Annotated in this window: 28 protein-coding genes and 2 pseudogenes (1 of these 30 running past the window's edge); 10 read left to right on the top strand and 20 right to left on the bottom strand. The window is 71.9% G+C overall.

Annotation, left to right across the window (positions count from 1 at the left end):
- The 5 genes and pseudogenes from ACFZBU_RS45705 to ACFZBU_RS45725 form a co-directional block, all read right to left on the bottom strand.
- Positions 1-6371, bottom strand: a 6371-nt coding sequence (locus ACFZBU_RS45705) for a type I polyketide synthase (RefSeq protein ID WP_391589750.1), incomplete at its 3' end; no start/stop codon positions are given.
- Positions 6372-6419: 48 nt separating this feature from the next.
- A complete protein-coding gene (locus ACFZBU_RS45710) occupies positions 6420-31703 on the bottom strand; it encodes an SDR family NAD(P)-dependent oxidoreductase (RefSeq protein ID WP_391589751.1) in 25284 nt (8427 codons plus the stop codon).
- A 453-nt stretch (positions 31704-32156) separates the two neighbouring features.
- A complete protein-coding gene (locus tag ACFZBU_RS45715; RefSeq protein ID WP_391589752.1) occupies positions 32157-32324 on the bottom strand; it encodes a CstA-like transporter-associated (seleno)protein in 168 nt (55 codons plus the stop codon).
- Between the two features lie 46 nt (positions 32325-32370).
- Positions 32371-33817, bottom strand: a pseudogene (locus ACFZBU_RS45720) (carbon starvation CstA family protein); the annotation flags it as partial.
- Positions 33818-34499: 682 nt separating this feature from the next.
- Positions 34500-35405: a LysR family transcriptional regulator gene (locus ACFZBU_RS45725; RefSeq protein ID WP_391589753.1), complete on the bottom strand. Its 906-nt coding sequence runs from the start codon at positions 35403-35405 to the stop codon at positions 34500-34502.
- 157 nt (positions 35406-35562) lie between these two features.
- Here ACFZBU_RS45725 and ACFZBU_RS45730 point away from each other — a divergent pair, with 157 nt between their 5' ends.
- Positions 35563-36141, top strand: coding sequence for a dihydrofolate reductase family protein (locus tag ACFZBU_RS45730; protein ID WP_391589754.1), 579 nt, complete (start codon positions 35563-35565; stop codon positions 36139-36141).
- Between the two features lie 448 nt (positions 36142-36589).
- On the opposite strand, the gene ACFZBU_RS45735 is transcribed toward ACFZBU_RS45730, so the two are convergent.
- Both ACFZBU_RS45735 and ACFZBU_RS45740 read right to left on the bottom strand, forming a co-directional pair.
- Positions 36590-36985, bottom strand: coding sequence for a pyridoxamine 5'-phosphate oxidase family protein (locus tag ACFZBU_RS45735; RefSeq protein ID WP_391589755.1), 396 nt, complete (start codon positions 36983-36985; stop codon positions 36590-36592).
- Positions 36982-37686: an NAD(P)-dependent oxidoreductase gene (locus ACFZBU_RS45740; RefSeq protein WP_391589756.1), complete on the bottom strand. Its 705-nt coding sequence runs from the start codon at positions 37684-37686 to the stop codon at positions 36982-36984. The genes ACFZBU_RS45735 and ACFZBU_RS45740 overlap by 4 nt, the downstream gene beginning before the upstream one ends.
- Before the next feature lie 90 nt (positions 37687-37776).
- Here ACFZBU_RS45740 and ACFZBU_RS45745 point away from each other — a divergent pair, with 90 nt between their 5' ends.
- Positions 37777-38376 carry a TetR/AcrR family transcriptional regulator gene (locus ACFZBU_RS45745; RefSeq protein WP_391589757.1) on the top strand — a complete coding sequence of 200 codons (600 nt, stop codon included), beginning with the start codon at positions 37777-37779 and terminating at the stop codon, positions 38374-38376.
- Positions 38377-38538: 162 nt separating this feature from the next.
- Here ACFZBU_RS45745 and ACFZBU_RS45750 read toward each other — a convergent pair whose 3' ends face one another.
- The 5 genes from ACFZBU_RS45750 to ACFZBU_RS45770 all read right to left on the bottom strand — a co-directional run bounded on the left by ACFZBU_RS45750 (position 38539) and on the right by ACFZBU_RS45770 (position 41808).
- A complete protein-coding gene (locus ACFZBU_RS45750) occupies positions 38539-38682 on the bottom strand; it encodes a hypothetical protein (protein ID WP_391589758.1) in 144 nt (47 codons plus the stop codon).
- Positions 38683-38741: 59 nt separating this feature from the next.
- Positions 38742-40649, bottom strand: coding sequence for an FtsX-like permease family protein (locus ACFZBU_RS45755; protein ID WP_391589759.1), 1908 nt, complete (start codon positions 40647-40649; stop codon positions 38742-38744).
- Positions 40650-40849: 200 nt separating this feature from the next.
- Positions 40850-41206, bottom strand: coding sequence for a hypothetical protein (locus tag ACFZBU_RS45760; protein ID WP_391589760.1), 357 nt, complete (start codon positions 41204-41206; stop codon positions 40850-40852).
- 21 nt (positions 41207-41227) lie between these two features.
- The gene (locus ACFZBU_RS45765) at positions 41228-41353 is read right to left on the bottom strand and encodes a hypothetical protein (protein WP_391589761.1); all 126 of its coding nucleotides are present in this window, start codon (positions 41351-41353) and stop codon (positions 41228-41230) included.
- A 191-nt stretch (positions 41354-41544) separates the two neighbouring features.
- On the bottom strand, positions 41545-41808 hold the full coding sequence (locus ACFZBU_RS45770) for a hypothetical protein (protein WP_391589762.1): 264 nt from the start codon (positions 41806-41808) through the stop codon (positions 41545-41547).
- Between the two features lie 310 nt (positions 41809-42118).
- Here ACFZBU_RS45770 and ACFZBU_RS45775 point away from each other — a divergent pair, with 310 nt between their 5' ends.
- Positions 42119-42616: a hypothetical protein gene (locus tag ACFZBU_RS45775; RefSeq protein WP_391589763.1), complete on the top strand. Its 498-nt coding sequence runs from the start codon at positions 42119-42121 to the stop codon at positions 42614-42616.
- A 112-nt stretch (positions 42617-42728) separates the two neighbouring features.
- Here ACFZBU_RS45775 and ACFZBU_RS45780 read toward each other — a convergent pair whose 3' ends face one another.
- The 5 genes from ACFZBU_RS45780 to ACFZBU_RS45800 form a co-directional block, all read right to left on the bottom strand.
- Positions 42729-43106, bottom strand: coding sequence for a fic family toxin-antitoxin system, toxin component (locus tag ACFZBU_RS45780; RefSeq protein WP_391589764.1), 378 nt, complete (start codon positions 43104-43106; stop codon positions 42729-42731).
- On the bottom strand, positions 43103-43444 hold the full coding sequence (locus ACFZBU_RS45785; RefSeq protein ID WP_391589765.1) for a hypothetical protein: 342 nt from the start codon (positions 43442-43444) through the stop codon (positions 43103-43105). The genes ACFZBU_RS45780 and ACFZBU_RS45785 overlap by 4 nt, the downstream gene beginning before the upstream one ends.
- Before the next feature lie 523 nt (positions 43445-43967).
- Positions 43968-45032: a ferritin-like protein gene (locus ACFZBU_RS45790; protein WP_391589766.1), complete on the bottom strand. Its 1065-nt coding sequence runs from the start codon at positions 45030-45032 to the stop codon at positions 43968-43970.
- 120 nt (positions 45033-45152) lie between these two features.
- The gene (locus ACFZBU_RS45795; RefSeq protein WP_391589767.1) at positions 45153-45359 is read right to left on the bottom strand and encodes a hypothetical protein; all 207 of its coding nucleotides are present in this window, start codon (positions 45357-45359) and stop codon (positions 45153-45155) included.
- Between the two features lie 1323 nt (positions 45360-46682).
- Positions 46683-47813, bottom strand: coding sequence for an HNH endonuclease (locus tag ACFZBU_RS45800; protein WP_391589768.1), 1131 nt, complete (start codon positions 47811-47813; stop codon positions 46683-46685).
- Here ACFZBU_RS45800 and ACFZBU_RS45805 point away from each other — a divergent pair.
- Both ACFZBU_RS45805 and ACFZBU_RS45810 read left to right on the top strand, forming a co-directional pair.
- A complete protein-coding gene (locus tag ACFZBU_RS45805; RefSeq protein WP_391589769.1) occupies positions 47812-48252 on the top strand; it encodes a DUF6210 family protein in 441 nt (146 codons plus the stop codon). The genes ACFZBU_RS45800 and ACFZBU_RS45805 overlap by 2 nt on opposite strands.
- 135 nt (positions 48253-48387) lie before the next feature.
- Positions 48388-48675, top strand: coding sequence for a hypothetical protein (locus ACFZBU_RS45810; protein ID WP_391589770.1), 288 nt, complete (start codon positions 48388-48390; stop codon positions 48673-48675).
- A 210-nt stretch (positions 48676-48885) separates the two neighbouring features.
- Here the strand turns inward: ACFZBU_RS45810 and ACFZBU_RS45815 are convergent, their stop codons facing one another.
- Positions 48886-50103 (bottom strand): methyltransferase domain-containing protein, encoded by a 1218-nt coding sequence (locus tag ACFZBU_RS45815; RefSeq protein ID WP_391589771.1) that lies wholly within the window; start codon positions 50101-50103, stop codon positions 48886-48888.
- 813 nt (positions 50104-50916) lie between these two features.
- On the opposite strand from ACFZBU_RS45815, the pseudogene ACFZBU_RS45820 reads away from it, so the two are divergent.
- The 3 genes and pseudogenes from ACFZBU_RS45820 to ACFZBU_RS45830 form a co-directional block, all read left to right on the top strand.
- Positions 50917-51303 (top strand): annotated as a pseudogene (locus ACFZBU_RS45820) (glycosyltransferase family 2 protein); the annotation flags it as partial.
- The gene (locus tag ACFZBU_RS45825; protein ID WP_391589772.1) at positions 51264-52157 is read left to right on the top strand and encodes an aminoglycoside phosphotransferase family protein; all 894 of its coding nucleotides are present in this window, start codon (positions 51264-51266) and stop codon (positions 52155-52157) included. The pseudogene ACFZBU_RS45820 and the gene ACFZBU_RS45825, both read left to right, overlap by 40 nt.
- 137 nt (positions 52158-52294) lie before the next feature.
- Positions 52295-53212: a hydrolase gene (locus ACFZBU_RS45830; protein ID WP_391589773.1), complete on the top strand. Its 918-nt coding sequence runs from the start codon at positions 52295-52297 to the stop codon at positions 53210-53212.
- A 43-nt stretch (positions 53213-53255) separates the two neighbouring features.
- Here ACFZBU_RS45830 and ACFZBU_RS45835 read toward each other — a convergent pair whose 3' ends face one another.
- Positions 53256-54782 carry an IMP dehydrogenase gene (locus ACFZBU_RS45835; protein WP_391589774.1) on the bottom strand — a complete coding sequence of 509 codons (1527 nt, stop codon included), beginning with the start codon at positions 54780-54782 and terminating at the stop codon, positions 53256-53258.
- Positions 54783-55083: 301 nt separating this feature from the next.
- On the opposite strand from ACFZBU_RS45835, the gene ACFZBU_RS45840 reads away from it, so the two are divergent.
- Both ACFZBU_RS45840 and ACFZBU_RS45845 read left to right on the top strand, forming a co-directional pair.
- The gene (locus ACFZBU_RS45840; protein ID WP_391589775.1) at positions 55084-55923 is read left to right on the top strand and encodes an MFS transporter; all 840 of its coding nucleotides are present in this window, start codon (positions 55084-55086) and stop codon (positions 55921-55923) included.
- Positions 55923-56588, top strand: coding sequence for a hypothetical protein (locus ACFZBU_RS45845; RefSeq protein ID WP_391589776.1), 666 nt, complete (start codon positions 55923-55925; stop codon positions 56586-56588). Before ACFZBU_RS45840 ends, ACFZBU_RS45845 begins: the two co-directional genes overlap by 1 nt.
- Before the next feature lie 188 nt (positions 56589-56776).
- Here ACFZBU_RS45845 and ACFZBU_RS45850 read toward each other — a convergent pair whose 3' ends face one another.
- Positions 56777-57671, bottom strand: partial view of an AAA family ATPase gene (locus ACFZBU_RS45850; protein WP_391589777.1) — the end only. It continues 2909 nt past the right edge of the window; 895 of the gene's 3804 nt are visible here — the last part of the coding sequence; its start codon lies off the right edge, out of view — the gene reads right to left on this strand; it ends in the stop codon at positions 56777-56779.

Below are 57671 nucleotides of genomic sequence, written 5' to 3' on the forward strand. Positions count from 1 at the left end.
CCGGTCCCGTGCGCCTCCACCGCATCCACATCCGCCGCAGACAACCCGGCCGCGCCCAACGCCTGCCGAATCACCCGCTGCTGCGACGGACCGTTCGGCGCGGTCAACCCGTTCGACGCGCCGTCCTGATTCACCGCCGAACCACGCACCACCGCCAGTACCGGATGCCCATTGCGCCGCGCATCCGACAACCGCTCCACCAGCACCAGCCCGACACCCTCACCCCACCCGGTGCCGTCCGCCGCCGCCGCGAACGACCGGCACCGGCCGTCGGACGACAGGCCGCGCTGCCGGGAGAAGTCGAGGAACACGCTGGGCGTCGACATCACGGTGACGCCGCCCGCCAGGGCCAGTTCGCACTCGCCCGACCGCACCGCGTTCACCGCCAGGTGCAGCGCCACCAGCGACGACGAGCACGCCGTATCCACGGTGACCGCCGGCCCCTCCAGGCCGAACGTATAGGCCACCCGGCCCGAGGCGACGCTGCCCACATTGCCGTTGCCGATGTAACCCTCCAGCTCGTCCGGCACCTTCCGCAGCCGGCCGCCCGCGTAGTCGTAGTAGATGGCGCCGGCGAACACCCCGGTCCGACTGCCCCGCAGCGAGGTCGGATCGATGCCCGCGCGCTCGAACGTCTCCCACGCCGTCTCCAGGAGCAACCGCTGCTGCGGATCCATCGCCAACGCCTCACGCGGCGAGATCCCGAACAGGTCCGGGTCGAAATCGGCGATGGTGTCCACGAATCCGCCGGTACGCACGTAGGTACTGCCGGGTCGGTCCGGGTCCGGGTCGAAGATGCGCTCGATGTCCCAGCCACGATCGGTGGGGAAGTCGGTGAGGGTGTCCACCCCACCGGCGACCACGTCCCACAGGTGTTCGGGTGCGGTGATTCCGCCGGGGAACCGGCAGCCCATGCCGACGATCACGATCGGGTCGTCGCCGGCGTCGGAGCCGACCGACGACACCACCTGCGCTCCGGCGGTCGAGCCGACCGGGCCGGCGTCCTCCTCGGCGAGCCGATCACACAACCACCGGCCCAGGACCACCGGGCTGGGGTAGTCGAAGACCAACGTGGCGGGCAGCCGCAGGCCGGTCGCCGTGTTCAGCCGATTACGCAGTTCCAGACCGGTGAGCGAATCGAAGCCCAGGTCGCGGAACGCCCGCGTCTCGTCGATCTCGGTCGCATCGCCGTGGCCGATGACGGCGGCGGCGTGCACGCACACCGCCCGGATCAGCGTCTGCTCCCAATCGGCCGCCGAGACACCGGCCGGACGACGGCGCAGCTCAGCCGCCGAACCCGCCGTCGCAGCCCGCCGGTTGGGTACCCGGGCGAGACCGCGCAGCAGCGTGGGCACCACCGATCCGGCCGTACGCAGCACCGCGAGGTCCATCCGGACCACGGTCGGCGTCGGTTCGGCATGGTTCGTCGCCGCGTCGAACAGGGCCAACCCCTGTTCCGGGGCCAGGGGCAGTACACCCAGGCGCGCCATCCGCTGCCGGTCGGCATCGCCGAGCCCGGCGGTCATCTCGCTGGTCGGCGCCCACCAGCCCCACGCCAACGAGCTGCCCGGCAGGCCCTCGCGGCGCCGACGGCGAACGAGGGCGTCGAGAAAGGCGTTGGCCGCCGCGTAGTTGCCCTGGCCGGGGTTGCCGAGCACACCCGCCGCAGAGGAGAACAGCACGAACGCGGTCAGGTCCAAGTGCCGAGTCGCCTCGTGCAGGTTCCATGCGGCGTCCACCTTCGGGCGCAACACCGCGTCCAGCCGGTCGGCGGTGAGGGACTGGACGACGCCGTCGTCCACCACACCCGCCGCGTGGATCACGGCCGTCAGCGGGTGTTCGCCGGGGATGTCCGCCAACACGCGCTCCAGCGTGACGCGGTCGGCGGCGTCCCCGGCCACGCAGGTCACCTCGGCGCCGAGCGTGGCGAGTTCCGCGACCAGGTCCGCTGCGCCGGCGGCCGTACCGCCGCGTCGACTGAGCAACAGCAGGTGACGCACGCCGTGGTGGGTGACCAGATGCCGGGCGAGCAACGTGCCCAGGGTTCCGGTGCCGCCGGTGATCAGGACCGTACCGTCGGGAGCGGGCGCGAAGCCGGCCGATCCGGCGTCCGCAGGGGCTCGAACCAGGTTCGGCGCCCAGGCCGTTCCGTCTCGCAGGACCAGCTGATCCACACCGGTCCGCAGGCCCCTGGCGAAGTCCGGGCCGGGGTCCGCGACGGAGTCCGCGTCCACCAGGACGAAACGCCCCGGGTGTTCGGACTGGGCCGAGCGGACCAGGCCCCAGACGGCCGCCGAGGCCGGACGTACCTGCTCGTCCGCGACCGCGACCGCGCCGGAGGTGACGAACACCAGCCGGGAGTCGGCGAATCGCTCGTCGGCAAGCCAGTCCCGAAGCGCCGCCAACACCTGCCGGCCGGCCGTGTGCGCCGCCGCCACGGGGTCCGCGTCGTCGACCGACACGGGCAGAACCACCTGAGCAGGTACGTCCGTTCCGGTGTCAATGGCTGCCGTCAGCACGGCGAGATCGGCCGCACCGTCGCCGCCCAGCAGAGTCGCGTCCAGCGCGTCGTCGGCGGCGTCCGGTAGCTCCAACGCGGTCCACGCGAGCGTGAACAGGGAGTCGCGGACCAAAGCATCGGGCGTCCGCAACCCGTCCGCCGAGACCGGGCGGATGGTCAGCGACTCGATCGCCACCACCTTCCGGCCGTCCTCGTCCCACGCCCGGACCGACACCTCGCCGGAAGCCGAGTCCGAGCCCGGGCCCGAACCCACAGCCGATCCCGACCCCGAGCGCACCAGCCGAACCCGCAACCGTCGCGCCCCGGGAACACCCGCCCGAATGCCGCGCCACACGAACGGCAGCCCCGCCATGATCGGCGTATCGGCACCGGCCGCAACCACCAGCGGATGCAACGCGGCATCGAGCAGCGCCGGGTGCAGCGCGAACCGGTCCGCGTCCGCGTGCCCCTCCTCCGGCAACTCCACCTCGGCGAACAACTCGTCGCCGCGCACCCGGACCGACCGCAGCCCCTGGAACACCGGGCCGTAGTCGAATCCCGCCACCGCCAGCCGCTCGTAGGCGTCGTCGACGCCGACCACCTCGGCACCGGTCGGCGGCCACGGCCCGGCCGGCATGTCCTCGGCCCGCTCCTCGCCCGCCGCGACCAGCACCCCCGACGCGTGCCGGGTCCACGGGTGGTCCGGCGGCGCGTCCTCGGCGCGCGAGTGCACGTCGACCGTCCGGGCCCCGTCGCCTCCGTCGTCGCCGTCCGCCGCACCGACCACGACCTGTACCAGGACGCCCGAGGCATCCGGCAGCACGAGCGGCGTGTGCAGGGTCAGTTCCTCGATCGCCGGGTAGCCGACCTCGGCGCCGGCCCGCAGGACCAGGTCCAGGAACGCCGTCCCGGGCACGATCACCGTGTCGAGCACGGCGTGGTCGGCCAGCCACGGTTGGGCGGTCGTCGACAGCTGCCCGGTGAACACGGTACCCGCGTCGCCGGCCAGGTCGACGGCGGCGCCGAGTACCGGATGCGCCACCGCCCGCTGCCCCCAGGCCACGCCGCCGCCTGCGGGCGATTCGGCCTCGGCCCAATAGCGGCGATGCTGGAAGGCGTACGTGGGCAGATCGGCCCGCCCCTCGCCCGGAAACAGAGCGGCCCAGTCCACCGGCACACCCGCGACGAACGCCGCCGAGAGCGCGGCGACCAGCCGATCCGGGCCACCGTCGTCCCGCCGCAACGTCTCCAGGACCGTGCCGTCTTCGACGCCCAGTTCCTCGAGGGTTTCCCCGAGCGGCACGACCAGGCCCGGATGCGGGCTGCACTCGACAAAGGCGACGTGTCCGTCGGCAACGGCCGCCCCCACGGCAGTGGTCAGCCGTACCGTCCCACGCAGGTTCTCGAACCAGTAGCCGGCGCCCAACTCGGCCGGGTCCGTGACGGCTTCCCCGGTCAGCGTCGAGTACATCGGCACCCGACCCGCCTGCGGCGTCACCGCGGCCGACAAACGCTCGACCTGGTCCCGGACCACCTCCATGTGCGCGGAATGCGACGCGTAGTCCACCGGGATCCACCGGGCCCGCACGCCCTCGCGCTCACACGAAACGACGACGGCGGCCAGCGCCTCACGGTCCCCGGAAAGCACCACACTGCGCGGCCCGTTGACCGCCGCGAGCGACAATCCGTGTGTACCGGCGACCAGTTCCTCGGCCCGCTCGACGGACACCCCCACGGACACCATGCCGCCACCGGCCGCCGCGATCCCGCGCAGCGCCCGACTGCGCAACACCACGATCCGTACCGCATCCGCCAGCGACAGATGACCCGCCACATGCGCAGCCGCGATCTCCCCCTGCGAATGCCCGATCACCGCACCCGGCTTGACCCCACACGACTCCCACCACCGCGCAAGCCCCACCATCACCGCGAACAACGCCGGCTGAACCACATCAACCCGCTCGGCCAACGCCTCACCACCCGCACCACGCAACACATCCAACAGCGACCAATCCGCCACCAACGGATCCATCACCGCCGCACACTCCGCCACCGCACCCGCAAACACCGGCGAGCACTCCAACAACCCCGCCGCCATCCCCACCCACTGCGACCCCTGCCCCGGAAACACGAACACCGGACCGGGTCCGGCGAACATCGGCCGCCCACCGGCGAGTTCACCGCCGTCGGCCACCTCGCCCGTCCCGACGGCGAGTTCGGCGACATCCTGCCCGCGCACCACGGCGCGCCGTTCCAGCACCGCGCGCCCCGCCGCCAACGACCGGCCCACATCGACCGGATCCGCCTCGGGGTGCTCGGCCAGCCAGTCCCGCAATCGCCCCGCCTGCGCGCGCAACGCGGCCTCGGACCGAGCCGACAACACCCACGGCAGGACACCGCCGATGCCCGTGGGCGGCGGGACCTCCTCGACACCGCCGATGCCCGTGGGCGAGGACACCTCCACGACACCGTCGTCGCCGTCCGCGGGCGCCTCCTCCAGCACCACATGCGCGTTCGTCCCGCTTGCCCCGAACGACGAGACACCGGCGCGGCGCGGCCGGTCGGACCTCGGCCACGGCACGGGCTCGGTGAGCAGTTCCACCCGCCCGGCCGACCAGTCGATGTGCGGCGAGGGCGCGTCGACGTGCAGCGTCCTGGGCAGCACACCGTGCCGCATGGCCAACACCATCTTGATCATCCCGGCCACCCCCGCGGCGGCCTGGGTGTGTCCGATGTTGGACTTGATCGACCCGAGCCTCAGCGGCCGATCCGCGGTCCGATCCTGACCGTAGGTCGCCAACAGCGCGTGCGCCTCGATCGGGTCGCCGAGCGTGGTCCCGGTGCCGTGCGCCTCCACGGCGTCCACGTCACCGGTCACCAGCCCGGCGCTCTGCAGGGCCTGCAGGATCACCCGCTCCTGGGCCGGCCCGTTCGGCGCGGTCAGCCCGTTCGACGCGCCGTCCTGGTTGATCGCCGAACCGCGCAGCACGGCCAGTACCGGATGCCCGTTGCGTCGCGCGTCGGAGAGCCGTTCGATCAGGAACAGGCCCGCGCCGTCGGAGAGGATGAACCCGTCGGCCGCCGCCGAGAACGGCTTGCACCGGCCGTCGCGGGCCAGTCCGCGCTGCCGGCTGAAGTTGACGAAGATCTCCGGCGTGCACATCACCGTCGCGCCGCCCGCCAGGGCCAGATCGCATTCCCCCGACCGCAGTGCGTTGCTCGCCAGGTGCAGCGCCACGAGAGACGACGAGCACGCCGTGTCCACGGTCACCGCCGGCCCCTCCAGGCCGAGGATGTACGCCACGCGACCCGCCAGCAGACTGGCCCCGTTGGCCATGCCGAGCGTGCCGTCCCGGCCCTTGGCCGTCCGGGCCAGCACGGTCGTGTAGTCGAGGCCGTTGATCCCGGTGTAGATCCCGGTCCGGCTGTGTCGCAGCGACGTCGGGTCGATGCCCGCGCGCTCCACCGCCTCCCACGAGGTCTCCAGGAGCAGCCGCTGCTGCGGGTCCATCGCCGCCGCCTCGCGCGGCGAGATGCCGAAGAACTCGGCGTCGAAGTCCGCGACGTCGTACAGGAATCCGCCCTCGCGGACGTACGACGTGCCCGGTCGGTCGGGATCCGGGTCGTACAGGCCGTCGAGGTCCCAGCCCCGGTCGGTCGGGAACTCGCCGATCGCATCGCCTCCTTCGGCGACGAACCGCCACAGGTCCTCCGGTGTACGCAGACCACCCGGGAAGCGGCAGGCCATGCCCACGATCGCGATCGGCTCGCGCTGCCGGTCCTCCAACTCGCGTACCCGGCGGTGCGCGTCGCGCGCATCGGTGATGGCCTTCCGCAGGTACGAGCGCAGTTTCTTTTCCGACTCAGCCACGTTGCCTCTACTCCTTGCCGACACGGTCGTATGCGTGGATGGGCCGGGTCACTCGAAGCCCTGGTCGACGAGCGAGAACAACTCGTCGTCGGTGGCCGACTGCACGTCCGAGACGTCGTCGGCGGCGGGGACGCTCTCGTCCGGCGCGGTACAGTCGGCCAGCAGCCGACGCAGCCGCTCGGCCAGCCGGTCGCGGGCCTCCGGCTCGTCGAGCACCGCGTGCAACTCGCCCTCGAATCGGTCCAGATCGGCCAGCAGCGCACCGATCGGGGATGCCTCCTCGACCAGCCGGCCGCTCAGGTGGCGAGCCAGGCTTCGCGGCGTGGGGAAGTCGAAGACGAGGGTGGAGCGCAGGCCGACCCCGGTGCCCCTGATCAGCCGGTTGCGCAGCTCCACCGCGGTGAGCGAGTCGAACCCGATCTCCTTGAAGGCCCGTTCGGGTCCGATCTCGCCGATGCCGGCATGCCCGAGCACCGCTGCGGCCTGGGCCCGTACCAGGCCGACCAGTTCGCGCTCGCGCTCCTCCTCGGACAGCGCCGCCAGGCGCCGGACCAGGGCCTCGCCGTCCGCCTCGGTCGAGGTCTCGGCGGGGGTGGTCGCGCCACGGCCGTTCCGGGAGGGCAACAACGGTGACGTCGACCCGGGCCCGGTGAGATCCGTCGACGCCGAAACCAACACGGCGTCCTCCCGGCGTATCGCCTCGTCGAACAGGTCGGGCAGCCCCGGCAGCGGATCCGTCCCGCACGCAAGCGACACCCCGGGCAGCCCACACGCCCGCCGATGTGCGGCCAGCGCATCGTGGAAGGCATCCACCCCGGCCGTGGCCGCATGCCCCGCTGAACCGAGCAGGCTCGCCGCCGACGAGAACAGCACGAAGAACGCCAGGTCCATGTCGGCGGTCAGCTCGTGCAACGCCCAGGCGACATCCGACTCGCCCGACCCGTCCACCACGCCCGCCGGCCGGTGTTCGGCCACGAGCGCGGCAAGCACACCCGGATCGTGCCCGTCCCAGGCCGCCGACACGACCTCGGCTACGACCTCGCCCAGCCGGGCGGCCAGTTCGGTCGGCCCCGCACCCGAGGGATCCACGGACAACAACACGAACCGACCCACCCCGTACGCCTCGGCCAGATGCTCGGCCACCCCCGCACCGACCGCCCGGTCCGCACCGGCGATCAACACCGTGCCGGTCCCCAGCGCCGACCGTGCTCCGCCGGAGGCCGGAATCCGCTCCAGCCTCGGTACCGACACCCGGCCACCGCGCACCGCGAACTGCGGCTCACCACCGGCCGACGCCACCGCCGCCAAAGCCGCCGCCGAGGCCGGATCGTCGTCCAGGTCGACCAGCACGATCCGCCCCGGGTGCCCGGCCTGCGCCGCCCGGACCACTCCCCAGACCGACGCCGACGCCGGATCACCGAGCCCCACGTCCCCACCCACGACCACCGCCGTGCGGGTCACCACGACCACCCGGGCCGCCGCGAGCCGTTCGTCGCCGAGGAACGCGTGCAGCCGCCCGACCAGTTCCGCCGTCACCTCCCGCATACGCCGCTCGGAGAACGGCGCACCGGGATCCGGATCACCGACGGGGAGCAGTACCAGATCTGGCAACGGCCGATCACACAAAGCAAGTTCGGCAACGCCCGGATACCGGCCCACCAACCCGCCCAGGCCGGGCAGATCCCAGCCGCCGACCACGGCCACACGCGGCGCCGCCACCGACACGGGAACCGCCGTCGCCCGCCACGCGAGCCGGTACAGCGCGTCCCGCCCGCCGCCGGCCCGCCGGAGTTGCTCGGCCGAGATCGCTCGCACCGTCAACGCCTCGATCGCGGCGACCGCCCGCCCGGTCTCGTCCGTGATCCGCAGCGACACCGCACCCTCGCCCGACGGCACGCACGACACCCGCAGCCGGGTCGCACCGGCCGCGAAGAGCCGCACCCCGTGCCAGGAGAAGGCCACCCGGATGTCGTCCCCGTCGGCCGGCCCCGAATTCACCCGCAGGGTCTGCACGCCCGCGTCGAGCAGCGCCGGATGCACCCCGAAGCGGTGCGCGTCGCGCTCCTCCTCGGCCGGAAGCGCCACATCGGCGAACAGCTCGTCCCCGCGCCGCCAGGCGGCCCGCATCCCACGAAACGCCGGCCCGTAGTCGACCCCGGACTCCACCAGCCGTGCATAGAAGTCCGCCACCTCGATCGGCTTCGCCCCGACCGGCGGCCACGCCTCCGCAGCCGCGTCCAGAGCGGCAGCCGCATCGGCGTCGGCGACGAGGACACCGACGGCGTGTCGGGTCCATGCCTCCTCGCCGGGCGCGTCCTCCGGCCGGGAGTACACCGCGACCGCCCGGGCCCCGGCGGCGTCCGGCCCGTCGACGGTCACCTGTACATGCACACCGCCGTGCTCCGGCAACACCAGCGGGGTGTGCAGGGTCAGTTCGTCCACCACCGGACACCCCGCCTCGGCCCCGGCCCACAGCGCCAGGTCCACGAATACCGTGCCCGGCACGATCGTCGAGCCGAGCACCACATGATCCGCGAGCCACGGGTGGGTCACCGTCGACAACCGCCCCGTGAACAACAACCCCGCGCCCTGCGCCGGCCGTACCGCCGCACCCAGCAAGGGATGTCCGACGGCGGCCAGTCCCAACCCGCCCGGATCCCCCGACCGCGCCCCCTCGTCCAACCAATAGCGTCGCCGCTGGAATGCGTAGGTCGGCAACTCCACCCGCGCGCCGACGATCAGCCCGGCCCAGTCCACCGGCAGACCACGCACGAACGCCGCCGAAAGCGCGGCGACCAGCCGATCGGGCCCGCCCTCGCCCCGCCGCAACGTCTCCAGGACCGCGCCATCCGCACCGAGCGACTCCAGGGTGTCCCCCAACGGCACCACCAGTCCCGGATGCGGACTGCACTCGACGAACACGGTGCGCCCATCCGCGACCGCCGCACCGACCGCCCGCTCAAGCTCGACCGTGCGCCGCAGATTCTCGAACCAGTACGACCCGCCCAACTCGGCGGGATCGGCGATCGGCGCACCGGTCAAAGTGGAGTACATCGGCACGCGGCCCGCCTGCGGCGTCACATCCGCCAACAGCCGCTCCACCTCGCCCCGCACGGCCTCCATCCGCGCCGAATGCGACGCGTAATCCACCGGAATCCACCGAGCCCGGACCCCATCGCGCTCGCACGCGTCAACCACCACCGCCAGCGCTTCGACATCACCCGAAAGCACCACACTCGTCGGCCCGTTCACCGCCGCCAACGACAACCCGTCAGCTCCGGCAACCAACTCCCGAGCCCGATCGGCGGACACCCCAACCGACACCATCCCGCCACCGGAAGAGGCAACCCCCAGCAGGGCCCGGCTCCGCAGCACGACCACCCGCACCGCATCCGCGAGCGACAGATAACCCGCCACATGCGCAGCCGCGATCTCCCCCTGCGAATGCCCGATCACCGCACCCGGCCGCACCCCACACGACTCCCACCACCGGGCAAGCCCCACCATCACCGCAAACAGAACCGGCTGAACCACATCAACCCGCTCCAACTCACCGCCAGACCCGCCCCGCAACACATCCAACAGCGACCAATCCGCCACCAACGGATCCATCACGGCCGCACACTCGGCAACCGCGTCCGCAAACACCGGCGAGCACTCCAACAACCCCGCCGCCATCCCCACCCACTGCGACCCCTGCCCCGGAAACACGAACACCGGATCCGAGCCGGTCACCAGTGAACCGGGGTCTCCCACCCCACCCCGAGCCAACTCGTCCAGCCCAGCCACAAGTTCGCCGGACTCCCGCCCGCGCACCACAGCCCGCACGTCGAACACCGCCCGCCCGTCCACCAACGACCGGGCAACATCCGCCGGTTCGGCGTCCGGATGCTCGCTCACCCAATCGCGCAACCGCGCCGCCTGCGCCCGCAACCCGGCCTCGGTGCGCGCCGACACCGCCCAGGGCAGCACGCCGCCGACTCCCGGGACCGTCGGCGCGGCGGGCGCAGGCTCGGCGGCGTCCGCCGGCGCCTCCTCCAAGACCACGTGTGCGTTCGTCCCGCTGATCCCGAAGGACGACACACCCGCCCGGCGCACCCGCTCACCCGCCGGCCACGCCACCTCGCCCGCCAACACCTCGACCCGACCGGCCGACCAATCCACATGCGGCGTCGGCTCGTCCACATGCAACGTCCGAGGCAACACCCCATGTCGCAGCGCCAACACCATCTTGATCACCCCGGCCACACCCGCCGCCGCCTGGGTGTGCCCGATATTCGACTTCACCGACCCCAACCACAGCGGCCGATCCGCCGGCCGATCCTGCCCATAGGTGGCCAACAACGCCTGCGCCTCGATCGGATCGCCGAGCGTCGTCCCGGTCCCGTGCGCCTCCACCGCATCCACATCCGCCGCAGACAACCCGGCCGCGCCCAACGCCTGCCGAATCACCCGCTGCTGCGACGGACCGTTGGGCGCGGTCAACCCGTTCGACGCGCCGTCCTGGTTCACCGCCGAACCACGCACCACCGCCAGTACCGGATGCCCGTTGCGCCGCGCATCCGACAACCGCTCCACCAGCACCAGCCCGATGCCCTCGGCCGCGCCCATCCCGTCCGCCGCCGCCGCGAACGCCTTGCAGCGACCGTCCGGCGACAGACCCCGCTGCCGGGAGAACTCCACGAAGAACTCGGTGGTGGCCATTGCCGTCACGCCACCGGCCAGGGCCAGTTCGCATTCGCCCGACCGCACCGCGTTCACCGCCAGGTGCAGCGCGACCAGGGACGACGAGCACGCGGTGTCGATACTGACCGCCGGACCCTCCAGACCCAGGACGTACGAGACCCGGCCGGACGCGATGCTCGCCGAACTGCCGTAGCCCAGATAGCCCTCGACCTCGTCCGGGACCCGGTTCACCCGGGCGCCGTAGTCGTTGTCGATCACCCCGGCGAAGACCCCGGTCCGGCTGCCGCGCAGCGAGGTCGGATCGATCCCCGCCCGCTCGAACGTCTCCCACGCCGTCTCCAGGAGCAACCGCTGCTGCGGATCCATCGCCAACGCCTCACGAGGCGAGATCCCGAAGAACTCGGCGTCGAACTCGCCGATCCCATACAGGAATCCGCCCGACTCCACGTAGCTCTTCCCGGGCCGCTCGGGATCGGGGTCGAACAGCCCGGCCAGGTCCCATCCCCGGTCCGTCGGGAACGGTCCGATCGCATCCCCGCCCGAAGCGAGCAGATTCCACAGGTCCTCCGGCGAGGCCACCCCGCCCGGGAACCGGCAGCCCATGCCGACGATCACGATCGCATCGTCGGCGTCCCCGTCCCGCCCACCGACCGGCACCGGAACCGGAACCGGCACGGCCTGTACCGGACGACCGACCAACTCGCCGACCAGGAACGCCGCCAACCCCGCCGGGGTCGGGTAGTCGAAGACCAGCGTGGACGGCAACCGCAGCCCGGTCGCGGTGTTCAGCCGGTTGCGCAGTTCCACCCCGGTCAGCGAGTCGAACCCCAGCTCCTTGAACGCTCGCCCGGCCGGCACCGCCCCGGCCGACTCGTGTCCCAGCGTGTTCGCGGCCTCGGTCCGCACCACGTCCAAGACCGCCTGCTCCCGCTCGGCCGGGGACATCCCCGCCAGCCGCCGAGTCAGCGCCGACCCGCCCACACCCGCCGCCCGCCGCGTAGCGGTCCCGAGCAACTCCCGGAACAGCGCGGGCCGAGCACCGGCATCCGCCCGCATCGCCGGAAGGTCCAGGTGTGCCGGCACCAGCGCCGCCTCGGGCCGGCCCAGCGCGATGTCGAACAACCGCAATGCCTCGGCCGCCGGCATCGCCACCGCACCGGTTCGGGCCCAGCGGGCCACATCGGCCTCGCTCAGCCGCCCGCCCATCCCCTGCGCGCCCGCCCACAGGCCCCAGGCCAGCGAGATCCCGGACAGGCCGAGGTCGCGGCGCTGCCGAGCCAGGGCGTCCAGGAAGGCGTTGGCCGCCGCGTAGTTGCCCTGCCCCGGACCACCGAAGGTGGTGGCCCCGGAGGAGAACAGGACGAACGCGGCCGGGTTCGCGTCCCGGGTCAACTCGTGCAGGTGGAACGCGGCGTCCGCCTTGGGGCGCAGCGCATGGTCCAGGTGCACATCGGTCAGGTTCGCGATGGTGGCGTCGTCCACCACGCCGGCGGTGTGGATCACCCCGGTCAGCGCATGCTCGGCCGGGATACGCGCCAACTCGGCGGCCAGCGCGGCACGATCGGCCAGATCGCAGGCGGCGAGGGTGACCTCCGCCCCCTGCGCGGTCAGGTCCTCGACCAGTTCGGCCGCACCGGGTGCGGCCGCGCCCCGGCGGGACAGCAGCAAGAGTCGGCGCACGCCGTGCGCGGTCACCAGATGCCGGGCCACCAGGGCACCCAGACCGCCGGTGGCACCGGTGACCAACACCGTGCCGTCGGGCGCGAAGGCGAACGGCTCGCTGCTCCCGGCAGTCACCCTTGCCAGCCGAGGAGCCCGGAATCGGCCCGCACGGACGGCAAGTTGCGGCTCGGCCGAGGCAAGCACCGCCGGCCAGGCATCAATCGACGCCGCGTCCTCGTCGAGGTCGACCAGCGAGGATCGGTCGGGGTGTTCGGACTGGGCCGAGCGCAACAGCCCCCACACCGCCGCGCCGGCCAGGTCCGCCACCCGCTCCCCGGGGTCGGCATCCACGTCGGCGGCGACGGCCCCGGAGGTCACCACGACCAGGCGCGTCGCCGCGAAGCGGGAGTCGGCCAGCCAGTCCTGCGTCCGTGCCAACACGTCCGCAAGCACCCGCCGAGTGCGCTCGACCGATCCTTCCGAATCGTCGGGCCCGCCCACGCCCACCACCACGACATCGGGCGGTCCCGCCGCCACATCCCCGGCCGCCTCGACCACACTGCGGTACACCGGCGCATCCGGATACGCCGCCACCAGCCGGGCAAGCGGCCCGGAGTCCACCGCGCCCACCACCGCCCAGCGAACCGCCGCGCCCGGCTCGTCGCCCGACACCGACCGCCACTCCACTCGGAACATCGAATCGCGCGGCGGCGCCCCCGCCGGACGCAGCCGCTCGGCCGAGACCGGCCGCACGGTCAGCGCCCGGACCGACCCGACCGGCTCACCGTCCACATCGCTCAACCACAACGACACCGCATCCGAGCCCACCGGTGCCAGCCGCACCCGCAACCGCCCGGCCCCGCCGGCAACCAGCCGAACTCCGCGCCAGGAGAAGGCGATCCGCGTCTCGCCCGGCGCGACCTCCGCCGCCGGCTCCACGCCCAGCGCATGCACGGCCGCATCCAACAGCGCGGGATGCACCTCGTAGCGTTCGGCCTCCTGCCGTGCGTCGTCGCCGAGTTCGATCTCGGCGAACGACTCGCCGCCGCGCCGCCACAGGGCACGCAGCCCCTGGAAGGCGGGACCGTACTCGAATCCGGCCGAGGCCAGTCGCTCGTAGACCCCGTCCAGATCGACCGGCGTGCTGCCCGCGGGCGGCCAGATCGCCGCCTCCGCAGCCACGTCCGCCGGGTCGAGGTCGGTCGCGGTCAGGGTCCCGGAGGCGTGCCGGGTCCAGGGCTCGTCGCCGGCCGCATCCTCCGGTTGGGAGTGGATCTCCACCGACCCGACCCCGGCGGCGTCGGGTGCGCCGACCCGGACCTGGATCCGTACACCGCCCGCGTCGGGCAGGATCAGCGGCGCGTGCAGGGTCAGTTCCTCGACCGTCGCCCGGCCGACCGCCGCCCCCGCACGCAGCGCCAGGTCGACGAACACCGTGCCGGGCGCGATCACCGTTCCGAGCACCACATGCTCCGTGAGCCACCCGTGCGAGGCTGCGGACAGCCGCCCGGTAAAGACCGTCCCGGCCCCGTCGGCCAGATCGACCCCGGCGCCCAGCACCGGATGTTCGACCGTGAACTGCCCCCACCCGACCCCGCCGGCCCGCTCCGCAGGCTCCACCCAGTACCGCCGCCGCTGGAAGGCATAGGTCGGCAGCTCGACCCGCCGCCCCGGCAGCATCCCGGACCCGGCCCAGTCCACGGCCAGACCGCTCCGGAACGCCGCCGAAAGCGCGCCGACCAGCCGATCGGGCCCACCCTCGCCCCGCCGCAACGTCTCCAGAACGACGCCGTCCACCCCGGCTTGCTCCAGGGTGTCCCCCAGCGGCACCACCAGCCCCGGGTGCGGACTGCACTCCACGAAGACCGTATGCCCGTCGACAACCGCCGCTCCGACGGCCCGCTCAAGCTCGACCGTGCGCCGCAGATTCTCGAACCAGTACGACCCGCCCAACTCGGCGGGATCGGCGATCGGCGCACCGGTCAGAGTCGAGTACATCGGCACGCGGCCCGCCTGCGGCGTCACATCCGCCAACAGCCGCTCCACCTCGCCCCGCACGGCCTCCATCCGCGCCGAATGCGACGCGTAATCCACCGGAATCCACCGAGCCCGCACGCCCTCGCGCTCACACGCCTCGACCACCAGCGTCAGCGCTTCGACATCACCCGAAAGCACCACACTCGTCGGCCCGTTCACCGCCGCCAACGACAACCCGTCAGCTCCGGCAACCAACTCCCGAGCCCGATCGGCGGACACCCCAACCGACACCATCCCGCCACCTGAAGACGCAACCCCCAGCAGGGCCCGGCTCCGCAGCACGACCACCCGCACCGCATCCGCGAGCGACAGACAACCCGCCACATGCGCAGCCGCGATCTCCCCCTGCGAATGCCCGATCACCGCACCCGGCTTGACCCCACACGACTCCCACCACCGTGCAAGCCCCACCATCACCGCGAACAACGCCGGCTGAACCACATCAACCCGCTCGGCCAACGCCTCACCACCCGCACCACGCAACACATCCAACAGCGACCAATCCGCCACCAACGGATCCATCACCGCCGCACACTCCGCCACCGCACCAGCAAACACCGGAGAGCACTCCAACAATCCCGCCGCCATCCCCACCCACTGCGACCCCTGCCCCGGAAACACGAACACCGGACCGGCGGCCGAGACCGAGCGGACGGTCGACGTCTCGTCACCCGGCCCGCTGTCGGCCAACTCACCGACCGCCAGGCGCAGTTCCGTGAGATCGCGTCCAAGCACCACCGCCCGGTGATCGAGCGCCGCCCGCCCCATCGCCAACGACCGCCCCACATCGAGCGGATCGGCGTCGGGATGTACGGCCAGCCAGTCCCGCAACCGCGCGGCCTGTGCCCGCAACGCGGATTCGGACCGGGCCGACAACACCCAGGGCACCCGACCGCCCCACACCGGAGTCCCGGCCGCCGGCGGCGTCACCGCAGGCACCGAATCCGCCGGACTCACCTCCGCCTGCTCCAAGATCACATGCGCGTTCGTCCCGCTGATCCCGAACGACGACACACCCGCCCGACGCACCCGCCCGGCCTCCGGCCACGCCCGCGCGCTCGTGAGCAGTTCGACCCCACCCGCCGACCAGTCCACATGCGGCGTCGGCTCGTCCACGTGCAGCGTGCGCGGCAACACCCCATGCCGCAGCGCCGAAACCATCTTGATCACCCCGGCCACCCCCGCAGCCGCCTGGGTGTGCCCGATGTTGGACTTCACCGACCCCAACCACAGCGGCCGATCCGGCGCGCGATCCCGCCCGTAGGTCGCGAGCAACGCCTGCGCCTCGATCGGATCGCCCAACGTCGTGCCGGTCCCGTGCGCCTCCACCGCATCCACATCGGCCGCGGACAATCCGGCGTCGGACAGGGCCGCCCGGATCACCCGCTGCTGCGACGGCCCGTTCGGCGCGGTCAACCCGTTCGACGCGCCGTCCTGGTTCACCGCCGACCCGCGCACCACCGCCAGTACCGGATGCCCGTTGCGCCGCGCATCCGACAACCGCTCGACCAGGAGCAGGCCCACGCCCTCCGCCGCGCCCATCCCGTCCGCCGTGGCCGCGAACGCCTTGCAGCGGCCGTCCACGGACAGTCCGCGCTGCCGGGAGAACTCCAGGAAGAAGTCCGGCGTGGACATCGCGGTCACCCCGCCGGCGAGCGCCAGGTCGCATTCCCCCGACCGCAACGCGTTCGCCGCCAGGTGCAGCGCCACCAGCGACGACGAGCACGCCGTGTCCACGGTCACCGCCGGCCCCTCCAGGCCGAGTGTGTAGGCTACCCGGCCCGAGGCAACGCTGGCCGCGTTCCCGGTCAGCAGGTGGCCCTCCAGCCCGGCCTGCGTACGGGCGCCCCCGGTCGCGTAGTCGTGGCCGGCCATCCCGGCGAAGACGCCGGTCCGACTGCCCCGGAGCGAGGTGGGATCGATGCCCGCCTGCTCGAAGGTCTCCCACGCGGTTTCCAGCAGCAGCCGCTGCTGCGGGTCCATCGCCAGCGCCTCGCGCGGTGAAACACCGAAGAACTCGGCGTCGAACTCGGCTGCCCCGGCGAGGAATCCGCCGGTACGGACGTAGCTCTTGCCGACCCGCTCCGGATCGGGATCGAACAGCGCGTCGACATCCCAGCCACGGTCGGTCGGGAACGGCCCGATCGCATCGCCGCCCCCGGCCACCAGGTCCCACAGGGCCGACGCGGAGTCCACCCCGCCCGGGAACCGGCAGCCCATCCCGACGATCACCACCGGATCGGCTGCGACCATCGCACCCCCGGCGGCCGGCGCGGTCGGCGCCGACTCCACCGCGCCGACCGACTCGGCGACCAGGAAACCGGCCAGGCCGAGCGGGGTCGGAAAGTCGAAGACCAGCGTGGACGGAAACCGCAATCCGGTGGCACCGCTCAGCCGGTTGCGCAGTTCCACACCCGTCAGCGAGTCGAACCCGAGGTCGCGGAACGTGACTTCGGGCCGCACCCCGTCGGTCGACTCGTGCCCCAGGACCACCGCCGCCTCGGCCCGGACCAGCCGCAATGCCACGTCCACCCGCTCGGCGGGCGCGGCCGAGGCGAGCCGGCGGGCCCACGGCGCCTCCGGCAGCGCGCCGTTCCGGCGGGTCGGGGTGCCGACCAGGCCGCGCAGCAGCGGATGTACCGGCTCGGCCGCCGGCTGGGCGCGCAATGCGGCCAGGTCCAGGCGGGCCGGGATCAGCGCCGCCTCGTCCGCCTGCCAGGCAGCGTCGAACAGCGCGAGCCCCTGGGCGGTCGAGATCGGCACCAGTCCGCCGCGCGCCAGGCGCTTCAGGTCGCCAAGGCCCAACTGCTCAGTCATTCCGCTGCGTTCCGCCCACAGGCCCCAGGCCAGGGCGGTCGCGGGCAGCCCCCGCTCACGGCGCCGACCCGCGAAGCCGTCCAGGAAAGCGTTCCCCGCCGCATAGCCGCCCTGCCCGGCGACGCCGAGTACGCCGGCCACCGACGAGAACAGCACGAACGCGGCCAGGTCCGCGTCCCGGGTGAGTTCGTCCAGCACGAGGGCGGCGTCCACCTTGGGCCGCAACACGTGGTCGACCCGCTCCGGGGTCAGCGCCTCGATCGGCGCGTCGTCGATCGTCCCGGCGGCGTGCACCACGGCGGTCAACGGGTGTTCGGCCGGGATCGCGGCCAACACCCTTGCCATCGCCGCAGGATCCGCCGCATCGCAGGCCACGATCGTGGTGTCGGCACCCGACTCGGCCAATTCCGCGACCAGTTCGGCGGCGCCGAGAGCGGCGGGCCCGGCCCGGCCGGTCAGTACCAGCCGGCGCACACCCCACCGCGTGACCAGGTGTCGGGCCAGACTGCGACCCAGCGTGCCGGTGCCGCCGGTGATCAGGACCGTGCCGTCGGCCGCGAGCGGCTGCGGCACGGTCAGCACCACCTTGCCCACATGCCTGGCCTGGCCCAGGAAGCGCAGCGCCTCGCGGGCCCGGCGGATGTCCCAGGTCCGAATCGGCAGCGGTCGCAGCACACCACGCTCGAAGAGGTCGACCAGTTCGGCGAACATCTCGGCGATACGATCCGGCCCGGCCTCGATCAGGTCGAAGGCCCGATACCGCACCCCGGCCGGCAGCCCCTCGGTCCGGATATCGGTCTTGCCCATCTCCACGAACCGGCCGCCCTCGGCCAGGAGTCGCAACGACGCGTCGGTGAACTCGCCCGCGAGCGAGTTCAACACCACGTCGATCCCGCGCCCGTCCGTGGCCCGCGCGAAGCGCTGCTCGAAGGACAGGTCCCGGGACGAGGCGATCCGTTCGTCCGGAACACCCAGCCCGCGCACGGTGGCCCACTTCGCCGCACTCGCGGTCGCGTACACCTCGGCGCCCCGATGCCGGGCCAGTTGGGTGGCGGCCATGCCGACCCCACCCGTGGCCGCATGCACCAGCACCGATTCACCCGACCGCAGCCCGGCCAGGTCGTGCAGCCCGTAGAGCGCGGTGAGGAAGACCACCGGCACCGACGCCGCCTCAGCAAACGACCAACCCGCCGGCACCCGGGCCAACAAACGCCGATCGGCCACCGCAAGCGGCCCGAACGCCCCCTCGAACAAGCCCATCACCCGGTCGCCGACGGCCGGATCGGACACCCCCGGGCCGACCTCCACGACCACCCCGGCAGCCTCGGCGCCGATCACTGCCCGCCCCGGATACATCCCGAGCGTGATCAGCACATCGCGGAAGTTCACCCCGGCCGCCCGCACCGCCACCCGCACCTGTCCGGCCGCCAACGGCGCCGAGGCGGCCGGATGAGCCGTCACCACCAGATCGTCCGGCGTCCCGGCCGTCCCGGACTCGATCCGCCACGACTGATCCGACCCCGGCGCCGGCGGCACCAGCGCCGTGTCGTGCACCGCCCGCACCAGGCGCGGCACCAACACCACACCTTCGCGAATCGCCACCTGCGGCAGCCCGCACGCCACCGCCGCACGCAGTGCCGCACCCGAATCGGCATCATCCGCATCGACCAGGACGAAGCGCCCCGGATGCTCGGTCTGCGCAACCCGCACGAGACCCCAAATCGCCGCATGTGCCGGAGAACCGACCCGGTCCTGCGCATCCGTGGCCACCGCACCACGGGTACGAACCACCAGCCGCGCCCCGGCAAACCGCTCGTCCGCCACCCAGGCCCGAACCGCGGCCAGCACCGCATGCACCGCGCCGGCTACCTCGTCGGGTGCTTCGCCGACCACGGGCGGGCAGTCGAACAGCCCCACCTCGGGCGCCTCTTCGGTGCCCACGAAGGTCACCACCCGAATCCCGCCCGCCACAAGCTCCGCCGTCACGTCGGACTCCGCCACCGAACCGGGGAGTTCGCCATCGACGTGCTCCGCCACCGGCGCGTCCGCGATCTCCCAGACCATCCGGTACAGCCACTCGCGGCCCGCGGCCTCGGCCGCGACCAACTGCTCGGCAGCCACCGGCCGCAGCGTCAGCGACGCGACCGACGCCACCGGAACACCACGCTCGTCGGCCACGTCGACCGCCAACGTCTCCCGCCCGGTACGCCGCAACACCACCCGGAGCAGCGACGCCCCCGGCCCATGCAGCGCGACCCCGGTCCAGGCGAACGGCAACAGCGTCGCCCTCGACTGCGCCACCGCCTCGGCCGCGGCCACATGCAGCGCGGCGTCCAGCACCGCCGGATGCAGGTCGTAGCCATGCGCGTCCCGACCGGCCGCCTCCGGAAGCGCGACCTCGGCGAAGAAGTCGTCCCCCCGCCGCCACGCGGCCCGCAACCCCCGGAAGATCGACCCGTATTCGTACCCGTGCTCCGCAAGCCGCCCGTACACAGCCTCTGGGTCGACCACCTCGGCATCCGCCGGCGGCCAGACCGCCCACGCCTCCGCCCCGGCCGACGCGGATCCGAGCACACTCGCGGTGCCCAGCGTGCCGGTCGCATGCCGAGTCCACGGCTGCTCGTCGGGGGCATCCTCGGGCCGCGAATGGAACTCCACCACCCGACGCCCGGCCGAATCCGCCGCGCCCACCGCCACCCGAAGCCGGATGCCGACCCCGTCCGGCAGCACCAGCGGTGCATGCAGCGTGAGTTCGTCCACGACCGGGCAACCGGCCTCACCACCGACCCACGACGCCAGCTCCACGAAAGCCGTCCCCGGCACCACCACCGAGCCGAACACCGCGTGGTCCGCCAGCCATCCGTGCGTCGCGGCGCACAACCGTCCGGTGTACAGGAGTTCCCCGTCCCGAACCGAACCGACCGCAGCCCCCAGCAGCGGGTGATCGGCCGCGACCAGCCCCAACCCGGTCGGATCGCCCGCGCGTTCGCCACCCGTCAACCAGTAGCGCCGCCGTTGGAAGGCGTAGGTCGGCAGCTCGACATGGCGACCCGGCAACATCCCGGCCCAGTCCACCGCGACACCCGCCACGAACGCCGCCGAGAGCGCGGCGACCAGCCGATCGGGCCCACCCTCACCCCGCCGCAACGTCTCCAGGACCGCGCCATCCACCCCGGCCGCCTCCAGGGTGTCCCCCAACGGCACCACCAGCCCCGGATGCGGACTGCACTCCAGAAAAGCACCATGCCCATCCGCGACCGCCGCACCCACGGCTCGCTCAAGCTCGACCGTGCGCCGCAGATTCTCGAACCAGTACGACCCGCCCAACTCGGCGGGATCGGCAACCGCCTCCCCGCTCACGGTCGAGTACATCGGCACGCGGCCCACCTGCGGCGTCACATCCGCCAACAGCCGCTCCACCTCGACCCGCACGGCCTCCATCCGCGCCGAATGCGACGCGTAATCCACCGGGATCCACCGAGCCCGCACACCATCCCGCTCACACGCCTCGACCACCAGCGTCAGCGCTTCGACATCACCCGAAAGCACCACACTCGTCGGCCCGTTCACGGCCGCCAGCGACAGTCGATCGTCCCCGGCGACCAACTCGCGAGCACGCTCCGCCGACACCCCGACGGACACCATCCCGCCCCCGGAGGACGCGACCCCCAGCAGGGCCCGACTCCGCAACACGACCACGCGTACCGCATCCGCCAACGACAGATAGCCGGCCACATGCGCCGCAGCAATCTCCCCCTGCGAGTGCCCAATCACCGCGCCCGGCCGCACCCCGCACGACTCCCACCACCGCGCAAGCCCCACCATCACCGCAAACAGCACCGGCTGAACGACGTCCACGCGCTCCAACTCACGGGCAGACCCATCCCGCAACACATCCAACAGCGACCAATCCGCCACCAACGGATCCATCACCGCCGCACACTCCGCCACCGCACCCGCAAACACCGGAGAGCACTCCAACAACCCGGCCGCCATCCCCACCCACTGCGACCCCTGCCCCGGAAACACGAACACCGGGCCGGGCCCCGAGAACATCGGCCGACCATCGGCGATACCACCGCCGGCAGCCAACTCATCGAGCCCGAATGCAAGTTCACCTAGATCTCGACCACTGACCACCGCCCGCCGATCGAAAACCGACCGCTCCCGAACCAACGACCACCCCACGTCGACCGGATCCGCCTCCGGATGACGCGCCGACCACTCCCGCAACCGCACCGCCTGCGCCCGCAGACCGTCGGCGGTCCTGGCCGACAACACCCACGGCACCAGGCCCGCCACACCCACGGGCTCGTCCCGGGACACCACCGGCTCGGCCGCCGGCGCCTGTTCGACGATCACGTGCGCATTCGTCCCGCTGATCCCGAACGACGACACGGCGGCTCGGCGCGCCCGGCCGACCTCGGGCCACGGTCGGCCCTCGGCCAGCAACTCGACCCGTCCCGTCGACCAGTCCACGTGCGGCGACGGCGCGTCGACGTGCAACGTCTCGGGCAGTACGCCGTGCCGCATCGCCATGATCATCTTGATCAGGCCGGCCACCCCGGCCGCGGCCTGCGTGTGCCCGATGTTCGACTTGATCGAGCCCAGCCACAACGGCCGATCCGCCGGCCGGTCCTGCCCGTACGTGGCCAACAACGCCTGCGCCTCGATCGGGTCGCCCAGCGTCGTCCCGGTCCCGTGCGCCTCCACCGCGTCCACGTCCGCCGCCGACAACCCCGCACCGGCCAACGCCGCGCGGATCACCCGCTCCTGGGACGGACCGTTCGGCGCGGTCAGCCCGTTCGACGCGCCGTCCTGGTTGATCGCCGAACCACGCAGCAGCGCCAGCACGGGATGCCCGTTGCGCCTCGCGTCGGACAGTCGCTCCACCACCAGCAGCCCGACACCCTCGCCCCAGCCCGTACCGTCCGCGCCCGCCGCGAACGACCGGCACCGGCCGTCCGCCGACAGTCCGCGCTGTCGGGAGAACTCGACGAAGACATTCGGAGTGGACATCACCGTCACCCCACCGGCGAGCGCCAGATCGCACTCCCCCGACCGCAGCGCGTTGGCCGCCAGGTGCAGCGCCACCAGCGACGACGAGCAGGCCGTGTCCACGCTGACCGCCGGCCCCTCCAGGCCCAGCGCGTAGGACACCCTGCCGGTCACGACGCTGCCCACGTTTCCGGCCAGCAGCATGCCCTCGAACCCGTCGGGGGCGCGGTGCAGCCGCGAGGCGTAGTCGTTGTACATCACCCCGGCGAACACACCCGTGTTGCTCCCGCGCAGCGTCCTCGGATCCAGCCCCGCGTGCTCGAACGCCTCCCACGCGGTCTCCAGGAGCAGCCGCTGCTGCGGGTCCATCGCCGCCGCCTCACGCGGCGAGATGCCGAAGAACTCGGCGTCGAACTCCCCCGACTCGTAGAGGAATCCACCCCGTCGGGTGTAGACCTTGCCGACCTTGTCCGGGTCGGGGTCGTACAGGTTCGCCAGATCCCAGCCACGATCCCCGGGGAAGTCACCGACCGCGTCCGTGCCGGCCGCGACCAGTCGCCACAGGTCCTCGGGACCGGCCACACCGCCCGGATAGCGGCAGCCGATGCCGACGACGGCGATCGGCTCGTCGACCGTCACGGTCGATGCCGCGGCACCCGTGGTCGACTCGCTCGGGGCCGCCCCGACCACCTCGCGCGTCATCCGAGCGACCAGGGCCGTTCCGCTGGGGTGGTCGAAGACCACGGTCGCGGGCAGCCGCAGGCCGGTGAACGCATTGAGCCGGTTGCGCAGTTCGAGTGCGGTCAGCGAGTCGACGCCCAGCTCGCGGAAGGCGCGGTCGAGGTCGAGTCGTTCGGGTGCGTCGTGTCCGAGGACGGCGGCGAGTTGCCCGCGCACCAGGTCGGTGATCTCCCGTTCCCGCTGCTCGCGCGGGAGTTCTCGGATCCGTCGGGGCCACGACGACGCGTCCGCGCGATCTCCGGAGGCGGCGGCACGCGGTGGCGGGACACGCACGAGGCCGCGCAGTACGGCGGGCAGCACTCCGCTCGCGGCCAGGGCCCGCAACGCGCTGCGGTCCAGGCGGGCCGGGATCGTGTACGGGTGGTCCCGGTGCAACGCGGCGTCGAACAGGGCGAGTCCGGTCTCGGTGGGCAGCGCCGCGATCCCGCCCCGGGACATCCGGGCCCGGTCGGTGTGGTCGAGGTGGCGGGTCATCCCGCTGCCCTCGGCCCACAGTCCCCAGGCCAGCGCGTTGGCGGGCAGCCCGGCGGCGCGGCGGTGTTCGGCGAGGGCGTCCAGGAAGGTGTTGGCCGCCGTGTACGCGCCCTGGCCGGCGTTGCCCGTGATCGCGGTGATGGACGAAAACAGCACGAACACCGCCGGGTTCGCCGCTCGGGTCAACTCGTGCAGATGCCAGGCCGCGTCCACCTTGGGGCGCAGCACCGCGTCGAGCCGATCCGGGGTCAACGACGACAGCGTCGCGTCGTCCAGCACACCGGCGGCGTGAACGACGATCGTCGGCGGGTGCTCGGCGGGGATGTCCTCGATCACCCGGCGCAGCGCGGCCCGGTCGGCGACGTCGCACGCGGCCACGGTCACCCGGGCGCCGAGCGCACCGAGTTCGGCGATCAACTCCTCTGCCCCGGCGGCCTCCCGACCCGCACGTCCGAGCAGGAGCAGGTGCCGGACGCCGTGTTCGGCGACCAGCCGGCGGGCGACCAGCGCACCCAGGGTGCCGGTGCCACCGGTGATCAGCGCGGTCCCGTTCGGATCGGGTCGGCGTCGAGCCACCGGCGCATCCGCCGGGTCCACGGGCTCGGCAACCACCATGCGGGGTAGATGAACCACCCCATCACGCAAGGCGAGTTGAGGTTCAGCCGCAACGGCCGCGCCAAGCAGCGCGGAGCCGGAGCGCACCGCATCGTCCAGGTCGATCAGCACGAAACGATCGGGGTGTTCGGACTGCGCGGTCCGCAAGAGCCCCCATACGGGAGCCGCAGGCAACCCGGACAACGCGTCCCCGGCCCGAGCAGCGACCGCACCGCGAGTGACCACGACCAGCCGCGCCCCACTCGACCGCTCGCCGGCAAGCCAACCCCCGACCAGGTTCAACGCCCAGCGCGCGCTGTCGTGCGCGGCACCCGGGACATCGTCGTCCGCCCCCATCGGCACAGCGGCGAACACCACGTCGGGCGTGGGTTCCCCCGTCGCGAGCAGTCGCGCATCGAGATCCGCGAGGCTCGGATACACCTCGCCGCCGCCCAAGCCGAGGTCCTCCCCGATGAACGCATACCCGACACCCGTCGGCTCCGCCGGGGTCGTTCCGGCGATCCAGCGCAGGTCGAACATCGCCTCGCCCAGTCGGGGTTCCGCCACGATCGGCCCGTCCGCAGGCAGTTCACGCAGGGTGAGCGCGCCGATGGACAGAACCGGCGCACCGACGCCGTCGGCAACCGTAAGCGCCGTGGCCCCGTCATCCGCCCGGTCCAGCCGCACCCGCAACATGTCGGCCCCGGTGGCATGCAGCCGCACGTCCGCCAGCGAGAACGGAATACGCGGCGACGCACCCGCCGACCCGTCCTGCGTCGAAAACAACGAAGTCAATGAAAGCGACGAAGGCGGCGAAAGCAACGGATGCAGTGCCGCATCCAAGAGCGCCGGATGGATCCCAAACTCCGGCCCCACCACCCCCGACCCCGATTCCCGCAGTTCATCCGGCAACCGCACCTCGGCGAACAGTTCGCCACCGGCACCGCGCCAAACCGCACGCAGTCCCCGAAAGGCAGGCCCGTATCCGTACCCGAGCCGGGCCAACACGGGGTAGGCATCGGCAAGATCAAGCACATCGGCACCGGGCGGCGGCCACTCGGTGAGCCCACCGCCACCGCCCCCGCCAACCTCCCGCACCGACTCGACGAGCAGCCCGCCCGCATGCCGAACCCACGACTCCCGCTCCGCATCGGCACCGCCGCCACCCGCCCGCCGGGAGTGGATGGTGACCTCCCGCAGCCCGGCCTCGTCCGCCGGGGCCACGGCAACCCGCAGGTGCACATCACCGGTCTCGGGCAAGAGTAGCGGGCTCTCCAGGGTCAGTTCCTCGACCTGCGGAGCCCCCACGGACTCCCCAACCCACAGGGCCAGTTCGAGAAACGCGGTCCCCGGCAACACCACGGTGTCCGCGACCGCGTGGTCCGCCAACCAGGGCAGATCCCGCAGCGAGATCCGACCCGTCGCGATCACCGTTCCATCCGGCTCGACGCCGAGCGCGCCGAGCAGCGGATGGGCGATCGGCGTCAGACCCAGGGCGGCCGTACCGTCGGGAGCCGCCTCGCGCGGGGTCAGCCAGTAGCGCCGGTGTTGGAACGCGTAGGTGGGCAGGGCAACCGCCCGCACCCCGGTACCGGCCGGGTCGAACAGCGCTTCCGCGTCGGGCCGGGCGCCGTGCGCGACGGCCTCCGCCACCGCAACGAGAAAGCGGTCCCGGCCGCCGTGGTCGCGGCTCAGCGTGCCGATCGTGGTCCCGCCGCTGCCGCACGCGTCCAACGTTTCCTGGGTACCGAGCGTGAGCACGGGATGCGGGCCGACCTCCACGAACAGCCGGTGACCGTCCTCGCTCAGCGCCCGAACGGCCGTCTCGTACCGCACCGTTCGGCGCAGATTGTGGTACCAGTAGTCGGCGTCGAGGCCGCTCGTGTCGGCCATGCGACCGCCGGTCAGAGTGGAGTAGAAGGCTGTCGACGCGGCTCGCGGGGTCACGTCGGCCAGGTCGGTCAGGAGCCGATCGCGGATCTCCTCCATGTGCGCCGAGTGCGACGCGTAGTCGACGGGGATGCGCCGGGCCCGCAGGTCGTCCGCCGCGCATCGGTCCAGGAACGTGTCCAGGGCCTCGGTGTCTCCGCTGACCACGGTGGCGCTCGGCCCGTTGACGGCGGCCACGCCAAGCCGGCCGGCCCAGGGTTCGAGCAGCGCGGCGACCTGTTCGGCGGGCAGTGACACCGAGGCCATCCCGCCGCTGCCCGCCGCCGCGACCAGCGCCTGGCTGCGCAGTGCGACCACCTTGGCGGCGTCCGCGAGGGACAGTGCGCCCGCGACGTACGCGGCGGCGATCTCGCCCTGCGAGTGGCCGACCACGGCCTGCGGTTCGATCCCGATCGAGCGCCACAGCGCCGCCAGCGAGACCATCACCGCGAACAGCGCCGGCTGTACGACGTCGACGCGCGTCAACCCCGGCGTCCCGGGCTCGCGGAGCACGTCGAGCAGCGACCAGTCGACGGCGTACGGGTCGAGCGCGCCGGCGCAGGCCCGCATGGAGGCGGCGAACGGCTCGCTGATGTCCAGGAGTTCCAGCGCCATCCCGGACCACTGGGTGCCCTGCCCGGGGAAGACGAACACGGTCCCGCCCCGGGCCGCCGGGGCGCCGCCCCGGATCAGCCGGTCGGCGGGTCGATCGGCGGCGAGCGCGGTCAACCCGTGCAGCGCCTCGGCGTGGGTACGCGCCGGTATCACGGCGGTGTACTCGAACCCGGCCCGGCCGCGCAGCAGCGAATACCCGACCTCGGCCAGGGCCGGGGCGTCCGCCCCCCGAAGCAGCCCCGCGAGCTGCTCCGCCTGCCCCCGCAACGCGGCCTCGCTCCGCGCGGAAACCACCAGCGGCACGGGGTCGGCGACACCGTCGGACGCAGGGTCGCCGACAGGGGCAGGCTCCGGCGCCTTCGCGTCCCCATCCGCCTCCTCCACGATCACATGCGCATTCGTCCCGCTGATCCCGAACGACGACACCGCCGCGCGGCGCGGCCGGTCGTACGCGGGCCAGTCCGTGGTCGTCGTCGGCAGCGTGATCGCCCCGTCCGCCCACCGCACGTGGGGCGACGGTTCGCGCAGGTGCAGCGTCCCCGGTACCGCGCCGTGCCGCAGGGCCAACACGGTCTTGATCAACCCGGCCACACCCGCCGCGGCCTGGGTGTGGCCGATGTTGGACTTCACCGAGCCGAGCAGCAGCGGCCGATCGGCGGCCCGATCGCGCCCGTACGTGGCCAGCAGCGCCTGCGCCTCGATCGGGTCGCCCAGCGGTGTTCCGGTGCCGTGTGCCTCGACCAGGTCGACGTCTTGCGGGCCGAGTCCGGCGGCGGCCAGCGCGTCCCGGATCACCCGCTGCTGGGCGGTGCCGTTGGGCGCGCTGAGCCCGTTGCTGGCCCCGTCCTGGTTGATCGCGGAGCCGCGAAGCACGGCGAGTACGGGATGGCCGTTGCGGCGCGCGTCGGACAGGCGTTCCAGCAGGAGCACGCCGACGCCCTCGGCCCAGGCGGTGCCGTCGGCGTCCGCCGAGAAGGGCTTGCAACGACCGTCGGGGGCCAGGCCGCGCTGCCGGGCGAATTCGACGAACATGCCGGGGCCGGCCATCACGGTGGCGCCGCCCGCCAGGGCCAGCGCACATTCCCCGCTCGCCAGCGAACGTGCGGCCAGGTGCACCGCGACCAGCGAGGACGAGCAGGCGGTGTCGACGGTGAGCGCCGGGCCCGACAGGCCGAGGGTGTACGCGATCCGCCCGGACGCGACGCTGGGCGTGGTGCCGGTCAGCAGGAATCCGGCGAGGGCGTCGGTGGATTCGTGCATGCGCGGGCCGTACTCCTGCGCGGTGGCGCCGACGAACACCCCCACCCGCTCGCCGCGCAGCGCGGTCGGGTCGAGTCCGGCGCGTTCGATCGCCTCCCAGGAGGTCTCCAGGAGCAGCCGTTGCTGCGGGTCCATGGCCAGCGCCTCGCGCGGGCCGATCCCGAAGAACTCCGCGTCGAAGTCGCCCGCGTGGTCCAGGAATCCGCCGGATCGTACATAGCTGGTGCCCGGCCGGTCCGGGTCGTCGTGGTGGAGCCGGTCCAAGTCCCAGCCGCGGTCGGTGGGGAAGGCGGTGATCGCGTCCACGCCGTCCGCGACCAGCCGCCACAGGTCCTCGGGGGTACGGACCGCGCCGGGCAGCCGGCAGCCCATCGCCACGATGGCGATCGGTTCGTCGGCGCCGGCCGGCCCGGGCGTCGGCCGGGGGCCGGTCGGCGCGGGCAGGTCGAGCGCCCGGGTGCGCAGGTGGTGGGCGAGCGCGGTGGGTGTGGGGTGGTCGAAGACCGTGGTCGGGGGCAGGTCGAGGCCGGTGTCCCTGGCCAACCGGGTGATCAGTTCGACGGTGCCGAGCGAGTCCAGGCCCGATTCGCGGTAGGTGCGGTCGGGTTCGACGGTCGTGGTCGCGCCGGGGCCCAGGACGGCGGTCGCGTGTGCCCGGATCAGGTCGAGCAGGATGCGATGTTGCTCGGCCGCGGACAGCGGCGCCAACCGCTCGGCCAACGTCGGTGCCACGGCGGGCGATTCGTCCGGGGCGGCCGTGTCGGCGGCTTCCGCCGAGGCGCCCGGCCAGTGGCGTGCGCGCCGGAAGGCGTAGGTGGGCAACGCGACCCGGCGTGCCCCGCGTCCCTCGAACACCCCCTCCCAGTCCGGGTCCACGCCGTTCGTGTACAGGCGGGCCACCGCCGTGGTCAACGCGTCCGCCTCGGGGCGGTTGCGGCGCAGCGTCGGGATCGTGGCCACGGTGTCCCGTTCGCCGTCGACCAGGCAGGTCCGGGCCGCCGCCGACAGGCTGCCGTCCGGGCCCAGTTCGAGCAGTACCGTCGCGCCTTCGGCCCGCAGCCGGCGCACCCCGTCGTGGAAGCGCACGGTGTGCCGCACGTGGCGGACCCAGTAGTCCGGGGAGCAGGCCTGTTCGGCGGTCAGCGGCAGGCCGGTCAGGTTCGACACGACGGGCAGGGTGGGCGGTCGAGCGGTCAACCGGGCGGCCACCTCGGCGAAGGCGTCCGTCATCGCGTCCATGCGCGGTGAGTGGAAGGCGTGTGCGACCCGCAGTCGGGTGGTTTTGTGGCCCTGTGCCCGCCAGCCGGCCGCGACGTCGAGGACCGCGTCCCGGTCGCCCGAGATCACCGTGGCCAGCGGCCCGTTGACGGCCGCGATCGAGACCCGGTCGCGGACCGGTTCGAGCGAGGCGAGCACGTCGTCCTCGGCGACCCGCAGCGACACCATCGCCCCGCCGTCCGGCAGTTCCTGCATCAGCCGGCCCCGGGCCGCGACCAGCGCGCACGCGTCGGGCAGGGACCAGACGCCGGCCACATGCGCGGCGCACAACTCGCCGATCGAGTGGCCGAGCAGCAGGTCCGGGGTCACTCCCCAGTGCTCGAACAGCCGGTACAGCGCGACCTCGACGGCGAACAGCGCGGGTTGGGTGTACTCGGTGCGGTGCACGGGCGCCGCGTCCGGGCGGTCGGGCGACGCGAACAACACCTCGCGCAACGGGCGCGGCAGGTGCGGGTCCAGGTGGGCGCAGGCGGCGTCGAAGGCCGCCGCGAAGACGGCGTGGCGGGCATACAACTCCCGTGCCATGGCAGGGCGTTGGCTGCCTTGTCCGGTGAACAGAAAGGCGGTGCGGCCGGGTTGAGCGTCGGCCCGGACCAGGTGTGGATCCGCGCCGGCTCCACCTAACGCGGCGAGCCCGGCGAGGAGTTCGGCGTGGTCGCGAGCGAGGACGACGGCGCGGGCGGCGAACCCGGTCCGGGTGGTGGCGGCCGAGTAGCCGAGGTCGGCCGGCGCCACGTCGGGATGTTCGCGTACGTAACCGTGCCACCGCCCGGCCTGGGCCCGAAGCCCGTCCGCGTCGACACCGGAGATCGGCACGGCAACCGCGTCCGAGGGCACCCGGCCGGTGGCGGACCCCACGACCGGATCCGCCCCACCCGACGGCCCCACCCCGTCCGCGGGCTCCGCCTCCGCGAGCACCACATGGCAGTTGGTCCCGCCCATCCCGAACGAACTCACCCCGGCGATCAGGGGTTCGTCCGGGCAGGGCCAGTCACCCGTCGCCGTCTGCACCCGCAGGCCCAGTTCGCCCAACGGGATCCGCGGATGGGGTTCGGCGAAGTTCAGGCTTGCCGGGAGCCGCCGGTGTCGGATCGCCAACACCGTCTTGACCAGGCCGACGATGCCGGCCGCGCCCTCCAGGTGCCCGACGTTGGTCTTCACCGAACCGACGGCCAACGGCGGCCGGTTCGCCCGCTCCGCGCCGAGCGCCGCACCGAGTGCGGCGGCCTCGATCGGGTCGCCGACGGGGGTGCCCGTGCCGTGCAGTTCGACGTATTGCACGGCGGACGCGGCGACTTCGGCCCGCCGCCGGGCAAGCCGGATCACCTCCGCCTGGGCCCGGGGGTCGGGCGCGGTCAACGCGTCGCCGCCCCCGTCGTTGTTCATCGCACTGCCCCGGATCACGGCGTGCACGACGTCGCCGTCGGCCAGCGCCCGGGACAGCGGCTTGAGCACCACCACCGCGCCGCCCTCGCCGCGCACGTAGCCATCGGCCCGGGCGTCGAAGGTGAAGCAGCGGCCCTGTGGGGAGAGCCCGCCGAACTTGGCCGCGTCGCCGTCGTGGTCGGGAACCAGGTCCAGGTTGACCCCGCCGACCAGGGCCAGTGTCGACTCGCCGCGGCGCAGGCTCTCGCCCGCCAGGTGTACCGCGACCAGGGACGAGGACTGGGCAGCGTCCACCGTCATGCTGGGGCCGCGCAGGCCGAGGGTGTACGAGACCCGGTTGGCGATCATGCTGCGGTGCAGGCCGGTGGCGTGTCGGGGACCGGGCTCGACACCGGCGCGGCGCAGCAGGGTGGCGTAGTCGTCCCAGATCGCGCCGGCGAACACCCCGGTGGCGCTGCCCCGGATCCGGGTCGGCGGGATGCCCGCGTGTTCCAGGGCCTCCCAGCACAGTTCGAGCATCAGGCGCTGCTGTGGGTCGATCAGGGCGGCCTCGCCCGGGGTGATGCCGAAGAAGGCGGCGTCGAACCGGTCCACCGCGTCCAGGAATCCGCCTCTTCGCGGTCGGTCCGCGGCTGGGTGGGGGGATCCGCCGGCCGCTCGGTTCGTGTCGTCCGCCGCTCTCGCGTCCCGGCGATGGCGGGGCACTTCGGTGATCGTGTCGCGTCCGCTGTTCAGCAGGTCCCAGAACTCGTCGGGGCCGTCGGCGCCGGGGAGTCGGCAGGCCAACCCGACGATGGCCACCGCGTCTTCCGGCGCGGGGTGTGCGCGATGGGCATCGGCGTTGAACTCATTCATTCCGCGCTCCATGACCTGCATACGATGAGTACACGGACGAACACAGATCAATACATTGGAGTACCGGGGCGATCGGCCGCAAGGGGTGAATTCAGGCCCCGCTCGGGCGTCTCCGACGGCGCGGTTGAACCATTCGGGTCACCTGGTGTAGTGCGCGAACGCCCCGCGCACGCCCGTCCCCGACCTGCGTCGTCGACGCGCGAGAACCCTTGATCAGACCGGCCGCGCACCCGGCGCACACGCCCGCGCGCGTGCGGTCCCGACCACCCGTCGGCGGGGGCGAACACACCTGCCCGCGACGAACGTTCACATGTCGCTTACATATCGGTCACATGCGCAACAGCACGGGAGCGCATCGATTCGGACTAATTTTTTCTCGCCCGAACCGACCGAATACCCGAAAGGACGGTGTCGACGCGTGTCGACACCGCCCTTCCACCCACCGTCGGCGCCTCAGCAGCAGCGTGTCTGCGGCCGCTCCTCGCGTCGCCGGGTCCGCCAGGACTCATACTCGCGTCGGGTCGGCGCCGGTCGGTCCGGATGCTCCCGCAGGTGTGTCGCCGGCGGTGACGCTCGTAGTCCGCGTCGCCGGAGATCTCCCGCAGGTACCACCGCACCCACCCGAACACCCGCCCGGGCACGTGCCGAAGATGCCGGGCCCGCCGCGTCACGAGCGTCCCGCCGCGTCGCCGGCCCCGGCGCCGGCGAGTGCCCGATCCCCGGCCGCGCCGCCCGGCCCGAGGTCCAGGGTGGACTCGACCCACGGCGTCTCGGTGGTGGGCAACGATCCTCCGGCGCGGATCGCCCGCACGCACACCACGGCCGCGTTGGCGATCACCAGTGCGATCAGCACCAGGAAGATCGCGATCAGCACTCCGTCGACGGTGGAGTTCAGCACCACGGTGTGCATGTCGTCCATGTTCTCGGCCGGGCCGAGCACCTTGCCCGCGTCGATCGCGTCGGCGTAGCGGTCGCGTTGCGCGAAGAAGCCGATGCGGGGGTCGTCGGAGAAGATCTTCTCCAGGCCGGCGGTGTACGTCACCGCGACGTCCCAGGCCGGCGGGACGCCGGTGACCCAGGCCCAGCGCAGCTTGCCGGACTTGACCAGCACCGTGGTGGCGACGGTGAGCGCGACGGCCGCGAGGAGTTGGTTCGCGATGCCGAAGAGCGGGAAGAGCGGGTCGGTGGCCCCGGCGTAGAGGAAGTAGCCCCAGAGGCCGACCACCGCGGCGCTGGTGATCCAGATGCCGGGCTTCCAGTTGGTCCGGCCGATCGGCTTCCACACGTTGCCGAGCATGTCCTGGAGCATGAAGCGGCCCACCCGGGTTCCCGCGTCCACGGTGGTCAGGATGAACAGTGCCTCGAACATGATCGCGAAGTGGTACCAGAACGCCTTCATCCCGGAACCGCCGAACACGTCGGCGAAGATCTCCGACATGCCGACGGCGAGCGTGGGTGCCCCGCCGGAGCGGGCGATCAGGGTCTTCTCCTCGACCGCGTGGGCCGCCGCGCGCAGGTCGTCGGAGGTGATCGTGAAGCCGAGACCGGCGACCGCGTGCGAGGCGCTCTCCGCGGTGGCGCCGAGCACTCCGGCCGGGGCGTTCATCGCGTAGTACAGGCCCGGGTCGATCACACACGCGGCGATCAGCGCCATGACCGCGACGAACGACTCCATCAGCATGGCGCCGTAGCCGATCATCCGGACCTGCGACTCCTTGCGGATCAGCTTCGGCGTGGTGCCGGAGGAGACCAGGGCATGGAACCCGGAGAGCGCGCCGCAGGCGATGGTGATGAACAGGAACGGGAACATCCGTCCCGGCGAACACCGGCCCGGAGCCGGAGCCGGCGAACGAGCTGACCGCGTCGGTCTTCATGTTCGGCGCAGCCACGAGCACGCCGATCGCGAGCAGCACGATCGTGCCGACCTTCATGAAGGTGGACAGGTAGTCGCGCGGGGCGAGCAACAACCACACCGGCAGCACCGAGGCGACGAAGCCGTAGCCGATCAGGCAGAACACCAGGGTGGTCGGGCTCCAGGTGAACGCGTCGCCCAGCGCGGTGTCCTCGATCTGCCCGCCGCCGACGATCGCGGCCAGCAGCAGCGCCACCCGGACACCACATGGCACGACGCTGGCAGGGGCGGCTCACCACGGGCAACCCCGCCCTGGCCGTGTCCGACGGGGGTGTCTCGGCCGTTCTCCCGGCCCGCACCGTCGTGACCTATCCCGAAACCGTCGCCCTCGCCCGCGCGTTGGTCACACTTCCCTTGGGCCGTCTCCCGGAACACCCCCCACGGGCCGGCCGCGTATCGACACGCACGGGCCCTGGCCCACATCGCCGACCACCTCGAACTCCCCCGCCTGACGGTCGCACCCGACGACCTCTCGTGGGCCAGGCTCCACCACCACAACCCGGCCTGACCCGCTGCCCGGGGACAATCACCGACCCCCGCGAAACACCAGGCCACGAAACCGATCAGGCCTGTGGACACCCACCTCGGGCGTCCCACGCCGACACTCCCAGACCCGAGAAAAACCCGCAGATGCCTTACGACGCATCAATACATCACCGAGAAAACCCGGATCGTTCTCACGAAACTACGAAACCCCAGGCCACCACCACCGGGCCGACCCCACGAAACCCCCGCCACCACAACCCGACACCACCAACCCACCCACCGGATTCCCAACCAACACACAAAACCCCAGACCAGCCATCAACCCCACCCACACACACATCAATGCTCAGCCACAACACACCAACAACCACCCCTAGGTTCAGCGGCCGAGGGAGCGGTCAGCGGATGGGGGCGGCGAGTTCGTGCACGATGTCGAGGTAGGTCGAGGCACCCGGGGTCAGGCCGGTGTGCGGCCACAGGAAGCCGTAGTCGATCGGCGGGGCGTCGTGCAGCGGAACGAACACGATGCCCGGGCGTGAGTGGTAGTCCTTGGCGCGCAGCGAAACCGTGCTGACGCCGACGCCCATGCTGACGTGGACCAGTACCTCGGGCCAGAACCGGGTGGCCGGCCCTTGCGGGATCGGTCGGCCGCCTGGGGTCGTGCGCGGGAAGTAGTAGTCCATCCAGTACTTGGGGATGTTGTCCGAGGCGATCGTGACCAGGGTCGTGTCGGCGAGCTCTTCCACCGAGACGGACTCCCTGGCGGCGAACGGGTGGGCGTCAGGCACCAACAACCCTCGGGGTTCGGCGAACATCAGGGGGCCCTGGACGATGTCGGGCTCGTCGATGGGGAACTCGGTGAGTTGCAGGTCCACCTCTCCGGCCCGCATGCGGCCGAGCGGGTCGAGGAGTTGGATCTCCTGGATCTCCACGACGCTGTCCGGGTGGCGCACGCGGAACAGGTCGGCGGCCTTGACAAGCAGGCTGCCGCACCACGCCCCGGAGAACCCGACGCGCACCACGTCCTTGACGCGTACGCCGCGACTGGTGGTGATCGCCTGGGCCAGCCCGGCGGTGATCTGGTCGTACGCGGGGCGCAGGTCGTCGCGCAGTTGCTCGCCGAGCGCGGTCAGCGTCACCTTGCGACTGTTGCGTTCGAACAGCGGCCCACCGACGCGGCGTTCCAGTTTGCGGATGGTCTGGCTGATCCGTCCGGTCGTGACGTGCAGGCGCTCGGCGGTGCGCCCGAAGTGCAGTTCCTCGGCGAGCGTGAGAAACGCTTCCAGTTCGAGCCTCTCCAGCATGCCCACCCCTTGATCGTTTAGCCGCGCTCAACCCAGCGTGGCGCGGTCGTGCCTTGTTGTGCCTTGTGCGGATCTTGCACCCTTGAGGAGCCGCGTCCGACGGACACCCGGGACCTCGGAGCGGACTCCCCCCATGCAGCGATACGGAGACTTCCGCATGAGCAAGATCGTCGCGGTCATGTACATCACGATGGACGGCGTCGTCGAGGACCCCGCCTGGACCGGGCCGTTCTGGAACGACGAGCACGCCAAGTACCAGAACGGCCAACTGCGCGCGAGCCGCGCCCTGCTGCTGGGGCGCGCGACGTACGAGAGCTTCGCGAAGGCGTGGGCCCCGCGCGACGAGTCGGACGAGTTCACCGCGCGGATGAACCACATCCCCAAGTACGTCGCCACCACCACGCTGCAGACGGCGACCTGGAACGCCGCGATCCTCGACGGCGACCTCGTCGAAGAGGTCGCCAAGCTCAAGGCCGAGCCGGGCGGCGACCTCCTGGTCTACGGCAGCGCCACGCTCGTCAACACGCTGATCGAGCACGACCTGCTCGACGAGCTCAAGCTGTTCCTGCACCCGGTGACCGTCGGCACCGGCAAGCGCCTGTTCACCGACGGCCTCGCCCCGAAGACCTGGACCCTCGCGGGCACCCAGTCCTTCAGCTCGGGCGCGATCGTCCTCGACTACCGCCCGGCACCGGCGGCGGGACCCTTGCCGCCGACGGATTCCAGCACCGACTAAACCGCACCCGCACCGAAGCCCTCGACACGGTGTCGTGGTCCTCACGTACGTACACGCCCGCAACCGTCGGCCGCGTCGTCGTAGCCGCGACACAGTCCCACGCGTCGGGCGCGCCACCGATCCGTCGGCGGCGCGCCCGACGCGCCCCGGGCCCGGCTCAGCGCGGTGCCGCGTTCCTGGCCCGGGCCGCCGCCAGACGCACCTCCGAAGCGGCGGCAGCGCCCGCGTGCACCCGGCGAGGCAGCGATCCGCCGGCAAGACTTGGACATACCTGTACGGGTCGTCGCTGACGCCCTCGGCTGCCGCCACGCCACCACGACCCGCCTCGCCTCGCCAAGGAGGCCGATACACTCTGGAGCCGTTATGCCCCAGGCGACCACAATCCGGGTCACCGGTTCCAGGACGGTTCGTTCCGTCCGGACCTGACGACAGGTCCTGGCGCGGCGGCTCAATGGATCCCCAGGACGCGGTCCACGGCGATCTCGATGACCACCCGCCCCGGCGGGTTCGGCGGTGGCGTTCCGTAGCGGGCGAGGTACCGCGTCGCGCCCTCCCGGACGGCGTGCGGTTCGGCGGACAGCGCGGCGGTGCCTTCGAGGGTGATCCAGCGGAACCCGTCCGGCTGGCAGATCGCGGCCCGGCCCCCCGGGGCGCCGAGCACGTTGCGTGCTTTGCGTGTGGTGTCAATCGTCAGGACGCGGACCAGTCCCGCGTCGGCGTCCCAGGTGAAGCGGACGGTGACGACGTGCGGTGAGCCGTCGGGGCGGACCGTGGTGAGTGTCCCGCCGCTCGGCCGTGCCGGCAGCGCCTCGGCGGACGGCACCAGGTGCGTGAGCGGCTTCACTTGCCCGCCGCCTTCTGGGCCTTGGCCTGGCGCCAGAACAGCTTGGGGATGCTCATCCTGACGTCGCGGGTGGCGACTCCCATCGCCGTCCGGACGAACCGGCGGTCCTCCAGTTCGCGCAGCATGGCGGCGGCGAGGTCGGTCCGCGCGGTGTAGAGCCCGTCGACGCTGTGCTCGCCGACTTCGTAGTCCGTCACTTCATAGTGTTCGAACAGCCCGCCCGGCCGGACCACGGTCCAGTCCAGGCCGCTGTCCCGCAGGAGTGCTTCCATGCGGCGCATGTCGTCGTGCGCGGTCCTCGCGACCTTGCGGTTGACCAGGGGGTCCATGACGAGGTTGAAGAAGTGCTCGCCGGTGGGCCGCCAGTCCGGGTCCGCCACGCTGGAGCTGACCGCCACGAGGCGCTTGACGCCGTGCTGTTCCATCCCCGCGAGAATGTTCCGCACGCCGTCCGAGTAGACGGTGACCTTCTCCTTGCTCGGGGGAACGCCCAGGGCTGAGACGACCGCACCGCTGCCCGCGACCGCCGCCGCGACGGCGGCCGTGTCGGACACGTCCACAGCGGCGACGGTCAGCCCGGCGCGCAGGGGCAGGGCGTCCGCGCGGCGGGAGACCGCGGTGACCTGGTGGCCGGCGGCGAGGGCCTGGTCGGTGAGGCGGCGGCCGGTCGGTCCGGTGGCGCCGAAGACGGCGATGCGCATGGTTTCGCTCCTTGTTCCCGGCCCCGGACGGACTGTGCGGGGCTCGACACCGAGGACTCTGCCGATGCGGCCGCGTGGTATTCAAAGACGATGAATAAGTCTCGGGGCCGTCCGCGGGGCAACCCGCCGACCAGGGCACTCATCGCCGAAGCCGCCCGCGGCCTGTTCCTCGCCCACGGATACCGCCGCACGACAGTGCGGGCCATCGCCGCCGCGGCGGGTGTGGACCAAGCGCTGATCAAGTACCACTTCGGGTCGAAGCAGCAGCTGTTCGGCGAGGTCACCGAGCTGCAGTGCGCCCAGTCACTCGGACTGGGCGAGGCGCTGCACGGCGACCCCGCCGGTGTCGCCGACCGCATCCTGCTGGCCGTCACCGACCTGTGGGACACGACCGTGATCAACCGTGAAGCGCTGCAGGACGAGGACGTCATGGGCGTGCTGCGGGAGTACCTCGACGGGGAGGTGCTGCCGCAGATTGCTGAATATCTCGGCGGCACCGACGCGACCGAACGGGCCACCGCCGTGGTCACGGTGATCGGCGGACTGATCTTCACGCGGTACCTGCAACCGCTGCCCTCCTCCGCGCGCCTCTCGGCATCCGAGGTACGCCGGATACTGGCCCCGACGCTGCGCGCCGCACTCCACGGCAGCCGACCGCGCACCGCGGCGCGCCGCGTCACCGCGGCCTGAACCCGCTGCGCGCCGACGGCTGGGGCACCCCGCCCGCCCCACGGCCTCGCACGCGGCGCAGCGCGCCACCTCCTCCAGCATCTGAAAGGGCCAATGCGGGCTTCGCGAGGGGGTATGCCACCGCCACACGATCACCGTACGACGGCCGCCAGTTCAACCAGCTCAGGACGTGGGAGTCGAGACCGGCGCCTTGGCGACACACAGTGGAGACTCGCCGTGCTCGAACAACTCGGCGGCCTCGAACCGCACCTGCTCCCGCTGGGCCCGCTGCTTCGCGGTCAAACCGCCCCCGTCGGGATACCGCATGACACCGGCATACACCCGACACCGAGATCGACATCACCCCGAACCCAAAACCTCAGTAGTCACGATGCCCGGGTCGATGCGATGGCGCGGTGGGCGGCGAGGACGGCGGCGGGGATCGCCACCGCAGCCGCGACTCCCGTCATTGCGGCGATCGCCTGCCAGGGCAGGGTGAGCGGCCCCGCGTCGACCAGCAGGGTCAGGGCCGTCCACAAGGGCAGCAGCGTCAGGGCCGTGGCGAGGAGGCCGAGGAGTGTGCCCAGCACGACCATGAGCCCGGCTTCGGCGGCCGCGGTGCGGCGGACCTGTGCAGGTGTCGCGCCCGCGAGGCGCATCGCGCGCCAGGATGGGGCCTGGTCGGCGGCCGACATCGCCGTGGTGTTGGCGATGGCCATGCATCCATAGAGCATGGCGACGCCGAGCACGAACCACACGGCGAGCCGCCTGCGGTCGTCGCCGGGCCCGCCGACTCGGGCCTTCGCCCACTGCTTGCCGTTGTGTACGGATGCGTCGTACCGGGCCGCGGCGGCCCGGACCGCGTGCTCGGCTGTGGCCCGGTCGGCTTCGGACCGGATCCGGACGAACGTGGCGGGCGCCGCCCCCGGGGGTGCGTACCTCGGTCCGAGCAGCACCGGGGCGCCGCTCGCGCCCGCCTCGACGGTGGCGACGATCCGGAGCATGTGCTCGGCGCCGTCGGGCATCCGCACCGGAATGCGCGCCCCGACGGTGTGGCGCTCCCAGTCGTCGGGGACGACCACACCGTCGTCCGTCAGGTCGGCGATCGCCCCTGCGGTGACACGGAGTTGCAGTGCATCGCCGATGGTGCGCGGGTCGATCGCGTACGCGTCGAGCTCGACCCATTTCGAGGCCGCCGGGGACAGCGCCACCGTTGTCGGGACCGGCGTGCTGGTCGACACCCCTGGCAACGCGCGGAGTTCGTCGGCCGGCGCGTGTCCGTCGACCACGAGGTCGGCGGTCACACGGTGCTCGTTCTCACGGATCTGTGCGGCTCGTACCGTGTCCGTGCCGGCCATCAAAGTGGCGGCGAGGGCCACGGTCATGAGCACCGGGGCGACCGTGGCCGCTGTCCGCCGGGGCGCCGCGGCCGCGCCCGCACGCGCGAGTTCGAGGACGAGGGGCGCCCGCCGCGCCGTCACGGCGGCCGCCGCGCGCAGCATGTGGCGTACCAGCAGAGGAGCGAGGAGCGCGACGCAGGGGATCAGCAGCATCGGCGCGACGGTGCGGTGCTTGCGGTGGATCGCCTCGTCGGGCGTGAGCAGTGCGGTGCCCAGGAGGTAGCCGAAGACGCCGATCAGCAGGGCGGCACCGACGATCAGCCGGGCCCGCGAGGCTTCGGGCTGGTCGAGATCCGCTTGGCGCAGCGCTTCGACGGGGCGTACCCGCGCTGCTTGGCGGGCCGCGACCGCGGCCCCCACGACGGCCACGAGCACGCCGGTCGCGAACGCGGTGTAGAGCGGCCACATGGTCTGGCGCACCGTCAGCCACGCGGGCGCCAGGCGGTGTTCCCCGAGCCAGGTGATCAACTCGGGTGCGGCCGAACGCCCCAGCAGGCAGCCCAGCACCCCCGCGGGGAGCGACAGGAGCGCGGCTTCACGCAGCACCATCCGCCGCACTTGGCGCGGCGTCGCGCCCACGGCGCGCAGCAACGCCAGTTCGCGTCGTCTCCGCGCGACCGAGAAGGCGAAGGTGGAGGCGACGACGAAGGCGGCGGCAAACACCGTGGTGCCGACGGCCGTGCCCGCCAGTGCGTTCGTGGTGACGAGGGCGTCGTGGTCGTCGCCGGTTCCGTGCGCCGTTGCGGACGAGGCCAGCACGAGGAGCATGGCCGCCACTCCGGCGACGCCCAGCATGAGCGTCACGAAGCTCCCGACGAGGTCGGCGGCTCGAGCACGGGCCGAAGCGGTGAGGCCGGCGAACCGCCGCGGCGTGAAGATGTCAGGTGAGGTCACGCCCAAAGTCAATCGACGTGGACCCCGACGTGACATGGTGCCGACGCCCCGGCCCACCCGGGGGACACCCCCACCATGCACCCCAGCGACCCGACAGCCCGCCCCGCCCCGACCGTTCGGCCCCGCAACCCACCCCACCCCCCGCCCACACACCAACCCGACACCGACTCCCCACGCCATCCGCGCCCGGCCCCGCGTCCTCACCGGCGCGGCCCCGCCTGAACTGCCGCCGCCCGCAGCCGGTGGATCTCCTCCGGGAGTCCCGACCAGCGCACCACCGTGCCCATGACCGGCATGCCCACCGCCTCGTCGACACCGCGTATCACGAGCGACATCCCGAGGCCGTGGCGGCCGCGGTGCGCGGGCGATGACACACCCACCCAGTAGCCGTCACGGCCCTTCCCGACCTTCCAACACACCACCGCGTCGATGTCCTGCCAGCTCACGCGCTCGCCGAACCCGCGCTTGCGCGGCCCGCCCGGGCCGAGCGTCACCCCGGCACGGTCCACGCGCAGAAGCGGGCGCCGGATCGGGCACAGCACGGTCACCCTCAGCACGCCGAACACCGCCGCTACGGCTCAGCTGCCGACATATGCGCCGCACCCCGCGACGGCCACGAGCGCGGCGGCGATCGTCGCGATGGCCGCGGTCTCGCGAAGGCTGCGGCGCTGCCACAGCTCGAAGGACGTCGTCGCAATGCGCATCCGATCACGATCGCAGCGCCCCCGCCGCGCCCGTCGCGCCCGCCGAGGGCAGTCCCCCAAAGGGAGCGGGGAGCGTCGATCGAAGACCGCCACGGCACACCACCTGGCCGGCACTTCCCGGAACAGAACCCGGCCGTCGCCTGCCGGCCCACACCGACCCGCACTCCGCGCAACGCGCCACGTCCTCCACATCACCCACCAGGGCCTGCACCTTCGCGCGGCTCAGCCGCGCGAACCGCCACTGCGCACTGCGGCACCGGCCCGAGCAGTACACCCGCTCCGGCTTCGAGGCCGGCGGCAGCAGCGAACCACAGGCCGGACACAGTCGATCCACGGTCGGGACGGCCATCATCCGCCTCAAGCTGATGGGCTTCGACCCGGAACAATGCCGTCGGCAGCTGATCGACGACCTCGACGAGCGGACCGATGATGGGCTCCTGATCCTGACGGGCCACCCCAGGACTAAGCCGTCCTCGGAACGAATACAAGATCGCCGCCAAGGAAGTCATCGACACCGGGACAGATGCCTACCTCAAACGAACCGAACTGCCCTACCGGGACCCGCGTTGGAGAGAGGAGGCACACCCGTTGCTGACCGAGGTGCGTCGCGGCCATCACTCAACCGAGCCGGCGCCGGTGAACCGAGGCGTCGGTCCGGGATGTTCGTGTCCGGTCGATACGAGTCCCGCAGTGGGATCCCGGGCGGATGCGCAGCTCGGGTCGGGCATTGTTCCGGGCGAATCTCCGCAGCGGCAGGATGAGCGCATGGTGAACGACGATGTGGCTGTGATCGCGCTCCTGCGTCGGCTCGACGACGCGGATCATCCGACGGGGCCGCGAGAGTACGACGAGGGGAAGATCTCGGCCGTGCTCGACCGGCTGGTGTCCCGGTTGGAGGCCGACTTCGCGACCCCCTGCCCGGCGCAGCGCTACCACCGGAACACCGTCGAGTACGCCCGTGTCGTCGTCCCGGGCGAGGCGACGGTGTGTGGCGAGCGGATCGTCGTCTCCGTGAGCAACTTCGGCTCGCTGGCCATGGTGGCGGCGGAGAACCCCGGCGCGTACCTGGGCACGGACGACGCACGCGAGGAAGGCGCCCTGGACCCCGGGGACCTCGCCACCGTGGAACGCGCCTTGGTCGACATCGGGTATGTGGTGGTATCGGAAGAACTGCTTCACACCCGATACGACGGACCCGCACCGCTGCGCAAGGACGAGCGGTGGCCACCCACCTGGTGGAACCGCTACTTCGGCCACCCATAGACCCGACAACCCCAGGCGACGACGCGGCGACACCGAAGGTCAACACGCCCCTCCGCCACAGGCACGCCGAACACCCACCCACAGATCGCCGAAGGCACGTGGGCCCGGGGAATCAGTCGGTGGTGTCCCAGGTCTTGAGGACCGCCGCGACGCTCGCCGCGGTGGAGGAGGCGCGGGTCAACTCGTCGGCGAGCGCGGTGACACCGGCCCGGGTGAGCTTGACCGAGACGCCGCACGCCGAGAGGTAGCCGTGCGCCACCGCGACGGCCACCCGCAGGTTCGAGCGCTCCAGCCAGCGCATCCGGCCCAGGCTGTGCGCGAGCGCGGCGGCCTTGGCGTACGGGCCGCGGTAGACGTCCTGTCCGGCGATCACCGCCCGATGCCGCTCCACGGCCGCGACCGGCACCCCGTAGTCGTCCGGGGCCGGGTCGTCGTGCCCCGCGCGGCGGGCGACCTCGAGGATCCACGCCAGGTCGACGCTCACGCTCACCCGCGCGCCTCGATCTCGTCCAGGAGGTCGCCGTAGCCGTCCAGAACCTCCTGCGCGCCCGCGAGGAACCTCTCGCGCAGACGTTCGTTGTCCGTGCGGATCAACTGTTCCACGTACTCGTTCACCGGTATGTGCCGCGTCACAGGGGTGTGATGTCCGGGTCGAGAGTGTTCGTGGTCGGCGTCGCGGGCGGCCCGGACCTCGTCGAACTCCGGGGTCGGGGCGCTGTCGCGGGCGGGCACGAACCGGGCCAGGCCCTGGAGCCACACCCAACTGCTCCCCGCCTGATCGCCAGCCGTACCGAGGGGCCGCTGTTCCTCGCCAAGACGACTCGCCATCGGCGTGCCGAAACCGTCACCCGACCCGACGTGCAGTCCGGCACGCCTTCGCCTGCAAGGCCGCACGAGGAGCAACCGAGCGCTGCCTTCATCGGGCCGCCCTCCAACTTGCCCAGTGCGGCCTCGGCAGGACTGAAGGAGCGTCGGGCGCTCTCCGCGAGCACACGCGAGGAGTAGGCCTGTTCGCCCTCCCCCGGCCTGCGAACCGGCCGAGGGACGGCCAATCGTCTCTTGACGACGGAGCGTACGGTGGCCGGGGTGTCGGACACCAGGAAGTGGACCGCCTCCCGGCCGACGCCGGCCACGATCGACAGCAGCAGCAGCGCGACGAGCAGGGCCCGGGCCGCGCGCGGGGCGGATGGTGAGGCACGTCCTGCGTGCGTCCGGGCGCTCGGCACACAGCTCGGACACGGGCCCGCGTCGTCCGGCTTGTTCGGGTTCGTCGTCCGCTGTTCTCCGTCCGGGTGGCGAACGGCGAAGTCCGCGACCTTTCCGGGGCCATCCGCTGAAGCGCGGTACGGCTCTACTCGACGTAGAGGAACTCCGGTCCGTAGGTCTTCCCGCCGCCGTCCGGAAGCGGCTTCACCATGAGGGAACGCGCGAGGGGCCCCATCTTGAACATGTGGCCGACCGCGGTACCCACTTCGCTCTTACCCGCGTTCGGATCGTCCGCCCGCCACGCGCGCTCCAGCGCCCGCAGCATCGAGCTGAACTCGGTGTTGAACGCGTCGAGAGTCTCCCGGATCTCGGGGGTGGGAGCGTTCGTCGGGTCGTTGGCCCAGCCGCCCTCGGGGACCCTGCCCATGGGGTGCGCCGGGGGCAGGGGAACGGCGTCGCCCGTGAAGTCCCAGACGTCCGGGGACTCCGAGACCTTGATCAGCTTTCGGCCGTGGAAGAGTTCGCGGAACACGTAGAAGTGCGCCAGTTCTCCCGGCTTCGGCCCGGGGAAGGGGTTCTCGGGTGAGGTGGAGGTGCCCTCGCCCTGTTCCTTGATGACCTCGATGGCGGCGCGGACCTTCTCGATGCTGTCGAGCGGGACGATGTTGTTGCCCTGCCCGTGGTGGGCCAGCGAGTAGTCGATCTGTCGGGCGCCGGTGATCAGGTGGCTGTGCGCTTCGAACGCTTCCTCGATCGCGGTGTAGAAGGCCCCGATCGTGGTGAAGGTCTCGAATTGCGCGACGGGGGCGTCCGGACGCTCGATCTCGGAGAACATCTCGACGGAAGCCTTGTTCAAGCCCTCCAGGAAGACGATCAACTCGGGTCGCACACCACCCGGCAACGGGTGCTCGTACTTCGGCACCACGCTCGCGTCGGCGATGACCGGATTCCCGCCGATGGTGGTGAGCATGTTGCACACCAACCCCATGTGGGTCATCTCGTCGAACATGACCGCCCGGATGGCGTCGTAGACCGGCCCCTGGTTCTGCTCGATCGACCACAGGCCACTCGCGTAGGGGCCGATGGTCGCGACCTCGACCATGATCGCCTGCTGGAGCGCGTTCCTCAGCCACTCCGCGTCGCGCTCCGTGGGGCGAACCCCCATCAGTTCGACGATGGCGTTGCTCTGGTACTCGAGAGTTTGGGTCACACCGCAACCTTTCCGATCCGTGCATGAAAACGCGCCGGCCGTGGGCCGCCGTCGACGGATCCAAACGTAGGTGCACCGGGCCTGCGGGCCTCCGCCACACGAGACAACCATCCGGGTGATTCACGGTTCGATCCGCGCACGGCGCATCGGTCGACGGCGCACCCGCCCAACGACCATCCGATGCAGTTGCGGGTCGATGTCCGGGCGCGGCGGGCCCGGGACCAAGTCGTTGAGTCCGACGTGGTGTCCGCGGGTGTGGATGCCTTCGAGGCGTTCCAGGACGAAGGCGTTCACGTTGGTGTCGAGGGTGTGGTTGAGCGGTTCCATCGTGAGGTCCGACGGGCACTCGAGCAGTGGTTCGAGGAGGCGGTACACCGCGCGGTGTTCCTCGTCGGAGCGGGCTGCGGCCGGTCATCACGGCCCGGCAGGTGACGCCATCGTCGTCGGCTGGCGGATGCGAGGACGCGGGCAAGCTCGCGGAGCGCCGCGTCCCGGCCGGCGGCGCGGCCGAAGGCGTCCACGCACCGACGTCGTGGGCGGGCCTCGCCCATCGCCTCCAGCGCCGGGAACATCTGACCGTGCGCTTCCCAGGGTCCCCCGAACATCGCCGGGATCCTCAGGAGCATCACCCCGTCGTGCGCCTCCTGCCACGAACGCAGGGTCGGCGAGAAGGCGTAGGAGCGCGGGTCTCCGTACCGGAAGAACTTCCAGACCTCGGCCCCGGACGTCCGGGTAGGCACCGGGTTGCCGAGTTCCACATACTGCTCCGCCACGACTTGCCCGTCCTCTGCGCTTCAGCGGCTGCGGGCGGACAGCCGGTCGGAGTACGACCTCGGGTAGGGATCGCTTGCCGTGATCATTAGTATTTGCCCGGTTTTGCCCGCCGCTTCGCCCTTGCCCGCATGGTTCGTCCTGATTCGGGCACGCCTGTTCGCCGCGGCGATCCCGAGGCGGTACCCGGGTCTACGCGGCCCGGCAAACGGCGGCGCGACGATCGGAAGACCCATCCGTGTTCCGGTTGCGCGGGGCGTGGACCGGCAACACCGCGGACGCGGCCCGGCACCTGCCGGGGAACCGCTCCCGTGGTGTCGATCTCCTCGACCGGGCTCTGCAGCGGATCCAAGCCCTACACCGCGCTCAGAGGCCGACCGCCCGCCGGCCGCGTCACCAACCTCACGGGTGAATACGACGGGCGTGTTGCAGAAGTGGGGCAAGAAGGCTGCGACGACGACCGGAACGGGCCAGGTGACGCCGCCGGGCGTGACCCCGGGTGAGGAGCATCGTTGACCTGCTGATGCGCAAGCGGCCGGGACCAAGTGGAGGTCTCGCCCACGGCGGGCCGGCACGGCGCACCGCCGCCTGCCGTCACGTATCCCCCGACAAGCAGAAGGCCCGAAGGAGTACGCCATGACGGTGACCACTCGGATGTCTGCCGACGAGCGCAAAACGATGGACATGTGCTTGCGCGCCCACGAGATGAGCGAGCGGTACGCGATCCACCTGACGGGCTTGAACTCCCACGAAGGCCCAGGACGACGCCGGGGTGTGCAAGTCGAGTCCTGAAGCGCCCCATTCGGTTCACCTACGTCGAAGCGCTGCGCCCGCCCGGAGACCTCGACGTTTCTCGACTCCCACGACGAGCGCGCCAGATCACCCGGCAACGACGTCGAGTTCGGTCAGGAAGGCATCTTCCACCACGTCCCACGACAGCTCCGAGAGATCGTGGCACGGCGCGGCGAGGGACGAGTCCGGCCACAGGCCGGCGAGAACATCCTCCACCCAGCCACGTTCCTGGTCGAAAGGTCGGCTCGCGAGGTCGAACGACGGCGTACGAGGGCGCGCGGCCCCGACTTTTCGAAGCGACATCGCCACCACCCGCTGCCAGGACCGGGCCCGGTGGATGAGGTCGGCGCGAGACTCCTCGAACAGAGTGTCGGCCACGCTGCCCATCTCGATGCGACCCACCAGATCATGCCAGCTCCGAAGGGCCTCTGGAAAACCGAGATACGCGGATATCGCATCGGAGCCCGGCAGGATGGGATCACGGCGCAGATTGTGTTTGTACCGGACCATGGCCAGATGATCGATCTGGCCCGCGTCGAACCGCACATGGCACGTCGGGCACAGCGCGATCAGTTTGTCGGCCTCATGCGTGCCCACTCGACTCCACGGCACGATGTGTGCGATCTCGACCGGCGTGGCTCGACATGTGTGAATGGCACACCTGTGTCCGGCCTCCACGAGGATCTCGCGTTTGAGTATGGCGGGTACGTGCGCGCGACCGGCTGGCCTGCACCGACCGTAGGGCACGACGGTGACACTGGAACCTGAACGCGCACTCAATCCCCGACGCTCCCGCCTCGAGGACGAGGTGAGTCCCGATCGTGCTTGGGCGCGCCCTTGAACCGGTGTTCTCATTGGAGGCGAACCTGTGCGCGCCCGAACTGGGTGTCGTGATGCGTGTCCGCCGGGGACCGTGCCCATTCCCAGCCGGTCCTCGTCGCCCGGGAATGGGCACCCTGATGCTCGGACGCGTCGGAGGGTCACATCCCCGACGACGAATGGCGCAGCTTTCCTGAGCACACGCGGACTCGGGTCGGTCCGCCTCCGGTCGAGTGGATCGGAATCTCCTCGAACGCCTCCCCCACCGGGCCCGGCACGCCACCGTCGCCCACCGACATCGAGCGGCTGTGATGTGAACGCCCGGCCCGTCGCGACATCCGCGGTCGGGATCGAAATAGGAGAGGCGGCGCGGGGGGCGGCCGTACAGGATGCGGTCATGGTGAACCGTCGCGTGTATGTCGAATTGGACCAGGTCGAGGATCTCGATCACGACTGGCTCTACGTGGTTCTCGAGGGGCCCTCGGGGGTCGTCTACGAGCTCCAGCACGGGGGTCATTCCTGCTGCCAGGGCGCCATCGAGGGTTACCTGGTGCCGGTCGAGTCCTTGGACGGGTACGCCGCGCTGATCGACCTGTTCGTGAACCGGCTGCACAGCGCACCGGTGGCGATGGCGTCCATTCCCGAACATCTGCCTGCGCTGCGCGCGGCCGTCGCGATGATCCGGATTCCGGCGAGCAGCGAGTCCTCGCGCACGCTCGACTACGACCTGAGCCCGATCGTCGTCGACGAGACACGCCTGGAGGAGATGACCGAGGCACACGTCCCGGTGACCACGGAGTTCGGCCCCGGCGTCCTGGTCTGGTCCAACTCCGACTGAACACCGCCACCGGAACGGAGCAACGACCACATCGACGAGGACCGTGTCCCCGCGCGTGACCGCCCGTCGGGCCCGCCCCCGGTCGACGGCCTGCGGTCACCACCCGCGGCGGGGCGTGTCGGTGCCCGGTGGGCCGTGATCACCGAGGGAGATCGTGCGCTGTGGGACCACGTGCCGTTCGAGCGGGCGGGACCGCTGTGTCCCGGCATGAGCCGCGAGGCCGCGGGGACGGCGATGCGGGAGGCGGATTTCGTCGCCGGCTTCGAGTCGATCGGCAGGCGCGGCCCCCACAGGCGACAGCGAGGCACCTTCCGCAGGCCCAGGCGCGACATCTGGGCGCCTCGCTACGACGTCCTCGCGTACTTCGTCGACACGATCGGTCTGACCTCGTCGTCGGCGCCCGCGGTGGTCCGCAGGCGGTGATGGACGGAGTCCGGCTCATCGGACGTCCGCCCTCCGAGCCGGCGATCGAGCTCGTCGCGCACCTCGAAGACCGCGGCCTGGACATCCAGTTCATGCCGAACGGGGACGTCGGCTCGACGGACCTGGGGTTCTTACCGAACACGCAGCGGGCGGGCGGCACCCTCGTCACCTCAGGGGCCGCCGCCCGCGCTCGACGCGGCGCCGGGCGATTCAAGAACGCGCGTCGAAGCTCGTCCGGATCGTGGGGAGGACGTTCGAGGGATCGTCCAGCCACCCGGTCTGTCCACCCGCCGTGAGGGTGAGGCCGAATCGGGTGCGGGCGGGGCGGCCGTGGCCGTCCCACCACGCGAGGGCGGTCTCGGCCTCGGCGAGGATCGGCCGGGGGCCGTGCGCCGCGGTCTCGAACACGGTGGCACCCGGGGCGTGGTCCACGCAGGCCCAGGAGCGGGATTGTGCGTCGACGAGCCACAACGTGAACTCGCCGTCGTCGCGGGTCGCGCCCGGGGGTCGGCCGATCGAGCGCCGCACCCCGGGAACGAGTACGCCCGTGTAGAACGCGGCGTCGCGGTCGTCGACGAGCAGGTCGGGGTCGAGGGTGGTGGTGCCCGGTGTGCCGGGATCCTCGTCGCGGACGGTGTCCATGACGCCGCCGTGGACGCCCTGGCCGCGTTCCCACATGAACGCCGCGTCACCCACCACCGGCCCGCACGCCCGCAGCCGGCCGGTGGTGTCGGTGTCGACGTCCAAAGCGAGCAGGACGCCGTTGTACAGGGCACTGCCCCATGGGGTGACGATCCGGCCCCCGGGGCGTGACTGGGCGACCCACGCCGGCGGGACGGTGTGCACGGAGAACGTCGACAACACCCGGTCGTACGGGGCGTGTTCCGCGCAACCAAGGACGCCGTCGCCGACGAGCAGACGAGGATAGTGTCCCGCGCGGTGCAGTGCGTCTCGGGCGCCGGCGGCCACGGTCGGGTCGAGTTCGATCGAGACGACGGCGTCGTCGCCGAGGCGGGTGGCGAGCAGCGCGGCGGTGATGCCCACGCCCGTGCCGATCTCCAGGATCCGGTGCCCCTCGCGTACGTCGAGGTGGGCGAGCATGGAGGCGACCATGCGCGGCATGCTCGCGCTGCTGGTCGGGCGCAGCGAGAACTCCGGCGCGCCGGTGCCGTCCTCGACCTGGGTGATCAGTGCGGTGTCGGTGTGGACGAGGGCGTGCCAGCGTGCGGGGTCGTCGGCGCGGTCCAGGCGGTGGTAGCCGTCGGGGGCCGGGACCCAGACGCGGTCGGGCACGAACGCGGCGCGGTCCACCCGGCTCCACGCCTCGGTCCAGTGCGGGGCGAGCCAGCCGGCGGCGGCGAGCTCGGCCGCCAGGGCGGCGGCGTCGGGCACGGTCGCGGGGGTGTCGATGCCGGGAGGTGTGCTCATTTCTCGGGCGGGGCGGGCGGGTTGGGGTCCGGCGGGATCGGTCGTCCGGGTTGCTGACCGTCGCCCTCGATCGGATCGTCCTTGCCGCGATGACGTCCGACCATGGACGTCTCCCCTCGTGTCGGCCCGATGAACACCACCCACCGTAGCCGCACGCACACACGACGGGGAAGCGTTCGGGCCGGGGTCGGCCGTCACGCGTTCTGCGACCACCTCACCGCCTGCGGCCACGAGCTGCTCAGGGAGCGTGGACCCGTGCGCATCCGAACTCGGCGTCGTCGTCCGCGTCCAACGCGCCGGCGACCACGTCCTCACCCGACCCGTCCTTCTCGCCCGAGGATGGGCGACCAACAGCTGGGCCACCAATGCCGGGCCGCCGGGCACCACGCCCCGGCAAGGTGTACCGATTCGGAGGCCGCGAAGTTTAAGACCCGATCAAGGGCCCGAAACTCCGCGACCGACGCGAGGCCGCCATCTCCGGCGCGTTCATACGCTACGAGATCAGCTCCGGTGTCCTGGTCGTCACCGTCCTCCAACTGATCGCGCCCTCCGGCTGACTCTGGTGAGGTCCGGGGGCCGGGGCCGCTCCCGGTCGATGCCGGGTCCGGGATCGACCATCGCCGCTCAGTGTCGGGATCACCCGCCCGCACATACCGGCAAAAACCGCTGCCTCGCTGTGCCGACCCGTGGCACCCTTTGGCATGGATGAAACGGCACTTCCTGAACTCCCTGAGGACCTTCGGCACGACTATCAGGGGAAGTGTTGGTGGTGTAATCAGCCTGCAGACTCGCGGGAGCACCGCTATAAGAATCGGCGACTGGCCCCAGGACTTCTTCTTCACCCACGAGGAAACCGACCTCGCCTGGCGCGCCCTGGACGCCGACTGGGACGTCCTGTACGCGCCGAGCCTCCTGCTCGAGCACCCGCGCACCGAACCCACCCGGCACGCCGTCTACCACCGGATGACCGCCCGCAACCGCGTCTGGCTCGCCCGCCGCAACCTGCCCGCCCCACTGGTGCCCGCCTACCTGGGCACCTGGACTCTCCTCACCCTCGCCCGAGGCCGCCGCGACCCTCAGGGCCTCAAGGCGTGGGCCGGCGGATTCCGAGAAGGCTGGACCGGCGCCGCCGAACGCCACCCGATGCGATGGCGCACCGTGTGGCGCATGACCCGCCTCGGCCGCCCACCCCTGGTCTGACCCCCGCCGCCGCACCCACCCCGGAGCCCACCCTGGCCGTCCCCACCGGCACCCACGCCGTCGAGTTCCTGCCCGACCGGGTCGTCAAACGCTTCCCCCGCGACCACCGCGGCGAACCCGCCCGCGAATGGACCGCCCTCACCCTCCTCGACCATCACGCACCCGGCCTGGCACCACGCCCCCTGCACGCCGACCTCGACGGCGACCCGCCCACCATCGTCATGTCCCGCATCGACGCAACACCCCTGCGCGGCACCACCCTTGCCCCCGCGCACCTGGACGCGCTCGCCGACGCGCTCACCACCCTGCACACCGCCATCCCCTCCCCGTCGCTCGACGCCATCGCACCACCCCCCTGGAACCCCGAGACCGCCCTCGCCAAAGCCGTGGCCTGCGCCGCAGAACCCCCGCCCCCGGGTCTCGATGCCCGCGTCGGACGGGCGCTGACCTCCGGCGCGTCATGGCTCGAAACGCAACACGCCCGCCATCTCCACGACATGCCTGCCGCTCTGGGGATCGCCGACGGAAACCTTGCCAACTACCTGATCGACACCGGGAATCGCGTTCACATCGTCGACTACGAGGACTCCGGCCGCAGCACCCGAGCCTTCGAACTCGCCGAACTCCTCGAACACCCCTCGACCTGGGTCGACACCCACGCCTTCGACGCCGACCAGCTCGTCGAGCGCCTCGAACTCGACCCGGCCGAACACGAGGGCCTGCGCCGATTGCGGCCCCTGCTCGCCTACCTGTGGACCCGCATGCTCCTTCCCGGCGGCCTCGCACACACCCGCAACCCCGCCGGATCGCTCGAACGGCAGGCCGAGCGCCTCCTCGCCCTCCTCGACGCGTGAACGACAAGCTCCGTCACAGCGTCGGGTACGGGCCCCGCACTCCTCCTCGACGCGTGGAGCGAATTGAGAGAAGGGCACCCTGATCAGCTCGGTGACAGGCACCCGGCGCGATCACCAATACGCAAGATCCACATCTCGTGTTTCACCAACTCGCGCTCCAGCCGGGGCACACCCGCGACATCACCGCGCTCGCCCACGCCGACCCCTCCGCAGCCTGGATAGCCGCAGTCACCGCGTCGATGTCCCGCTTCGCGACCTTCCTCCCCGAACCGGCCCAACATCGACTCTGGGACGACGACCCCGACACGCTCATCGCCGGAACCCTGCGCCCCCAGGGCACCGCCCACGCCACCCCCCACGGCTGGACCCTGTCCGGGGAATGGCCCTACGTCAGCGCCGCCCACCACGCCCGATGGGCACTGTTGGCCTGCCGCCTGCCCACCGACGAACACCCCGGGCCCGTCGACCACTTCGCCCTGATCCCCGCCACCGCGTGGACGGTGCACCCCACCTGGGACGCCACCGGCCTGCGCGCCACCGGCAGCCACACCCTCCGCCTGGACGACGTCCACATCTCCCGCGACGACGTCTTCATCGCTGCGCGACTGTTCACCGGCCACGCACGCACGAAGGTCACGGTCCCGCACGAAGCGGTATCGGGCCTCACGTTCGCCGCGCCGCTCCTGGGCGCGGCCGAAGCCATGCTCGACCACCGCATCGCCCGCCTGCGCGAAACCGGGACGGACCCGACGCCGCACGCCGACGCCCTGGGAACCGCCTCCACCCACCTCAAGGCGGCGCGCCTGCTGCTCCTCGACGCCGCCGAGCGGACGCCGATGGACCCGGTCACCGCGGTCCGTGCGCGCCGCGACCACGCCGCCGCCGCCACCCACGCCCTGGCCGGGGTCGATCTGATGTGGCGCGACGCCGGCACCACGGCGTCGCAGCGCGGCACGTTCTCCCGGCTGTGGCGCGACGCCCACACCGCCGGAGTCCACCCCGCGCTCGCCACAGGCCCGGCCCACCGCGCGTGGATCGACGTGCACACCCGCTGACAAGCCCGGGGCGGGCCGACCATGCGTCGGCCCGCCCCGCACATCAGCCGATGGCGTCTGCGCGCTCGCGCACCATCACCTCGGCGCCGGTCTGCCGGAAACTCTGCTCCGACACCACCACCATGCGCGCCGACTCCCGAAACGCCTCGAGTGACGTCGAACCGCAACTGACCATCGTCGCGCGGACCTTCGCGCTCGTCATCGCGACCGCGTCGTACAGGCTGCCCGCGTACGGCACGAGCCCGTCCACGCCCTCGGCGAAGGCGACCGCCTCCGTGTCCTCGTGATGCTCGTAGCGGGCGGTGTTGCGGGCCCGCATCGAACCCTCGCCCCAGTACTCCTTGTAGTCCTGCCCGTTCACCCGCACCCGGCGGGTCGGGCTCTCGGTGGTGCGCGCGAAGTAGCGGCCGAGCATGATCGCGTCGGCGCCCATGGCGAGCGCGATCGCCATGTGACTGTCCTCCAACACCCTGCCGTCGCACACCAGCGGCACATACTCGCCCGTCCGCTCCGCGTAGGCGTCCCGGGCACGCGCCACGTCCAGCAACGCCGACGCCTGGCCACGACCGATGCCCTTCTGCGCGCGGGTCGTGCAGATGCTGCCGCCACCGATGCCGACCTTGACGAACGCCGCACCCGCGTCCGCGAGGTACTCGAACGCCCGCCCGTCCACGACGTTGCCCGCACCCACGTGCACCGCGTCCCCGTGGGCCGAACGCACGTCCTCCAGAACGCGCGCCTGGTAGGCGGAGTAGCCGTCCGAGGAGTCGATGCACAGCAGATCCGCGCCCGCCTCCACCAACGCCGGCACCCGATCATGGTGATCACGGGTGTTGATCCCGGCCGCCACCCGCAACCGCTTGCGGTCGTCCACGCTCTCGTGCCGGAACCGCTTGTGCGTGTCGTAGTCGCGCCGCAGCACCAGCGAGTCGAGCGCGCCCGCGCCGTCCACGACCGCGATCACGTCGGCGCGCCGCTCCCACAACAACGCGTTCGCCTCGCCCAACGACACACCCACGGGCGCGGTGAGCAACTCCCCGACACCGCGCATGCGCGTGGTCACCGCGTCGACCCCGGCATGGCGGTCCCGGTGGAAGTCGCCGGGACCGATCAACCCCAGAAGCGGTCCGCTCACCGTCCCGTCCTCGGTCACCGCAACGTGTTCCGCACCCGACTCCCGCACCAGGTGCGCGACCTCGTCGAGCGTCGCGGTGGGTTTGACCGACACGGTCGCGGGCCGAAACCCCGCCTTGTGCCGCTTGACCGCCACCACGTCCTCGACCTGCGCCTCGATGGCCTGGTTCTGGTGAACGAACGACAAACCGCCGCACTGCGCCAGGGCGATCGCCAGGCGAGGGCCGGACACCGCCTCCATGATCGCGCTCAGCAGGGGCGTCGCCACCCGCAACGGCGATACCTCGCCGACCCGGTGCCGCACCAGCGCGGTCGTCAGGTCGACGCGGTCCGGAGTGCACTGCTCGGTGGTCTCGTTCGGCAGCAGCAGGTACTCGCCCAGCGTGCGCGAGACCTCGGACAGGATCTCCACGACGTGCGTCCTCTCATACGTCACACACGCCCGCCCCCGCGCCCAGCCGCGATCGAAGGGATCGCTCGGCACCGAAACGAAACAACACCGAACGAACCGGGAACCTCCGGCAGGCACGCACGATGAGTCGAAGAGGCACGCGAACCGACCCCGGACGGCTGCGCCACGGGTTCGAGTGCGTGCGGTGGGTGACAACGGTTGCGCGATCCTAACCCACCCCGACACGCCGGCCACGCCATCGCCCGAACGCCCGCCACCGGTCGTCAACCGCCCAGGACACGGGTACGGCTTAGCGACCGACCCCTCTTCCAGGAACGGCGCCACGATGAACGCACCACCCGCCCCCTCGGGCAACGGAACGCGACGCGGCGGGGTCCTCGCACCCGGGCTCGGGGCCTCGCTCGTCGTGGCCAACACGACCAGCGTGTCCGCGATCCTCCCGTGTATCGCCACCGACCTGCACATCGACCGCACCCACACCCAATGGCTGTTCGCGTCCCACGCGATCACCCTCGCCGCCGCCCTCCTCCCGGCCGGCGCCCTGGCCGACCGCCACGGACACCGCCGCGTCTTCCTCACCGGACTCGCCGCCTTCGCCATCCTCGCCATCGCCGCCGCGACGAGCAGCAACCCCACCGAACTCGTCCTCGTACGCGCGGCCCAAGGCCTCGCGGGAGCCTTGCTCACCACCTCCTCGCTCGGCCTGCTCAAACACCACAGCCCCACCGGCGACCACACCCGCGCGTTCGCCCTTTGGGGAGCCGTCGTCGGCGCCGCAACCGGACCACTGCTGAGCGGATGGCTCACCGAACACCACTCCTGGCGCTGGGCCCTGGCCACTCCCGCCCCCGCCTGCGCCGCGGTGGCGCTCCTCGTCCTGACGCGCCACGCACCGACCCCGGTCCGCCACGGCGGCGTCGACGCGCGCGGCATCGCCCGGGCCACGATCGTCCTCGTGGCGGTCGCCTTCGCCGTCGTCGACGGCCCCGTGCACGGCTGGTGGCAACCCCTCGACACCACACGACTGTTCGGACACCGGTGGCCCCTGCCGATCGTCCCCGCGGCACTCGCCGCGGCGACCGCCGTGCTCGTCCTCACGATCCGCCGCGCCCGCGACGTGCGGTCGACACTCCGACCCAATACCGGTTCGGGGCCGCGAACCTGATGGCCGGCGTCATCGCTCTCGGCGAGTTCGGTCTCCTGGCCGTCATCCCCGGCTGGATACGACACACCTTCCACGCCTCGCCCACGCAGACCACCGCCGCGCCCACGGCACTCTCGCTGGGCGTGCTGATCGCGGGAGCCATCGCGGGCCGGACGTGGCGCGGTGCCCCGCTCCTGTGGGTGCGCATCGGTCTCACCATCGAGATCACCGCCATGATCGCGTTCTCCCTGACGGTCCTGTCCCCATCGAGCTGGTGGATCCCCGCGGCGTGGCTGGGCCTGTACGGCCTGGGCGTGGGCCTGGCCGGCGCCCAACTCACACACATCGCTCTCCGCGACATCCACCCGGAACAATCGGGCATCGCCGCCGCGATCCACAACGCCGTACGTCAAATCGGCACCGCCGCCGGGGTCACCATCATCGTCGCCGCCTACATCTCATTCGCGGACTCTCGCGAGGACGCATCGCTGCTCGACCTGCCGTCGAGCAGTTCCGCCATCGCCGCCACCGGCGCCCTCGTGGCAGTCATCCTCTTCGTGGGCCTCACGCTGTCCCTCGCACTGCCACCCGATCCGAGCGAAACAAGCCGTCCGAAACAAGCCGACACGGCACTCACGCGAAGACCGGCGAACGGCTGTGACCGGCGGATGTCGGAGGGTGAGTGAAGACCGAGATCCGTGCGCGTCGTCCCGGGCAACGGGTCGACGCACGCGCCGTCCTGCCGAACCGGATCGAGTCCCACCTCGCGGCCCTACGGTACTTCGCGCCCGACGGCAGCGACCACCGCAGTCACGGCGATCGTTCGTGAGGGGGCCGGCGGCACGAGCACGCGCCGAGAGCGCTCTAGCTGCCGCTATGCGGCTCCCGCGCCCGTAGGCGGCTTGCCCGGTTTCGCCGCCGCCTTCTTCGCGGCCGGCCTGGGCGCCGCATCGGCCCCCTTGCCGATGACTGTCGTGGCCAGCTCACGCCATGCGGGCACGTTCACGCCGCCCTGGTCGCTCGTCCACATCAGCGTGCCCGCCGCACCCCCGCCCTGGGTGTGCGGCAGGATGCCCTGGGCCGCGTACCACCGCTTCTTGCGTTCCCAGCCGGCGGCGTAGGACGGATCGTCCAGCATGCCCAGGTGCTCCCAGTAGACGCTGCGGCCGTCCGGACCGTGGATCGTGAAGTCCGGAAGCCTGCGCATGCCGTCGTTTCCGACCAACGGCTGCTCGTATGCCCACTGGCCGGGCAGGAGGTCGTCGAGGATGCTCGCCACGATGACCTCGTTCTTGCTGCGCACCATCACTCCGTTGCCGGTGATGTGCACCAGGCGCCCGTCCAGCGGGCCGACGCGAACTCCTGCCGCGGCGACGACGGTCTCGGGTTGGGGTTCCGCGCACAGGTCCGTCATGCGCCGAGCGCCGTCCGATCCGGTGGCGCGGGTCAATTCCTGGAGATCCTCGAGAGGGCCCTCGTGGCAGATCACCACCCTGCGGGTCTGGCGGGTGAGCGCCGTGTACAAGAGCTCGCGGGACAGGCTCTTCACGGCGGCCGGGATCATGAGGACGACCACGCCGAACTCGCTGCCCTGGCTCTTGTGGACGGTCATCGCCCAGGCCAGTTCCAATGGGGCCTCGTCGTCACCGCCTCCGCCTCGGTAGGTGTAGCGCCTGCCGAGCTGCGACGAGAACTCGATCTGGGTGTCCCTGGGCGCCGTCTTCATCTTCGCGGACTTGATCTGTCCGATGACCACGCCCAGCTCGCCG

Origin of the sequence: Embleya sp. NPDC008237 (assembly GCF_042956465.1) — a bacterium.
Classification (GTDB): domain Bacteria; phylum Actinomycetota; class Actinomycetes; order Streptomycetales; family Streptomycetaceae; genus Embleya.

What these genes read in the sequence shown, in the direction of transcription:
- ACFZBU_RS45725 (WP_391589753.1), bottom strand. Translation starts at nt 35,405, where the DNA reads ATGCTGGAGAGGCTCGAACTGGAAGCGTTTCTCACGCTCGCCGAGGAA.
- ACFZBU_RS45805 (WP_391589769.1), top strand. Translation starts at nt 47,812, where the DNA reads ATGGTGAACCGTCGCGTGTATGTCGAATTGGACCAGGTCGAGGATCTC.
- ACFZBU_RS45815 (WP_391589771.1), bottom strand. Translation starts at nt 50,103, where the DNA reads ATGAGCACACCTCCCGGCATCGACACCCCCGCGACCGTGCCCGACGCC.
- ACFZBU_RS45710 (WP_391589751.1), bottom strand. Translation starts at nt 31,703, where the DNA reads ATGAATGAGTTCAACGCCGATGCCCATCGCGCACACCCCGCGCCGGAA.
- ACFZBU_RS45750 (WP_391589758.1), bottom strand. Translation starts at nt 38,682, where the DNA reads ATGCGGTATCCCGACGGGGGCGGTTTGACCGCGAAGCAGCGGGCCCAG.
- ACFZBU_RS45730 (WP_391589754.1), top strand. Translation starts at nt 35,563, where the DNA reads ATGAGCAAGATCGTCGCGGTCATGTACATCACGATGGACGGCGTCGTC.
- ACFZBU_RS45745 (WP_391589757.1), top strand. Translation starts at nt 37,777, where the DNA reads ATGAATAAGTCTCGGGGCCGTCCGCGGGGCAACCCGCCGACCAGGGCA.
- ACFZBU_RS45740 (WP_391589756.1), bottom strand. Translation starts at nt 37,686, where the DNA reads ATGCGCATCGCCGTCTTCGGCGCCACCGGACCGACCGGCCGCCGCCTC.
- ACFZBU_RS45845 (WP_391589776.1), top strand. Translation starts at nt 55,923, where the DNA reads ATGGCCGGCGTCATCGCTCTCGGCGAGTTCGGTCTCCTGGCCGTCATC.
- ACFZBU_RS45775 (WP_391589763.1), top strand. Translation starts at nt 42,119, where the DNA reads ATGGTGAACGACGATGTGGCTGTGATCGCGCTCCTGCGTCGGCTCGAC.
- ACFZBU_RS45800 (WP_391589768.1), bottom strand. Translation starts at nt 47,813, where the DNA reads ATGACCGCATCCTGTACGGCCGCCCCCCGCGCCGCCTCTCCTATTTCG.
- ACFZBU_RS45795 (WP_391589767.1), bottom strand. Translation starts at nt 45,359, where the DNA reads ATGGAACCGCTCAACCACACCCTCGACACCAACGTGAACGCCTTCGTC.
- ACFZBU_RS45765 (WP_391589761.1), bottom strand. Translation starts at nt 41,353, where the DNA reads ATGCGCATTGCGACGACGTCCTTCGAGCTGTGGCAGCGCCGCAGCCTT.
- ACFZBU_RS45785 (WP_391589765.1), bottom strand. Translation starts at nt 43,444, where the DNA reads ATGGCGAGTCGTCTTGGCGAGGAACAGCGGCCCCTCGGTACGGCTGGC.
- ACFZBU_RS45840 (WP_391589775.1), top strand. Translation starts at nt 55,084, where the DNA reads ATGAACGCACCACCCGCCCCCTCGGGCAACGGAACGCGACGCGGCGGG.